The following is a 54,081-nucleotide window of genomic DNA, read 5'->3' as shown; positions in this document are numbered from 1 at the left end:
ACGGTTCGTGGTCGACCACGCGCCCTGCCCGGTGCTGCTGGTGTGGCCGGAGGGGGCGCCGGACCTGACGACGATCCCGCCCCCGCCGCCGCACCCCTGAGCCCGCGCGGGCTCAGTGCCCGTGGCGGCCCCCGCCACCGCCCCCGTAGCCACCGCCGTAACCGCCGCCGCTCCAGCCGCCGCCGTACTGGCCGTTCCCGGAGCCGTAGCAGTAGCCCGGGTACGCGACGCACGGGTCGTAGCCGGCGGTGCTCGACGGCGTCGGTTGCGCGGTCGTCCTGGACGCCGCCGGGGTGGGTGTCGGCGTGGCGGGCTTCGCGGCCCTGGTGGTCGGGGCGGCGGACGCGGTGGCGGCCTGGGGCGGCGTCGGTGTGGTGTCGGCGTCCCAGTTGACGATCTGCATCTGCAGGTCGGGCTGGGAGGTGTCCATCACCCACCGCTGGGCATTGGCGTTCGTCCGGTTCTTGACCACCAGGGCACCACCGCCGTCCGTGGCGGCCGGGGCGAGCGCCAGGTCCTGGTCCCAGCGGGGCACCAGCGCGCCCTGGAGGGTGAAGTCGTAGTGGACGTTCTTCGCCTTGGTCCCGGCCGCCGTGGTGCACGGGGCGAGCTGGACGGAGTAGCCAAGGTGCGAGTCCAGGCACAGCTCGGGGGCGGCCGCGTTGCGCAGCAGTCCGTCGCCGTCGTACGTCCACTGCTGGCTGGCGACCGAGGAGCACTCGGCGAGCTCGGTCTCGGCGCCCTTGACGGCCTTCTTGCCGACCACGCCGATGCACAGGCCGGAGGCGATGTTGTGCAGGCGGCCGCGCAGGGTGTCCTGGGTGGTCCGGCTGGTGCCGATCCAGGACGGGCCGGAGGTGGCGGAGCCGGCCGGCGTGGCGGAGGGCTTGGCGGTGGCCGGGGTGGAGTCGTCTCCGGAGCCGAGCACCGACCACAGCACCAGGGGCAGCACGACCAGACCGCTCACGGTGCCCACGGCCACGGCGAGATTGCGGCGGCGGACCCGGCGGGCGGCCCGCTGCTGGGCGCGGCGGGAGGCGGCCGGGTGCACGACCAGGTCCTTGCCCGGGGCGGCGGGCGGCGCGAAGGCCTCGCCGCCCGCGAACCCGCCCGCGAACCCGGCGGCGGGTGCGGCCGGGGTTTCGGCGGGCTGTTCGGCCGCTCCGGCCCGGGACTCCATGTAGGCGCGGGCGCCCCAGCCGAGCACGGCCTCGGCCAGGGCGATGCCGAGCCCGCCGTTGAACTGGTGGAGCTGGTCGGCGGTGTACCGGCAGTGCTTGCAGCCGTTCAGGTGCTGCTGGAGGTCGCGGTCGACGTCGATCCCGCCGCGCCGGAAGGTCACGTCGATCATCCGGACGTAGCGCTGGCACTCGTCCTCGTGGGCGAGTTCGCGGTGCACCTGGAGGCACTCCTCGCGCATCCGCTCGCGGGCCCGGCCCAGTTCGACGTGCGCGTCCTGCTCGTCCAGGCCCAGCAGTGCGGCCGGAGAAGCCAGGGGCTCCGACTCGACCTCGGTGTGCCACAGCACGGTCCGCGAGGACGGGGTGAGCCGCTGGAAGGCACGGGAGAGCAGCCGCCGGTTCGCGGGCGGGAGCAGCCGGGAGGCGGCCCGTTCGCCCTTGCCGGCGCGCAGCTGGGGGTGGAGCAGTTCGCCGCGGCCGTCGTTGTCCCATTCGGCGGCGATACGCCGTACGGTGACGAGGAGCTGGGGGCGCCAGGCGGCGGTCGGGCCGGCCTGGCGGAGTGATTCACCGAAGAGCCGGGTGAATGCGGCGGTGGTGAGCATTCCCGCGCCGCGCGTCCCGTCGGCGCACAGACGGGCATAGGCGAAGGCCGCTTCCCAGTGCCGGTCGAGCAGTTCACCGACGGGATGCAGGGCGGGTGCCGTGCCCGTCCACTGCTTGAGCTCGGCGCTGAGCTGCTCGTCGGTGACGTCGAACGGCCGGGCGGGGGTAGGGGAATTCCCCAGGCCTGCGTCATTCACGGCTGCATTCCTTCCAGACGCAACGCGGGATCCGGCCCATACCGTCTGGTATGCGACCGGTATGCGGCCCCGCCGACGCCAAGGCCGGATGGGCTTGTTGGGGGGTTCGGCGCGCGGGGAGCGGCCTCGCGCACGCGGCGGTCGAAAAACAATTGTCCGCATGCCGACACGCCACACCTTTGCACAGGCCAGCACGGCAGAACAAGGGATCTCGGGGTTTTGCGCATTACCCCGAGGCTGCGCTAATTTGACCATTCGTCAAGGACAGAGTCCGCGCTTTGTCGCCGTATCGACATCGCAATTGGCGCGGGGATTCAGGGTCGACCGCCCCGGTATCGGCACCAACCATTGAACCACGCCCCGACCTGCACAGGCCGCCGGACGGCCGGCGCCCGGGAACCAATAACCGGGCGCATTACAGACGTTCACCGGAGCGGTAGGCGCCGGGCGGGACACCATATCGTTCTCGGAAAACCCGGTTGAAGTGGAACGGGCTGGGAAATCCGGACGCGGCGGCGACCCGCTCGACGGTCAGGTCGCTGCTCTCCAGCAGCCGGGTGGCGTGTCGCAGGCGCGCCTCGCGCAGTGCGCGCATCGGCGGCACGCCGGTCCGCGCGGTGAAGAGGTGGGCGAACCGGGACGGCGACAGGGCGACACGCGCGGCGAGCGAGCGGACCGTGTGCGGGGCGGCCGGGTCGGCGGCGATCAGTTCCTCGGCACGGCGCACCCGCTCGTCCCCGGCGTCCCCGCCTGGCACCGCCGGCTGCGCGCCGGCGGTCGCGAGCAGCACGGCCTCCTCCAGCGCGCACAGGGCGAGTTCGCGGGCCGCGCTGCCGTGCGCGACGGCCACGGGGTCGTCGCCGGCCGCCGGGGTGGGCGGCGCGCCGGTGCCGGTCCAGCGGGAGTCGGCGAGCACGCGGTGGAAGGCCGCCTCGATCCGGGCGCGGGTGCCGTCCGGGGCGCCGACGGCGTACACGCCGTCGCCGAGGGCGCGGGGGGCCAGCCACGGGAGCCAGTGGGGGCGGACCTGGCAGTGCGTCCACCAGAACCGCCAGCGGTGTGCGCCGGGTCCGACCGCATAGCTGTGCGGCACGCCCGGGGCGAGGACGACGAGGTCGCCGGCGCGGGCGGTGGTCTCCACGGTTCCCTGCCGGAGCAGGCCGCTGCCGTCCGTCGTCCAGGTGAGCAGCCAACTGCTCGCTCCCGCGGGGCGGTTGATCCGGTAGCCGGGCCCTTCGTCGTAGCGGCCGGTGACGACCATCCCCGGGGGCGGGGCCGGGACAGCAGTGCCGGGCAGCTCCGCAGCGCTCATGGGCATCCTCTCCGCGGTGGCGTCGCCCTAGCGTGACAGGTCCAGGGCACCGGACCGAGGAGGGCGGGCATGACAGCCACGGGCATCGACACCACCGTCGCGCGGCAGTTCGAGGAGGACGGGTTCACCGTCGTACGGGGGTTGTTCGGGTACGACGAGATCGACCGGCTGTGCGCGGAGTTCGCGGCGCTGCACGCGGCGGGGCGGGTCGTACCGGGCCACTTCGAGCCGCGGCCGTCGGGGGATCCGCTGCAACGGTTTCCGCGGGTGATGCAGCCGCACGAGATCAGTGCGCTCGCGCGGCGGTTCCTGCTGGACGCGCGGCTGCGGGTGGTCCTCGAGGCGCTGCTCGGGGAGGAGGTGCTGGCCGCGCAGAGCATGTTCTACTTCAAGCCGCCGGGAGCCCGCGGGCAGGCGCTGCATCAGGACAACTTCTATCTGCGGGTGGAGCCGGGGACGTGCGTGGCCGCGTGGGTCGCCTGTGAGGCGATCGACCGGGAGAACGGCGGCCTCGAGGTGGTGCCGGGGACGCACCGGATGGACCTGTTCTGCCCCGAGGAGTCGGACGCGGAACTGTCGTTCGCGCGGGAGTACGTGGCACCGCCGGAGGGGCTCGCGGCGGTGCCGGTCGACATGGGGCCGGGGGACGTGCTGTTCTTCAACGGGAGCCTGGTGCACGGGTCGCAGCCCAATCGCTCCGCCGGGCGGTACCGGCGATCCTTCATCGGCCACTATGTGGGGCGGTCGGCGGAGCGGATCGGGGCGTATTACCGGACGTTGTCCATGGGTGGGGTACCTGTTCCCCTGCTGAAGAGCGAAGGGGGTGGTCCGTGCGGGACCGAGCGGTTGTGATGCGGGTGCGGGTGCTTCCTGGTTGCCCGCGCAGTTCCCCGCGCCCCGAAAAACTTCAGTGACCGGAGATCGGGTGGGGGCCGTAGGGCTGCTGGAGCTCCTCCAACTCCTTGTCGCTGAGCTTCAGTTCGACGGCCGCCACCGCGTCTTCGATGTGGTTCGGCTTCGACGCGCCGATGATCGGGGCCGTCACCGTGTTCTGGTGGAGGAGCCAGGCCAGGGCCACCTGGGCGCGCGGGACGCCCCGGTCGCCGGCGATGCGGGTGACCGCCTCCACGATCGCTCGGTCGCCCTCCTGGTAGAGGCGGCTGCCGAAGGTGTCGTTCGCGCTCCGTTCGGTGACCGTGCCCCAGTCGCGGGTGAGGCGGCCCCGGGCCAGCGGGCTCCACGGCAGTACGCCCACGCCCTGGTCGGCGCAGAGCGGCAGCATCTCGCGTTCCTCCTCGCGGTAGAGGAGGTTGTAGTGGTTCTGCATGGACACGAACTTTGTCCAGCCGTGCCGCTCGGCCGTGTACTGGGCCTTGGAGAACTCCCAGGCGTACATCGAACTGGCCCCGATGTAGCGCGCCTTGCCGGCCTTGACGACGTCGTGCAGCGCCTCCATCGTCTCCTCGATCGGCGTGGCGTGATCGTAGCGGTGGATCTGGTAGAGGTCGACGTAGTCGGTGCCGAGGCGGCCGAGGCTGTGGTCGATCTCGGTGAGGATCGCCTTGCGGGAGAGGCCGCCGCCGTTGGGGCCGGGACGCATCCGGCCGTGCACCTTGGTGGCGAGGACGATCTCGTCGCGCTGGGCGAAGTCGCGCAGCGCCTTGCCGACGATCTCCTCGCTGGTGCCGTCGGAGTAGACGTTGGCGGTGTCGAAGAAGTTGATGCCCGCCTCCAGCGCCTGCCGGATCAGCGGGCGGGCCGCCTCCTCGCCGAGGGTCCACTCGTGGGTGCCGCGGTCGGGCAGGCCGTAGGTCATGCAGCCGAGGCAGATCCGGGACACGTCCATACCGGTGTGGCCGAGCTTCACGTACTCCATCGTTGTCTCCCACCGTCGAGATCACGTCGTACAGAGGCGAGCGTACGTCGGCCGGGCGTCCGGGCTCCTGTCGTGGCGGTGGTTATCGGACGCCGGGCCAGCCGTCAGGGCCGGTCGAGCAGGTCCAGCGCGCGTTCCCAGGCGAACTCGGGGCGGCCGCCGTCGGCGTCGGCCTCGCCGGCGTAGGGGTCGCCGAAGCGGACGCCGAGCGCGCGCAGGCGGGTCAGGCTCTCCTGGTAGGCGGGGTGGGCGGCGAGCGCGCCGGCGACGCAGGGCAGGACCGCGATCGGCACGTCCAGGCCCAGGGCCTCGCACAGGGTTCCCACGGCGAGGGTGTCGGCGAGCCCGGCGGCCCACTTGTTGACGGTGTTGAAGGTGGCGGGCGCGACGACCACGGCGTCCGGCGCGGGGAAGGGGCGCGGATCGGAGGGGCGGCGCCAGGCCGACCGGATCGGGCGGCCGGTGCGCGCCTCCGCCTCCGCGGTGTCGAAGAAGCCGTTCACGGCCACGGGGGTGGCGATGACCCCGACCTCCCAGCCGCGTTCCTGTGCCGCGGTGATGAGCCTGCCGACGCCCGCGGCGATACCGGCGGCACAGACGACCAGGTAGAGGAAGGGCTTGCGGGGCTCGTCGGTCATCCGGGAACCCTATGCGGGGGGCTACCGGAGCGGGAAGGACAGGCCCCGCTCGGACTCCGGGCGCGGACCGTGGATCCGGCGCTCGTGCTCCTCGATCGGCACGTCGTTGATGCTGGCCTCGCGCCGGGTCATGAGCCCGTGCCCGTCGAACTCCCACAGCTCGTTCCCGTACGAGCGCCACCACCGGCCCTCCGCGTCGTGGCACTCGTACTGGAAGCGGACTGCGATGCGGTCGCCGTCGAAGGCCCACAGGTCCTTGCGGAGCGCGTAGTCGAGTTCGCGGGCCCATTTCGCGGTGAGGAACTCGACGATCGCGGCGCGGCCGGTGACGAAGGTGTCGCGGTTGCGCCAGACCGAGTCCTCGGAGTAGGCGAGGGCGACCCGCTCGGGATCGCGGGTGTTCCAGGCGTCCTCGGCGGCCTGGACCTTCTGGAGGGCGGTCTCGCGGGTGAAGGGGGGCAGGGGCGGGCGGTCGGCCATGGTGATCTCCTCGCCGAAGGGAGAACGTGCGTTCTTCGGGTCGCTGCTACCGTAGGAGAACGCACGTTCTCACGTCAAGGAGGAGCCCATGGACAGCGCGGCCGCGCGTGAACAGGCGCTGGACGCCGCCGAGCGGCTGTTCTACGGGCGCGGGGTGCAGTCCGTCGGCATGGACGACATACGCGGCGCCTCCGGCGTCTCCCTCAAACGGCTCTACCAGCTCTTCCCCGCGAAGGAGCAGCTGGTGGAGGCCTATCTGGAGCGGCGCGACGTGCGCTGGCGGCAGCGGCTCGCCGAGCACGTCCGGCGGCACGAGGAGCCCCGGGAGCGGCTGCTCGCGGTCTTCGACTGGCTGGAGGGGTGGTTCGGGGAGGCGGACTTCCGGGGGTGCGCCTGGATCAACGCCTACGGCGAGCTCGGTGCCACCTCCGCGCGCGTGGTGGCCCAGGTGCGCGGTCACAAGCGGGCGTTCCGGGACTACCTGGCTGAGCTGGTGGCCGACGCCGGGCTGGACGCCGCGCTCACCGGGCCGCTGTTCCTGCTCGCCGAGGGGGCGATGGTCACCGCCGGCGTCACCGGGAGCACGGAGCCCGCGGCGGAGGCCCGCGCGGCGGCCCGGGTACTGCTGCGCGCGGGGTGAGGTCGGTCCGCGGCGGCGAGCCGGGAGAGGGCGGGTCACCGTGCAGGGCGACCGGGTGGCGGCGTACGAGGTGGTCGCCGACCCGGTGCGGCCGCGCGGGCTGGAGCCGGCGGTGCTCGACCTGCCGACGGCTGCCTAACCCGTCGGTTCCTTGACGGTGATGGCGCTCACCGGGCAGGCCCGGGCCGCCTCCTTGACGAGCGGGTCGCCGCCCCCGTCCTCCTTGCCGGGGAGCAGGGCACTGAAGCCGTCGTCGTCCTGGGTGAACACGTTCGGGGCGGTCAGGGCGCACTGTCCCGCGCCGATGCAGACGTCCCTGTCGATCTCGATGTGCATGGCAGGAGCCTCTTACCAGGTCACGGGGAGTTCCAGCATCCCCTGGATCGTGTCGCCGGGTTTGAAGGGAATCTCCTCCGGCGGTGCGGCGAGCCGCAGGTCCGGGAGCCGCTCCCACAGGGTGCGCAGGGCGATCTCCAGCTCGGTGCGGGCCAGGTTCTGGCCCAGGCACTGGTGGATGCCGAAGCCGAAGGCCACGTGGTGGCGGGCCGGGCGGTGCCAGTCGAGGGTGTCGGGGTCGTCGTAGACGGCCTCGTCGCGGTTGATGACCGAGGTCGCGAAGAGCACGCCGTCACCCTTGCGGATGGTGGTGCCGTCCATCTGGATGTCCTCAAGGGCGACGCGCAGCAGCCCGTCGGCGATGGACAGCATCCGCATCAGTTCCTCGACGGCGGCGGGCACCAGCGCGGGGTCGGCGCGCAGCTCGGCGAGCCGCTCGGGCTGCTGGAGCAGGGTGAAGGTGCCGAGCGAGATCATGTTGGCGGTGGTCTCGTGCCCGGCGACCAGCAGGATGAGGGCCAGCGCGACGACCTCGGCGCGGTCCAGGGCGCCCTCGCGCAGCCGCTCGTGCACGAGGTCGTCGAGGACGCCGTCGCCGGGTGCCTCGTCCCGGCTCTTGCGGTCGGCCAGATCGCCCAGATAGGCCTCCAGCTGATCGCGCGCGTCCAGCGAGTCCGCGGGCGCCGGACCGCGCAGCAGCCGCCGGGACTGCGCCTCGAAGAACTCGTGGTCGGCGTAGGGCACACCGAGCAGGTCGCAGATGACCATGGACGGCACGGGCAGCGCGAAGGAGCTCACCAGGTCGGCGGGCGGTCCCGCGGCGATCATCCTGTCGAGCAGATCGTCGACGATCCGCTGGATGGCGGGCCGCATCCCGGTCGCGCGTTTGAGGGTGAAGTCCGGGATCAGCATCCGGCGCTGGATCTGGTGCTCGGGGTCGTCGAGGCCGAGCAGTGCGACCTGGCGGCGCTCCCTGGCGGCCGCGAACCGGGCGTTCGGCATCGGGAAGTCCTCCCGCCGGCGGTCGCTGGAGAGCCGGGGGTCGGAGAGCAGCGCCCGGGCCGTGCCGAGGCCGGTGACCGCCCAGACGGTGCGGCCGTCGTAGAGGGTGACGCGGGACAGCGGGGCGCCGTCGCGCAGCGGGTCGTATCCGGTGGGCGGGTGGTAGGGGCACGTGCGGTCCTGGGGCCAGGCCACGGGGTCGGCCCGGCCGGCGGGAGAAGTGGGTTCCGTCAGGTCCGTCAGTTCTTTCATGGAAGACCTCGCAGACGAGTGTCGTACGTCGTGCCGATCTTCATTAGATGCTCGGGGCACCTATGCGGCGACCGGAAGTTCGGCCAGATCGCCGCATCGGATGATCTGGCCGAACCTCGTTCGGTCGGGGGACGATTCCGCGCCGAAATTCGCTTGCCGGTGCGGCGACGCGAGCCCCAGGATCTGCGCATGAACTCTCCTGACGCCATCGTGCCGCTGACCACCGCGACCTTCGGCCGGGTGCGGGTCCAGCAGCAGCCGGGGCGTCCCCGGAGGCCCGGGCCCGCACGAGCGTGACGGCCGCGCTCGTCGCCGGCCTGCTCGCCGGGTACGGGATCGCCGTCCCGGTCGGCGCGGTCGGCACGTATCTAGTGTCCCTCACGGCTCGCACGTCACTGCGGACCGGCGCCTGCGCCGCGCTCGGCGTGGCCAGCGCCGACGGTCTGTACGCCCTGCTGGCGACCGTCGGCGGTGCCGCCCTGGCGGCGGCGCTGGTGCCGGTGCTCGGACCGCTGCGGCTGGTGTCCGCGCTGGTGCTGGTGGGGCTCGCCGTGCGCGGTGCGGCGGTGGCGCTGCGCCAGTACCGGGAGCGGCGGCTCGCCACCCGGGCCGAGCGGCCGGTACCCGGCCCCGGACGGGCGTATCTCGGCCTCCTCGGGATCACGCTGCTCAACCCCACGACGGTGATCTACTTCGCCGCCCTGGTGGTCGGCACGCGTTCCGCCGAGGCGGTACGGCCGCTGGAACAGGGGGGCTTCGTCCTCGCGGCCTTCGCCGCGTCCGCGAGCTGGCAGCTCCTGCTGGCGGGCGGCGGGGCGCTCCTCGGCCGCGGCCTGACCGGCCACCGGGGGCGCCTGGTCACGGCGTTGCTGTCGAGCTGCGTGATGCTGGGGCTGGCGGCCCGGATGGTGCTGTCGCCGGGCTGACGTCCGGCGTACTCGTCGCGTCGGCGGGATCCCGTCACGGGAGCGGTGTCGTACGGATGATCCGGGGCACTTCGCGTGTTGAATCAGCTGTCAGTCTTGGAACCGACGAGGGGACGGACCTCATGCCTCTTGAGGGCGAGTACGAGCCCAGCCCGGCCGCCTGGGTGCGCGAGCAGGTCGAGTTGTACGAGAGCTCGGGCGGGAAGGAGGGCAACACGCTGATGGACACCGGGTTGCCCGTCATCCTGCTCACCACCCTGGGAGCGAAGAGCGGGAAGATCCGCAAGACGCCGCTGATGCGGGTGGAGCACGACGGGAAGTACGCCGTCGTCGCCTCCCAGGGTGGCGCGCCCAAGCACCCGGTCTGGTACTTCAACGTCAAGTCCCACCCGGTCGTCGAACTTCAGGACGGGCCGGTCAAGCAGGACATGACCGCTCGCGAGGTCACCGGCGCGGAGAAGGCCGAGTGGTGGGACCGCGCGGTCGCGGCCTATCCGCCCTACGCCGACTACCAGAAGAAGACCGACCGGGAGATCCCGGTGTTCGTGCTGGAACCGAAGTAGCCGGACCCGAAGTGGCTGGAACCGCAGTAGCCGGACCCGGAGCAGTCGGAACCGGAGCGGCCGGAACCGCGGCACGGGGAATTGGCGGTTCCAGGAATTCAATCCGGCCGGGGACCGACGGAATTTAGAAAAATCTGTTTCCGGGAGGCATGAACCGGCTTCGGGCCGGGCAGCCGAATATCAGGCCCCGCCGCGTTCCCCCGTCGCGGCGGGGCTTTCATGTGCCTCCTGCGCGGAGCGGTCCGTCACGTCCAGGAAGATCTGGTCGGCCTCGGGGAACGTCTCGGCGAGCGCCCCCTTGATGCGCACCAGGACCTCCTCCACCTCCTCGCTGTCGAGGCCGGGCACCAGGTCGACGCGAGCCGCGACCAGGGTCGACTCGAGGCCCATCTGCATCGTGAAGAGCGCCTCCACGCTGTCGATCTCGGGCTCCGCCTCCAACTGCTCCCGGATCCTGTCGCTGAGCTCCGGATCCGCGGCCTCCCCGATCAGCTGGTCGCGGGCGTCGGCGCCCAGCCGGTAGGCGACGAACACCAGCAGGACGCCGATCGCCAGCGAGGCCGACGCCTCCCAGACCACCTGGCCGGTCACCATGTGCAGCACCATGCCGACGATCGCGAGGCAGACGCCGAGCACGGCGGTGCCGTCCTCGGCGATCACCGTGCGCAGCGCCGGATCCCGCAGCCCCCGCGCCTCCCCGCGGGCCTGGTGCACCGCCCGGAACAGGGACGCGCCCTCGGCGAGCAGGGCGACGCCCAGCACGATCAGGCCGGCCACATAGCCGCTGTGCTTTTCGTCCGCGCCGTTGCGCAGTGCCTCGACCCCCTGGAAGAAGGAGAAGCAGCCGCCCATGACGAAGATCCCGACGGCCGCGAGCAGGGCCCAGAAGAAGCGCTCCTTGCCGTAGCCGAACGGGTGCCGGGCGTCGGGCGGGCGGCGGCTGCGGCGCAGTGCGGCCAGCAGGAACACCTCGTTCAGGCTGTCGGCGACGGAGTGCGCGGCCTCGGACAACAGGGCGGGCGAGCCGGCGACGACTCCCCCGACGGCCTTGGCGGCCGCGATGACCAGGTTGGCGGCGAGCGCCACGAACACGGTCACGCGGGTCCGGCGGTCGGCATGCGGCTGTTGCGATGGGTTCTGCGACGGTGTCCTGCTCACGACCGCCGACTGCCCCGACGCGCGCTGATCACTCCGTGCGAGAGGCGGAAATGGGGGAACGCATCCCTCAGGGCCGCCGTTCGACCGTGGGCGGCCCCCCGGGCAAGGAGGACGCATGAGCGGCGGCGACGGCAACAGCGCGCTGGGACACAAGGCATTCAAACGGTCCCCCAGCCACTTCGCGGACCGGATCACCGCGGACGGACGCGACGGCTGGCCGGTGGCGGCCGGACGCTACCGGCTGGTGGTCAGCCGTGCCTGCCCGTGGGCGAGCCGGGCGGTGATCTCCCGGCGGCTGCTCGGCCTGGAGGACGCCCTGTCGCTCGCCGTCACCGACCCGCTCCAGGACGACCGCAGCTGGCGTTTCACCCTCGACCCCGGCGGCCGGGACCCGGTGCTCGGCATCCGGTACCTCAGCGAGGCGTACGACCGCCGGGAGACCGGCTACCCCGGCGGGGTGAGCGTGCCGGCGGTGGTGGACGTGCCGAGCGGGAAGCTGGTCACCAACGACTACCAGCAACTCACCCTCGACCTGGCCACCGAGTGGACGGCACTGCACCGGGACGGGGCACCGGACCTGTACCCGGCACGGCACCGGGACGAGATCGACGCGGTGACGGCGGAGGTGTACGAGGACGTCAACAACGGGGTCTACCGGGCCGGGTTCGCGCACGAGCAGCAGGCGTACGAGGAGGCGTGCGCCGGGGTGTTCCGGCGGCTGGAGCTGCTCGCCGGGCGGCTGGCCGGGCAGCGCTACCTGGTGGGGGACACGATCACGGAGGCCGACATCCGGCTGTTCACCACGCTGGTGCGGTTCGACGCCGTCTACCACGGCCACTTCAAGTGCAACCGCTACAAGCTCGCGGAGAGCCCGGTGCTGTGGGCGTACGCCAGGGACCTCTACCAGACGCCGGGATTCGGTGACACCGTCGACTTCGACCACATCAAACGGCACTACTACCAGGTCCACACCGGAATCAACCCGACCGGTGTCGTGCCCCTCGGTCCGGATCTCGCCGGGTGGCTGACGCCCCATCACCGGGAGGAACTCGGCGGCCGGCCCTTCGGGGACGGGACGCCGCCCGGTCCGGTGCGGGCGGCCGAGGAGGTCGCGGCCGCCGGGCGGCCCTGAGAACGCGGAGGCAGGCATGGCCAAGAACAGGAAGAAGCTGAAGCTCCCCCTCGTGTACGCACCCGTCGGTTTCGTGCTGAGCTGGGCCGGCGGGGCGCTGGGCGCGCTGGCCTTCCGCCGCACCTGGAAGGCGCTGCGCGGCGAGGACGACGCGCCGGACGCCCTGGACCGGGACCGCGGCTGGGGTGAGGTACTGCTGGCCGCGGCGGTCCAGGGCGCGGTCTTCGCGGTGGTGCGCAGCGCCGTGGACCGTACCGGCGCGACGGCCATAGAGCGTTCCACCGGGGTGTGGCCGACGACGGGCCGGGGTGGCCGGGACTGAGCGGTCTCAGCCCTGCTTGGGTGCCGAGGACGGCACCAGACGCAGCGTGAAGGAGTGTCCGGCCGGGTCGGCGTACCCGCGTTCCTCGTACGGACCGGCCGGGTCCTTCGTCTCGATGGGGCGTCCGCCCAGGGCGATCACCCGGCGTTCGGCCGCGTCGAGGTCCTCGACCAGGAAGTCGAGATGGGCCTGGAGCGAGTTCTCGGGCCGCGGCCAGCTGGGCGGGGTCGCGTTGACGTCGCGCCGGAAGGCGATCCGGAAGCCGTCGGCGGTCCGGATCCCGACCAGGTTGGCCGAGGCCTCGCCGTCCTCGCCGTCCAGGAACTCCCGGTAGAACTGGGCGAGTTTCTCGGGTTCTGCGCAGTCGAGCACCACGACGGCCGCGGTCACCAGTGCCATGTTTCCTCCCTCGGCAGGTTCTCCCGGCACACGTCTGTCCCCGATCGGCCGGTTCAGTCGCCCACCGGCCGCGCCCCGGCGCCCTGTTGGGCGAGCCGGGCCTCGGCCGCCGTCAGCAGCAGGTCGAGGGCGGCCGGATAGGAGCTGCCCCGCATCGAGGCGACGAGATGGCGGGCGGTGGCCGCGATGTGCGGGTGGCTGGTGGCGGGCAGCCGGGCGTAGGTCGCCCGCCACACGTCCGCCTCGGCGTCCCGGGCGGCTCTGGGCAGGGCGGTGTTGGCGGAGTCGAGGGCGCCGTACGCGAGGGCCTGGTCGACGAAGGCGTGGTAGACGCGGACCGCCTCGGCGTCCGGGAATCCGGCGCCGCGGAGGATTCCGAGGATGGTCTCGACGGCCTGGATCTCGTACGTCCGTCCGGTCACCCGGTGGGCGCTGAGCACCGCGGCCCGCGGGTGGGCGAGAGCGCCGGCGTGCATCCGCAGGCCGAGGTCGCGCAGGTCGGCGCGCCAGTCCCCGGTGGGCCGCCAGGCGCGCAGGGTACGGCCGATCAGCTCGTCGGCGACGGCGAGCATCAGGTCGTCGGTGTGCCGGAAGTAGCGGTAGAGGGAGCTGGGGTCGGCGCCCAGGGCACGCCCGAGGCGGCGCACCGACAGGGCGTCGGCGCCGTGCTCCTCGATCAGCCGCATCGCGGTCTCGACGATCAGCTCCTCGGAGAGGACCACACCTTGTTTGGTGGGCCGCCGGCGCTGCCGGGCGGCGGCCGGGACGACACGTTCGCTCAACGGACCTCCTCCAACGGACCTCCTCACGACGTGCGGGCACCTTATGACAACACCGTTGACCTGTGAAGGGGGCCGGCAGTTTCATGTCCCGTCACCGGGGCCGACCAGTCCGGCCCCCAGGTGCGAGCGGAGTGTGCCGGCCATGACCGACCAGCCCTACACAGCGGACCCCCCTGAGTTGCGCAGATCCCTCGGCGTCCTGGACGGCGTCGCGGTCGCCGCGTCCAGTACGGCCGCCACCACCAGCATCGGCATCGGGCTGGGGGTCACGGCCGGGGTGGTCGGGCTGCATCTGCCGGCCATCATGCTGCTGGCGTTCGTGCCGGTCCTCGGCATCGCGGGCGCCTACTCCCGGCTGAACCGGGTGGAGCCGAACGCGGGCAACGGCTACGTGTGGGTGGGCCGTTCGCTCAATCCGTGGCTCGGCTTCCTGGTCGGCTGGGTGAACATCGTGGCGACGGTGGCCTTTCTGGCGTACACCACGGCGGTCACCGGATCGGCGCTGCTGCAGCTGGCGGGAGAGGCCGGAGTGCACCGGATCGGCTCGCTGGCCCTCGACCCGGGTTCGACGGCGCAGACCACGGCTCTCGGGATCGTGGTCCTGGCCGCCGTCACCCTCACCGCCGTGACCGGCATCCGCACCGCCGCCCGCCTGCAGACGGGGCTGCTGGTCTTCGAGTACGCGGTCCTGCTCGGGTTCTGCGGCTACGGCATCGTCGAGGGACCGCACCCCTTCAGCCTGAGCTGGTTCGACCCGGTCGCGATCCCGTCGGCGACGGCGCTGGCGCAGGGCCTGCTGCTCTCGGTGTTCTGCTACTGGGGTTTCGAGGCCGCGTTCAGCGTCAACGAGGAGGTCCGCGACCCCCGGGACGCCTCCCGGGCGGGGCTGATCACCCTGGTGACCATGCTGGGCCTGTTCCTGCTCGGCTCGGTGGCCTTCCAGCGGGTGCTGTCCGAGCGGGAGCTGGCCGGTCACGGGGCCGAGGGGCTGGCGTTCTTCGGCGACCGGCTGGCCGCCCAGCCGTGGGCCGCGCTGCCGCTGGTGGCGCTGATGTTCTCGGCGGTGGCCTCGCTGCAGGCCGGGGTGATCCCGACGGCCCGGGGCATGTTCGCGATGAGCCGGGACCGTACCCTCGGGCCGGTGTGGTCCAGGGTCAGCGCCCGGTACGGGACCCCGGCGGCCGGCACGCTGCTGATCGGCGCGCTGGCCACGGCGGTCGCCGGGCTCGCCCTGGTGATCCCGCGGCTCGCCGACATGATCATGGCGACGGTGAACGCGGTCGGCATCGTCGTCGCCCTTTCGTACGCGCTCACCGCGCTCGCCGCCGCCGCGCGCTTCCGCTCCGTGCTGCGTGAGGACTGGCGGCAGGGGGTGCGGGCCGTGGTGCTGCCGGCGCTGAGCGCCCTCGCCCTGCTGGGCCTCGGCGGCTACCTCGGCTGGTCCTTCTACACCTCCGCCGACCACTTCGAGGTCAGCGCGGACAACGGGTGGTTCCTGCTGGCCACCCCGTTGGCGATGATCGGGTCCGGGTTCGTCGCGGCCGGCTGGGCGAAGTACGTGCGCCGGTCGCCGTACTTCCGCACCGGCCGGGGCACCGACGCCGACGCGCCCCAGCTGCTCACGACCCCCAACTGAGGAACGGGAAACATGCACGCAGATCTGCTCTTCACCGGCGGCCGCGTCCTCACCGACGAGGACCCCACGGCCACCGCCGTCGCCGTCACCGGTGAGCGCATCACCGCCGTCGGCTCCGCCGGGGAGCTGCGGGAGCTCGCCGGGCCGCGCACCGAGGTGGTCGACCTCGCCGGGCGGCTACTGCTGCCCGGGTTCCAGGACGCGCACGTCCATCCGGTCCCGGCGGGCCTCGAACTGACCCAGTGCGACCTGTCCGGGCTGCGGACCGCGGCGGAGACCGTGGCCGCCGTACGCGCCTACGCCGACGCACATCCGGAGCGGGCGTGGATCCTGGGCGGCGGCTGGTCCATGGAGGCGTTCGAGGGCGGCACACCGACGAAGGAGCTGCTGGACGCCGTCGTACCGGACCGGCCGGTCTACCTGCCCAACCGGGACCATCACGGGGCGTGGGTCAACAGCCGGGCGCTGGAGCTGGCCGGGATCGGCCGCGACACGCCCGACCCGGCCGACGGGCGGATCGAGCGGGACGCCTCCGGCGCGCCGGGCGGCACGCTCCAGGAGGGTGCGATGCAACTGGTCGGCCGGCTCGCCCCGCCGGCCGGCCCGGCGGACCGGCTGGCCGCGCTGCTGCACGCGCAGCGCCATCTGCACGCGCTGGGCATCACCGCCTGGCAGGACGCCCTGATCGGGGACTTCCTCGGCATGGACGACCCGGCGTCGGCGTATCTGACGGCGGCCCGGGACGGTTCACTGACCGCGCGGGTGGCCGGGGCGCTGTGGTGGGACCGGGAGCGCGGGGCCGAACAGATTCCCGAACTCGTCGAGAGGCGGGCCGCGTTGAGCCATGGCCGGTTCCGCGCGGGCACGGTGAAGCTGATGCTGGACGGGGTCGCCGAGAACGGCACGGCGGCGCTGCTCGACCCCTACCTGGACAAGTGCGGCTGCGCGACGCGCAACCGGGGCAAGAGCTTCATCGACCCGGCGCGACTGCCGCAGTACGTGACCGAGTTGGACGCCCTCGGCTTCCAGTGCCACTTCCACGCGCTCGGCGACCGGGCCGTCCGGGACGCGCTGGACGCGATCGAGGCGGCACGGGCGGCCAACGGGATGAGCGACACGCGGCCCCACCTGGCGCATCTCCAGGTCGTGCACCCCGCCGACGTACCGCGTTTCGCCCGGCTCGGCGCCACCGCCAACATCCAGGCGCTGTGGGCCGCGCACGAGCCGCAGATGGACGAGCTGACGATCCCCTTCCTCGGCCCGGAACGGGCCGGACGCCAGTACCCGTTCGGGTCGCTGCTGCGCTCCGGGGCGCGGCTCGCGGGCGGCAGCGACTGGCCGGTGAGCAGTCCCGACCCGCTCCAGGGCATCCATGTCGCGGTGAACCGGGTCGAACCGGGCGGCGACGCGCCGGTGTTCCTGCCGGCGGAACGGCTGGAACTCGCGGCGGCGATCAGGGCGTACACGGCCGGTTCGGCGTACGTGAACCACCTCGACGACACCGGGCGGGTGGCGGTCGGCTTGCTCGCGGATCTGGTGGTCCTGGACCGCGACCCGTTCGCCGGGCCCCCGGAGCGCGTCGCGGAGACACGCGTCGCGCACACATACGTGGGGGGCGCGCGAGTGTACTCGGCTCAGGAGGCGTGAGCAGTAACACACGTCACGGCCAGGTCACGCGTAGATCATTTACGCTCTGGGCAGCCTCGTAGCGCTTCACGGCTCAACTTTCGAGCCACGAAGGCCAGTTCGAGTGCTCGGGTGGCTGACAGGCCACCTGTTCGCAGGGACGGGGGGACTCTGCGCACTGTCGCCCGAAAGGAAACACATGCCTCAGGACGTCACCTCCGACCTGCCCTTCGAGTCCCCCGCCGGTGAGCATCCGGAGTCCGCGCGCCCGTCATCCGCGCCGGCTCCGGGACACGGACCTGGGGTGCGGCCACAGCAACGCAGCTGAGGCCGCACCCCAGGTCCTCGTCGTGCGGCCACAACGCTCCGAGGGGAGCGGGCCGTTCACGGAAGGCCGACGGCGCCGAGGACGCACCGCCACGCACGAGCGTCCCGCTCCGCCTTCCCGGACCCGAACAGCAGTCGTTCCCCTCACGGTCGTTCGCGGCAGCGGCCGGTGCCGGTCGCGTGCGTCCGGCTGCCCGGCGAGGCCGTCACGGCAGGGGCCGCCGCCCCCCGTCCCGGACCCGACCGCCGACGACCGCCGTCGACCGATTCCGTTGTCATGACCACAACTCGAAGGAGATCGCTGTGAATTCCCGAGGCGCAGGTGCTGTTCCGAACGCGTCCGCCGACAGCCTGCTCCCGGCGCGGTCAAGCGCCCAGTTCCGGCCCACGGAGGCGGGGAACGCCCTGGCCGGCCTGTTCGTGAACCGCGCGAACGGGAGCACGGACCAGTACCGGGACTTCCAGAACGCCGCTCAGCAGCGGCTGGACGCGCTGGGAACCGGCCACCTCGGCACCACGCTGCATCTGGCGGGAGCCCTCCAGCAGGCGCCGCGCGAGTTCCTCCCGCCCGACGAGGAGGGCCGTGCGAGGTTGAGGCACCTCGACACCAGCCTGCGCATGATCGAGGCGGCCTTCCCCGAAGTCGGCACCGACGCCGAGATCTGCCGGCTGACGTGCGCGATGCTGGAAGGCGCCTGGCGGAGCCGGGCACTGGCCCCGCCGCGTGCGGAGGAGCCGGCCACCGCCTGCGCCTGCCCGCTGTGCCGCCGGCTGCCCACGCCCCCCGCGCGCACGCTGGACGACTACCGCTGGCGGCAGAGCGCCGGCCGTCCCCTCGCCGTCAAGACCTGGCCGTACCGCCGGGAGCTCGACAGCGTGCTGACCGGTGGCTGGTCCTGGACCCGCCAGATGAACGACCTGGAGCACGATCTCGGCCACCGCGACCGCTTCGAGGACGACATCCTCGTCTTCCACGAGTACAAGCGCGTGATCGACACCATCGACACATCGCGCCTCACCCAGCACGTCGAAGACCGCCTGGCCGAGAACTTCAGCACCAACAGCGCACGGGCCCTGGTCTCGGGACTCTTCGCGGCCCACAAGCGGTCCGTCGACGAGTACTGGCTCCGGCAGCACGACGCGGGCAGGGTCACGCTCCCCCAGACCAACCCACTGGGCCACGGCTCCTACTCGCTGCTGCAGATGCTGGACTGCCTCTTCTGGCACGTCGCACCCGACACCGAACTGTGGCAGGAGGAGAACCTCGCCTCCCTGCTGCTGTGCCGCGTCATCGACGACATGGCCGACGTCCGGGCCGACGCCCTCACCGGCGAGATCAGCAACTTCTGGCTCGCCGAGATGCCCGCCCACACCAAGGCCTTCTACGCCGCCTGCGCGATAGCCCTCGTCAAGTACGGCTGCACGCCCGAGGCGCATCGCCCGATGTGGAACACCTGGCTGCTGACCACCACCGTCGTCTGGATGGGGCTCACGGGACGGCACGCCCTGTGGTTCGACGGCATCACCGAGGGCCTCCCCCCGAGTGACGGGTGCCCGCTGTGCGACCTGCAGCCCAACCCGTGCACCGGCATCCTCACCCACGGCACGACCCTCACCATCGCCCCGCGGCCCGCCGTACCGGCACTGAGCCCCCGGACCGCCGAGCTGTCCGCTCGCTGCCGGGCCCGGCACCCCGCGGCATGGCCCCTCTTCGACGCCGAGCTCCACGCCTTCGAGGCGGTGCACGGTCCTTGGTACGGCGACGCCGACAACGCCTGGGAGATCCTGCGCCGCACCTACGTCGCCGCCGTGGAGGCATCCGCCGCCGCGCCGTCCCCGGACCGCGCTCGTCAGGTCCAGCAGGACGCCGGTGTGGTGGGTTCCGAAAGGTTTCACGCCCTGCACGACCCGCTGACCGGACGGGAGGACACCGCACTGCTGGCCTACATGTTCGGCTGCGCGCACCCGCACTTCCTCTGGAACGCCACGGGCTACCGCCCCTCGGACGTCGCGGGCGACTGGCTCGACGGCTGACGCCTCAACGCGTGTTGCCCGGTCGGGTGACCCGACCGGGCAACGGTGTGTCCGTACCTACACCGCGAACTCGACCGGCAGGCTGTCCAGCACGGACATCCAGGTGGACGCGGTCGAGGTGAGCTCCTCCGCCGGCACGGCCAGACGCAGGCCCGGCAGCCGGTGCAGCAGGACGTCCACCGCGATCTGGATGATGGACAGCCCGATGCTCTGCCCGGGGCACTCGTGCGGGCCGGCGCTGAAGGCCAGGTGCGACTCGTTGCCCTGCACCGAGACGTCCGGGTCGGGCCGGATCTCGGGGTCGAGGTTGCCCGGTGCGAGACCGAGGACGAGCAGGTCGCCCTCCTCGATGCGGTGCCCGCCCAGTTCGACGTCGCTGACGGCGAAGCGGCCCGGCAGGACGGACAGCGGCGGGGAGTTCCACATCACCTCCTCCACCAGCGCGGTGATGGTCAGCTGACCACTGGTCAGGCCGGAGAGCCGCGAGGCGTCCGTGAGGACGAGCTGCAGCACCCGGGCCAGCAGATTGCTGGTCGTGCTGTGCCCGGCCATCAGCACCAGGCGCAGATGGCTCACGACCTCGTCGTGGTCGAGGGCCGCGTGGTGCTCCAGCAGGCCGGTGGTGAAGTCGGAGCCGGGCTCGGCCCGCTTGCGCTCGGTGAGTTCGCCGAGGATCTCCCGGATGATGCCGTCGTGCCGGATCGCCTCCTCGCCGCCCTGGAACACCATGGCGTTGGACTCGACGAGCCGGCGGCCCTCCGTCTCGCTGAGGCCCAGGACGCGGGCGAGGATCAGCATCGGCAGATAGCCGGCGTAGTCCGCCACCAGGTCGGCGCGGCCCTTGTCGGCGAACGCGTCGATCTGCTTGTTGGCGAAGTACGTGGCATGGCGCCGGATACCGCGGGCCACGGCGGCCTGGAGCCCGTCGTTGACGGCACCGCGCAGCCGGCGGTGCGCCTCGCCGTCCTGGGACACGCAGTCGGGGCGCCAGGCGACCATCGGCACCAGCGGATGGTTCTCCGCGACCCGGCCCTCCCGCCAGTCCCGCCAGATCCGCGCGTCCCGGGCGAACTGGCGCGGATTGTCGAGCACCCGGCGACCGTCCCGGTAGCCCAGCACCAGCCAGGCGTTGACGTCGCCCTCCAGCAGCACGGGCGCGACGGAGCCGTGCTCCTTGCGCAGCCGTTCGTAGATGCCGAACGGGTCGGTCGCCGCCTCGGGCCCGTACAGCCGGGTCAGTTCGGCCGAACCGTGCGCGACCGGGCAGCCGCGCGGGGCGTCGGGGGCGTCGGGGCTGTCGGGGCTCTGGTCGTTCATCGGGGCTCCAGTGCGAGGGCGGAGCGTTCCTTCAAATGACGTATCAGGGCGATCAGTACGTCACGGCTGGAGGCCCGGTCACGGGCGTCACAGGCCACGATCGGAGTGTGCGGGGAGATGTCGAGGGCGTCCCGGATCTCCTCGATGGGGTGTTCCTTGCAGTCCGGGAAGACGTTCAGGGCGATGACGAAGGGCACGTTCTGCCGCTCCATCTCCTCGATCGCCCGGAAACTGGAGGCGAGCCGTCTCGTGTCCACCAGGACGATGGCACCGAGCGCGCCCTTGAACAGGCCGTTCCACAGGAACCAGAACCGTTCCTGTCCGGGGGTGCCGAACAGGTACAGCATCAGGTTCTCGTTGATGCTGATCTTGCCGAAGTCGAGGCTGACCGTGGTCTCGGCCTTGTCCGCGACGCCGATGAGGTTGTCGACGCCGGCGGTCGCCTGGGTGAGGGTCTCCTCGGTGGTGAGCGGCTTGATGTCGCTGACGGAGCGGACCATGGTGGTCTTCCCGGTGCCGAACCCCCCGGCGATCATCACCTTGACCGAGCGGGTCCCCCCGGCACCGGGGTCGCCGGGATGGTCAAAGCCTTTCAAGTCCACTGAGTACCTCCTGGAGGAGCGCGAGGTCAGGCCCGCGTCCGGCGTGGTGCGCCGGAATGGGATCACGGGCTTCAATACGGCCTGCGTCCAGCAGATCCGCCAACAGCACCGCGAGAATGTTGAAGGGCAATCCGAGATGGGCGGTGAGTTCGGCCACCGACAGCGGATCACGGCAGCGCCGGACTATCTCCTCGTACTCGTGCTGCATCCCCGGGACGGGGGCGGTCCGGGAGACGACGAGGGTCGCCACGTCGAGGCTCGACGCCGACCCGCCCGGTCCGCTGCGCCCCCCGGTGAGGACGTAATAGCGTTCGAGACCGGACGGATCCGACGGTCGGCGGGGAGCACTCATCCAGAGTGCTCCTCCAGGCGCGGAGAGGTGCCGAGCAGCTCGCCCATCCGCCGGGACAGATCCCGCATCTGATGGCCGAGCAGCCCCTGGTCGAGTCCCTCGCGGGCGAGGACCCCGAGATACGTCTCCACACCGGCCCGTACGACGAAGAGGTGACCGCCGTCGACCTCGATCATCGCCAGCCGCAGCTGCCCCGCGTACTTGGGGAACTGCTCGGCGACCGGCTGGGCCAGTGCCTGGAGCCCGGCCACCACGGCCGCGAAGCGGTCCACGTCGTCGGGGTCCTCGGCGCCAAAGGAGGTGATGGCCTTGCCGTCGCTGGAGGCCACGAGGGCGAAACGGATCTCCGGGATGCTCTCCACCAGATCACGGAGCGCCCAGCTCACGTCGGTTCCCTGTTGCGTCATGTGGACTAGTCGCTCTCTTCAGTGCGGTGCTCGGCGGACTCGCGTCCGGCGGCGGCGTCATCGGCGCCGGCCGGGGTCGCGGGTGCCGCGTCGTCTACGTCTCCGGTCAACTCGGCCTCGCTGTCCGCTCCTTCGTCTGCGGCGGGCGAGCGGCCCGCGGTGGCGAAGGCGGCCAGACCGGCGAAGGACTCCTCGGGCGGGACCGCGGGGAACGCGGCGCCCTCGGTGCGCGCCGTGCGGGCGGTGCGCTCCTCGGGCTGCTCCTCCTCGCGGCGCCGGCTGCGCCGCCGGGGCAGGCCGCCCGGGGTGGTGTCCAGGGCCTCGCCGGACTCCGGCTGGGTGACGGTTTCGACGGCGACCGGACCGTGCGCCTGCACCGGGGACGCGGCGGCGGGGGCGGCCGTCACGGGGGCCGGAGCGGCGGGGGCCGCGGGCAGCGGGCTGAAGAACTTGTGCGGGACCACGACGACGACCGAGGTGCCGAGCCAGGGCGAGTCCGCGAAGGTGACCCGGATGCCGTAGCGGCGGGCGAGGATGCCGACCACCCGCAGGCCGATGTTGGCGTCCTCGGAGATGCCTCCGATACCGGGTCCGGCCTCGGTGCCGGCCAGGGAGTGCTCGGCCTCGCGCTTCTTCTCCTCGCTCAGGCCCTTGCCGGAGTCCTGGATCTCGATGCCGACGCCGTTGGGCACCTCCTTGCCGGAGACGACGACCGGTTCGGTGGGCGGCGAGTAGCGGGCCGCGTTGTCCAGCAGGTGGGAGAAGATCAGCGTGAGGTGGTCCACCAGACCGCCGTCGACGCCGAGTTCGGGCAGATGCCGGACCTCGACCCGGTGGAAGTCCTTGATCCGGCCGATGCCGCCGCGCACCACGCTGAGCAGGCGCTGGGGCTCCTGCCACTGGCGGCCCGGGCGGTCCGAGCCGCCGAGCACACCGATACTGGCGGCGAGCGAGTCGGCGGGGCCGAGTTCCTGGTCGAGTTCCATCAGACCGCGGGCGACGGCGGGCAGCCGGCCGTGCTCGCCCTGCATCTCGTGCAGCCGGCCGCGCAGCTTGCTGGTCAGGACGTGGATGCGGTTGCCGATGCTGATCACGGCCTGCTCGGCGGAGGTGGAGCGGTTGAACTCCTCCTCCACGCCGATCAGCGAGGTGCGCAGGATGCGCCGCAGGTCGGCCTGGACGTCCTTGTCGACCTTGGCGCACTGCTCGGTGACGGGCAGCAGGTCGTCGATGGCGTCGCCCGCACGCAGCCGGTTCAGCGCGTCCGGCAGCTGCTCGTCGGCGAGCCGGGAGATCGCGGCCCGCTGGTGCGTGAGCTGCTCCTGCCAGACCTCGGCCTGGTCCGCGAGCTGCGCCTCGGAGGACTTCAGCTGGTCGGCGAGCCGCTCCTCGTACGCCCGGGCCTGTTCGGCCAGTTGGGCGTCGTAGTGGGCGGTCCGGTCGGCGAGCCGGGCCTCGAAGGCGGAGTTCTGCTCGGCGAGCTGGGCGTCGAACGCGGCGGACTGCTCGTTGATCCGGCTCTCCAGCGTGGCGCGCTCGGCGGAGAACTTGCGCTCCAGGCCCGAGACGTGCTGCTGCCACTGCTGGGAGTGCTCGGCCTGCGAGCTGCGGAAGGTCCCTTCCGCGCTGCGCAGCTGGCGCTGCGAGCGGATCAGCAGGCGCACGCACACCGAGCTCGCGACGGTGGCCGCGGCGCCGGCGACGGCCGCGGTTATTCGCTCCGAGCTCATGAACGTGGCGGCGACCGTCCCTCCTCCTAAGGCCAGCGGCATCAGCCACCAGCTGTACCAGGCGACAGGGGCCCGCGCCGCCGGCGGCGGAGTGGCGAGTTCCATCTGCATCCCTCGAAGCAACACGATCGAACAACAGCGAACAGGGGCGGTGTGCGAAGGCCGCACTCACGAGTACACACGGCGGGACGGACCCACCCTTGGGTGCGTCAACTCGCTGTGACGGAAGGGAGCTTATCGGGTTTGAACCCGAAAGGATCAACCTGGCGAACAGAGGAAGTGAGGGTTCCGTCACGCTCCGCCAGTTGGCGGCAAATCAACAAATACCCATTACTGACCGCGACTTCCCGACATGCGGCCGACATTCCCCGAGGGGGCGGCACCGACCACTCTTGGACACCTGTCCCGTTATAGTCGACAGGTGTCCATAACATGGGGAGGATCCGCGATCATGGAAATCCTGGCGAACGTGCTGGTCGCGCTGGTGGCCGCGCTGCACGCGTACATCCTGGTGATGGAGATGTTCCTGTGGCAGAAGGGTCCCGGGATGCGTTTCCACGGCTTCGACGCCGAGCTGGCCCGGCGGACCGCGCCGCTCGCCGCCAACCAGGGCCTCTACAACGGATTCCTGGCGGCCGGCCTGGTCTGGGGGCTGGTCGCGGCCGACCCGACCGGCTTCCGGGCCCAGGTGTTCTTCCTGTCGTGCGTGGTGGTGGCGGGGGTGTACGGCGCGGTCACCGCCAACCGGCGGATCCTGTTCGCGCAGGCGCTGCCCGGCGCGCTCTCCCTGGCCGCCGTCCTGGCCGCCCGGTGACCGGCCGCCCGGCCGTGCAGGACCCGCGGGCCGCCCGCACCCGGGCGCGGCTGCGGGCGGCCCTCCTGGCGGAGTGCGCCGAACGGCCTCTGGCCGAGGCCGCCGTGGCCGCGGTGGTGCGCCGGGCCGGCGTGGGCCGGGCCACCTTCTACGTCCACTACGACGGCCTGGAGGCGCTGGCGGTGGACGCCTGCGCGGACGTCGTGCGGGAGGCCGTCGACGCGCTGCACGCCTGGCGCGGCCGGCCGGACCCGGTGCACGCGCCTCCGGCGCTGCGGGAGTTCTTCGCGGGGCTGGTCCCGCACGCGGGGCTGTACCGGGAGCTGCTCGCGCCGGGCGGCGGGGGCCCGCTGGGCCGGGTGCTGCACCGCGACCTGCGGGCGCGCAGCCTGGCCGAGCGGGAGCTGGTGGGCGCGGCCGACGCCCCGCTGGTGGCCTCGGCGGTGGCCGCCACCTTCGCCGGGGTGCTGGCCGACTGGCTGCACGGCCTGCTCGACGCGGGCCCCGACGACGTGGCGGACCAGGTCTGGCAGCTGCTGGTCGCCCTGCACATGAGCCGCTGAGCGGTCGCCGGGAGGGCACGGGCGCTGGCACGATTCCATCGAAGCTTGGCCATCGTGCCGTTTCCCCGTCGGGCGCGTCCCGGCAGGCTGGGTGACCATGAACGATGTGAACACGATGCGCGCGATCAGCCAGGACGTCCTCGGCGGCCCCGAAGTGCTGAAGGTGATCGAGACGGCGCGGCCGAAGCCGCGCCCCAACGAGGTGCTGGTCCGGGTGCGGGCCGCCGGCCTCAACCCGACCGACTGGAAGCACCGGGAGAACGGCGGCTTCCTGGGCAAGCCGCCGTTCGTCCTCGGCTGGGACGTCTCCGGGACCGTCGAGGAGACCGGGATCGGGGTCGCCGCCTTCAAGGCCGGTGACGAGGTCTTCGGGATGGTGCCCTATCCGTTCGGGCACGGCACGCACGCCGAGTACGTGATCGTCCCCGCCCGGGCCCTGGTCCCGAAGCCCGCCGTGATCGACCACGTCCAGGCGGGCGCGCTCCCGCTGGTGTCCCTGACCGCCTGGCAGGCGCTGGTGGAGAACGCCGACGTCCAGCCGGGACAGCGGGTGCTGATCCACGCGGCGGCCGGCGGGGTCGGGCATGTGGCGGTCCAGATCGCCAAGGCGCGTGGCGCGTACGTGATCGGCACGGCCAGCGCCGGCAAGCACGGCTTCCTTCGGGAGATCGGCGTGGACGAGCCGGTGGACTACCGGTCGGTGGACGTCACGGAGGTCGTCCGGGACGTCGACGTGGTCCTCGACACGGTCGGCGGGGACACCTCGACGGCCTCGCTGCGGGTGCTGCGGCCGGGTGGGATCCTGGTGTCGATCCTGCCGGTGGGCTCGCCCGCGCTGTACGAGGAGGCCGAGCGGCTGGGTGTGCGTGCGGTGCGGATGCTGGTGGACGCCGACCGGGCCGGGATGCGGGCGGTCGCGGAGCTGGTGGAGGCGGGCAAGCTGCGGGCGACCGTCGCGGGGACCTTCCCGCTGGCCGATGCCGCCAAGGCCCACGAACTGGGCGGCACCGGCCGGACCACCGGGAAGCTGGTCCTGGTCGTGGACTGACCGGCGCGGTCAGAAGGTGAGCACGGGCTTGATCGCCTTGCCCGTGCTCATGTCCCGCACGGCCCGGTCGATGTCGGCGAACGGGTAGGTGCTGATCAGCCGGTGCAGCGGCAGCCGCCCCTCGCGGACCAGCCGGACCAGGGCCGGGATGAACGCCTGGGTCTCGCTGTCACCGAGGGTGAGGCCGACGATCCGCTTGCCGGACAGCAACCCGTTGACGTCCAGGAGGACCTCGGTACCGAAGGGCGGGGCGCCGACGACGACCAGGGTTCCGCGCGCGGCCAGCGCGTCGACGCCCTGGCGCAGGACGCCGACGTTGCCGGTCGTCTCCACGATGCCGTCGGCCCCCGCGCCGTCCGTGACGCGGCGCAGGGCCTCGGGCACGTCCTCGCGGGACGCGTCGACGGTGTGGGTGGCACCCACCTCCCTTGCCAGGTCCAGGCGTTCGGGCACCCGGTCGACGGCGACGATCGTGGTGGCGGGGGTGAGGGCGGCGGCCATGACGGCCGAGAGGCCGACCGCCCCGGCGCCGAGCACGGCGACCGTGCTGCCGGGGGCCGGGTCCAGGACGTTCCACACGGCGCCGGCCCCGGTCTGCACCCCGCAGCCGAGCGGTGCGATCGACTCCAGCGGTACGTCCGGGTCGACCTTGACCAGGCTGCGCTCGTCCACCAACGCCCGTTCGGCGAAGGAGGACTGGCCGAAGAAGTGGCCGCCGAGCGGCTCGCCGTCCCGGCTGACGGTGGCGGTGCCGTCGGCGCGCCGGCCGCCGATCAGGTTGAGCGGCAGCCAGGTGGTGCAGTAGGCGGGGTGCCCGCCGTGGCAGTTGCGGCAGGTCCCGCAGGAGGTGAAGGACAGCACGACATGGTCGCCGGGGACCACGCCGGTGACGGCGGAGCCGACGGCCTCGACGACTCCGGCGCCCTCGTGGCCCAGGACTCCGGGCAGCGGGAAGGGAAGTCCGCCGCTCGCCACGCTCAGGTCGGTGTGGCACAGGCCGGTGGCGACCATGCGGACGAGCGCCTCGTACGGCCCCGGCGCGTCGAGCTGGACGTCGCGGAGGGTGAAGGGGGCGCCGCCGGACTCGACCACGGCGGCTCGGGTGGTGAGGGACATCGCAGGGACTCCTGGTCTGCGGGGCTCAGTCGAGCGAGACGACGACGGACTTGGCCTTGGTGTAGGCGGCGAGGGACTCGGGACCGTACTCGCGGCCGAAGCCGGAGGCCTTCACGCCGCCGAAGGGGACGGCGGGGTCGAGCAGCGCCCAGTCGTTGACCCAGACGATCCCGGCCTGGAGGCGGGCGGCGACCCGGTGCGCGCGGGCCAGGCTGCCGGTCTGGACGCCCGAGGCGAGGCCGTACGCCGTGGAGTTGGCGAGGGCGACGGCCTCGTCCTCGGAATCGAAGGGCTGCACGGTGAGGACCGGGCCGAAGATCTCGTCCTGGATCACCCGGGAGTCGTTCGGCAGGTCGGCGACGACGGTCGGCCGGTAGTAGAAACCGCCGTTCAGGTCGAGGCGTTCGCCGCCGCAGACGATGCGGCCGCCCTCCTTGCGGGCGAGTTCGACGTACTCCTCGACCTTGCGCAGGTGCTTCTCCCCGGCCATCGGCCCGACCACGGTCGCCGGGTCGCGCGGGTCGCCGACCGGGACGCCGGGGACGGCCTCGGCGAGGATGCCGAGCAGGGTGGCGTAGACCGGACGGGCGACCAGGAGGCGGGGACCGCCCATGCAGAACTGGCCGGTGTTGAAGACGAAGGCCTTGATGACCGCGCCGACGGCTTTCTCCAGGTCGGCGTCCTCGAAGACCAGGTGGGCCGCGTTGCCGCCGAGTTCCACGGTGACCGGCTTGAGCGCCGCCCCCGCCGTGCTCGCGACGTGCCGTCCGACGGCGGTGGAGCCGGTGAAGGCGACCTTGTCGACGCCCGGGTGGCGCAGCAGGGCCTCGCCCGCGACCGGTCCGGCACCGGTGACCACGTTCAGCACCCCGTCGGGCAGGCCCGCCTCCTGGAACAGGCGGGCCATGTACAGGGCACTGAGCGGGGTCTCGTCGGCGGGCTTGTGGACGACCGTGTTGCCGGCGGCGAGGGCCGGGCCGATCTTCGAACCGGCAAGGATGAGCGGGAAGTTGAAGGGGGTGATGGCGGCGGCCACGCCGACCGGCTCCCGCCGGGTGTAGGCCAGGGCGTTCATCGGGACGTCGCGCACGGCACCGTCGAGCGAATGGGCGAGGGCCGCGAAGTGCTCGTAGTCGTTGGCCGCGTTGGTGACGTCGACGGCCCGGGCGAGCGTGATCGGCTTGCCGACGTCGAGGCTCTCCAGGGCGGCCAGCTCCTCGGCGTTCGCCCGGATCAGCTCGGCGACGCGGTGCAGCACACGGCCGCGCTCCCGGCCGCCGAGTCCCGTCCACTCCCCCGCGTCGAAGGTCGCGCGGGCCGCGCGGACAGCGGCGTCGACATCGGCGGCGCCGGCCTCCGCGACGGTGGTGATCACCTGGCCGGTGGCCGGGTCGGTCACCTCCGCCCGGGCCCCGTCGGCGGCCTCCCGCCACCGCCCGCCGATGAACAGCTGCCCCGGTCCGGTCTCGAAGGTGGTCGTCATGGCCCACTCCCAGCGTCGATCGCCAAGCCTTCAACAAACAGGATTCCTGTTGGTTGCGTCCCTGGCCCGCAGTCTGGTTACAGACAGGATTCCTGTCAATGCTCTAGGGTGGACGCATGGTCGGTACAAAGACACGCCCCTCGCTGCTGTACATGGTCAAGCAGGTGGAGCTGGTGGTCCGTTCACACCTCGACGAGCTGGTGAAGCCCGCCGGGATCACCGCGCTGCAGTACACGGCCCTGACCGTCCTGGAGCGCCACGACGGCCTGTCGGCGGCCCAGCTGGCCCGGGACTCGTTCGTCACCGCCCAGTCGATGGCCGACCTGGTGCGATCACTGGAGACGCGCGGGCTGATCCGCCGGGAGCGCAATCCGCGCAACCGGCGCGAGCTGCTGATCCTGCTGACCGACGCCGCGCGCGAGCTGCTCGCCGGGGTCGCGGGCCCGGTGCGGGAGCTGGAGGAGCGGATGGTCCGCGAGCTCACCGCACACCAGGAGGAGCAGTTCCGCCAGGCACTGAGCAAGGCGTGGCACGCGCTGTCCTGACCGGGCACCAGGGCTCTCACGTGCCCGTTCCCCGGCTGTCGCGCACGCCACAGAAAATGGCGAGCCGAAGCAGCAGACATATGTCAATCGAACATGCTCAAATTCCCTCCATCGAGGGTAACTTGCAGGGCGGGGAACGGAATTGAACCGGCAGGGGTGGGAGGGGATGTCGTCGTGCGCCAGGAACCCCGGCAGGATCCCGCGTCACTCTCCCGGCACCTGCGCATCCACCAGGACCGCGGCCACACGGTGCTGGAGCTGCGGGGCGAGATCGACATCGCGGCGGCCACGGAGATCGCGCCCCACCTGGACCGGGTGACCGCCCAGGAGAACGCCCGGGTGGTGATCGACCTGCTGCCCGTCGAGTTCTTCGACTGCTCGGGGCTGCGGCTGCTGTACCGGGCGCGCAGCCGGGTGCTGGAGCGCGGCGGACAGCTCCAGCTGGTCTGCACGCACCCGCTGACCCTGCGGGTGCTGAAGGTGACCGGTCTGTCCCGGCTGCTGCCGCCCAGGCCGACGCTGGACGCGGCCCTGGACCAGCCCGAGGCCACGTCCGGCACCTTATGACACCGTTGCCACTGTGCTCACCCGGGAGCCCGCCGCGCCGGTCACCGTCGTCACTTGAGGATCCCGGTCACCTGAGGATCCTGGTCACTTGAGGATCCTGGTGACCTGACCGGCACCGACGGTCCGCCCGCCCTCGCGGATCGCGAACTTCAGGCCCTCCTCCATCGCGACCGGCTGGATCAGCTGGACGTGCACGGTGGTGTTGTCGCCCGGCATCACCATCTCGGTGCCCGGGGGCAGGGTGACGACGCCGGTCACGTCGGTGGTGCGGAAGTAGAACTGGGGGCGGTAGTTCTCGAAGAACGGGGTGTGCCGGCCGCCCTCGTCCTTGGAGAGGATGTACGCGCGCGCCTCGAACTCCGTGTGCGGGGTGACCGATCCGGGCCTGATGACGACCTGGCCGCGCTCCACGTCGTCCCGCTTGATCCCGCGGAGCAGCAGCCCGACGTTCTCCCCGGCCCGGCCCTCGTCGAGCAGTTTCCTGAACATCTCCACGCCGGTGACCGTGGTCCGCGTCTTCTGCGGGTGGATGCCGATGATCTCGACCTCGCTGTTGACCCGCAGCACACCGCGTTCGATCCGGCCGGTGACGACGGTCCCGCGGCCGGTGATGGTGAAGACGTCCTCGATCGGCATCAGGAACGGCCGGTCCACGTCCCGCACCGGCTCGGGCACGAACTCGTCCACGGCGTCGAGGAGTTCGAGCAGGGCCGCGGTCCACTGCGGGTCGCCCTCCAGGGCCCGGAGCGCGGAGACCCTGACCACCGGGACGTCGTCGCCGGGGAACTCGTACTCGGTGAGCAGCTCGCGCACCTCCAGCTCCACCAGTTCCAGGATCTCCTCGTCGTCGACCATGTCGGTCTTGTTGAGCGCGACGACGATGTACGGCACCCCCACCTGGCGGGCCAGCAGCACGTGTTCCTTGGTCTGCGGCATCGGGCCGTCGGTGGCGGCGACCACCAGGATCGCCCCGTCCATCTGGGCGGCCCCGGTGATCATGTTCTTGATGTAGTCGGCGTGGCCGGGACAGTCCACGTGCGCGTAGTGCCGGCGTTCGGTCTGGTACTCGACGTGCGCGATGGAGATGGTGATGCCGCGCTGCCGTTCCTCGGGCGCCCTGTCGATCTGGTCGAACGGGGTGAACGGGTTGAGCTGGGGGAACTTGTCGTGCAGCACCTTGGTGATGGCCGCGGTGAGGGTCGTCTTGCCGTGGTCGATGTGCCCGATGGTGCCGATGTTCACATGGGGTTTCGTCCGCTCGAACCTGGCCTTCGCCACTGGGGGCCTCCCGTTCGCCTCGGTGCCGCCGAGCGCGGTGCAGCGCTACAACTCCTCCTTCCTGTCTAGAGGTTGCGCGGCTCGTCGAACAGGGCGCTCACGGACTCACCGTTGTGAATACGGCGTACGGCCTCCGCCAGCGCCGGGGCGATGGACAGGATCCGCAGCTTGTCGGTGTGCTCCTCGGCCGGTACCGGCACGGTGTTGGTGCAGACGATCTCCAGCACGTCGGGCTGCTCGCTCAGCCGCTTGAGCGCGCCGGCCGCGAACAGCCCGTGGGTGCAGGCGATCCGGATCGACCGCGGCGGACCCAGCTCCCTGATCTTTTCCAGGAGTTCGATGACCGTGCTGCCCTTGGCGATCTCGTCGTCGAGCACGATGACGTCCCGGCCGGCCACCTCACCGATCACCGAGCTGATGGTGACCCGGTCGTCCGGGTAGCGCTGCTTGGCACCGGCCGCCACCTGGGCACCGATCAGCCGGGCGAAGGCGGCGGCCTCCTTGGCGTTGCCGAGGTCGGGTGAGACGACGGTGGTGCGCGACAGGTCGTACCGCCTGAAGTGCGCCGCCAGTTCGCGCAGCGCGTGCAGGTGGTCGACCGGCACCGAGAAGAAGCCGTGCACCTGCGGGGCGTGCAGGGTCATGGCGAGGACCCGGCTCGCGCCGGCGGCCACCAGGAGGTCGGCGACCAGGCGGCCGCCGAGCGAGATGCGCGGGGCGTCCTTCTTGTCGGAGCGGGCGTAGGAGTAGTGCGGCATGACGACGGTGATCCGGCCCGCGGAGGCACCGCGGGCCGCGTCGCACATCAGCAGCAGCTCCACCAGGTGCTCCTGTACCGGCCGCACCAGCGGCTGGATCAGGAAGACGTCCCGCTCCCGGCAGTTGGCCTGGAGCTGCACCTCAAGGCAGTCGTTGGCGAACCGGCTGACCCGTGTCGGGCTGAGCGGCACCCCGAGGTGCGCGCAGACCTCCTCGGCCAGCTCGGGGTGGGCGCTGCCGCTGAAGACGGCGATGTCTCGCACGATCCGCTCCTCGCATGATCAATACGGGCTACGGGCTCATGCTACGGACTGCCGCTCTCACCACGGCACCGGTGTGCCGTCCCAGGAGAAGAACCCGCCGGTGGGACCGTCGTCGGGCAGCAGTGCCAGCCGCACGGCCCCCCGCGCGCCCTCGGCCGGATCGCCGCCCCCGACGGCCGCACCGGGCACGAGGCCGGTGGCCCGCCGTCCGGGGGCCAGGGCGTTCACCTTGATCCCGGCCTCGGCCAGCTCCTGGGCGTACAGGACGGTCAGCGCGTTCAGCGCGGTCTTGGCGGAGCGGTAGGCGGCGGACCGGGGGCTGCCGTGGGCGAACTGCGGATTGGGCCCGGTACTCCAGGCGAGGGACGCGGTACCGCTGGAGACGTTCACGACGCGCGGGTGGGCGGAGCGGCGCAGGGCGGGCAGGAAGGCGTTGGTGACCGCGACGACGCCGAAGACGTTCGTCTCGTACGTCTGCCGGAAGTCCTCGATGCCGGTCTCCGAGGGGGTGCCCGTCACCGGCTGGATCCCCGCGTTGTTGACCAGGACGTCGAGGCGGCCGACGGAGGCGGCGGCCCGGGCCACGCTGCCGGGGTCCGTGACGTCCAGCACGAGGAGCCGCGCGTTCGCGCCGATCTCTGCCACGGCCCGCTCACCGCGCTCGGCGACCCGGGAACCGACGTGGACCTGGAAGCCCTCCTCGGCCAGCAGTGTGGCGACATGGAACCCGATGCCCGTGTTGGCACCGGTGACGAGTGCTGTGCGATCGTTCATGACAGCCACGGTCCCCCGGCCGCGTCCGCCCTGCCAGGGACCGTCTGTACCAGGCGGACCGAGGAGGCGGTGACGGCATGCCGAGGCAGGAACTGGCCCGTTTCCTGCGCGAGCGCCGGGCGGGGCTGCGCCCGCAGACGGTGGGGCTGCCGCCGGGCACCGACCGTCGCACCCCCGGGCTGCGCCGCGAGGAGGTCGCCGAGCTGGCGCACATGTCGGTCGACTACTACATCCGCCTTGAGCAGGCCCGCGGCCCCCGCCCCTCCCCGCGCGTCCTGGACGCCCTGGCCGGGGCGCTGCGGCTGGCCCCCGCCGAGCGCAGCCACCTCTTCCGGCTGGCCGGCTCCGGCGCACCGCCGCCCGGCAGCGCGGCGGTACGGCGGGTCCGACCGCACGTGGCCCACCTGCTGGAACGGCTTCCGGACACCGCCGCGATCGTCACCGACGCGGCCTACGGCCTGGTGGCCTGGAACCCCCTCGCCCAGCTGCTGTTCGGCGGCGACCTCGGACACGGCACGACCAACCTGGCGCGGCGGCGCTTCCTCGGCGAGGGGCGCATGTACGAGAGCTCCAGTGCCGAGGAGTCCGGGCACGTCGTGGTGGCCCGGCTGCGGCGGGCCGCCGAGCGCTATCCGCACGACGCGCAACTGGCCGCCCTGCTGGACGACCTGCGCGCCGGGAGCGAGGACTTCCGGCGGATCTGGGCGAACCATCCGGTGCACGCCCCCGGCCACCGCACCAAGGTCCTCGACCATCCGGAGCTCGGGCGGCTGCGCCTGAACTGCGACGTCCTGCTGGTGCCGGAGGACGACCAGGAGGTCGTCCTCGTCACCGCGGACCCGGGCTCGCCCACCGCCCGCCGCATCGCGGAGCTGGCCGGGCGCGCCTGACCGGCCTTCGGGACGCGACGGCGGCCGACGGCCGTGGGGCACGTTCCGGCATCGCGTGTATCAGTCCTGACCCAGCTGTCTCAATCAGCCGACAACGCGGTCTGGCAAGGCTGTTGGCGGGCATTCGTCTCGTTGGAAAGGAGGACCGTCACATGGCGAGTTCCACCAAGGAGAGCAAGGCGAGCTCCACTCAGGAGGCTCCCGTCACGGCCCGGCCCCGGCGTATGCCCGGCTGGGCGAAACTGGTCACCGCGCTGGTGCTGGTGCTCGTGGTGCTGTTCGCCGGGATCAAACTGGCGGTGCTGCCCGGGATCAAGGACCTGTTCGGCACGGAGACCCGCGACAACACCGGCCCGGCGCTGCTCAAGTCCATCCAGGACATGAGCCGTTACGACGCGGCCTCCGGCAACTTCCAGGTCGTCGTGGACCTGGAGAAGGACGCCAAGTACCTGCCCAGCGCGATCCGCGGCACCCGCACCCTGTACGTCGGCGCGGGCACCGTCGACTCCTACGTCGACCTCGGCAAGATCGCCCAGAGGGACGTGACGGTCAACGCCGACCGGACCGAGGCCACCATCCGGCTGCCGCACGCGCAGCTGGGCAAGGCCACCCTGGACGCCGACCACTCCTACGCCGTCTCCAAGCAGCGCGGTCTGCTGGACCGGCTCGGCGACCTGTTCTCGGACAACCCGAACAGCGAACAGGCGGTGCAGAAGCTCGCGGTGAAGCACATCTCGGACGCGGCCAAGGACAGCGGGCTGACCACCCGCGCCGAGACCAACACCACCGGCATGCTGGAGGGCCTGCTGCACTCCCTCGGCTTCACGGAGGTGCACGTGTCCTACGGGACGGTCTGACCGGCACCGGGTCACCGGCCGGATCGACGGCGGGTCACCCGGCCGGGTGACCCGCCGGGTGATCAGCCGCCCAGCACCCCCGGCGCCGCCAGCGCACCGAGCGCGGCGGCGCCGACCAGCAGCCAGGCCACGTAGTCCCCGACGTGCCCGGACTGCAGGCGGCGCACCGGCAGCGCCCGGCCCCTCGCCACGAGCAGGCCGGGCCGGGCGACCGCGAGGGCGGCCAGGCCGAGGGCCAGCAGGGTGGAGAGGCAGCCCAGCAGGACCCCGGCCGCCGTCCAGTGCACGGCGGCGGCCGGGGCGCCGCCGGAACCGGCCCGGGCCACGGCACGCGCCACCACCCCGCTGAAGCCCGGGGCGAGGCCGACGGCGAGGGCCCCGGCCAGCAGCACCGCGGGGACGACGGTCATCGTGTCCGGGATCCGGCCGAGCCGGTCCTCGGTCTCCGGCTCCTCCCCGGACCCGGTGGTCTCGTAGGCGTCACCCCGCGGCGGCCTGTCCCCGAGGCCGAGGAAGACCCGGGCCGCGACGCGCAGCACCGCGCCCGCCGTCACCGCCGACACGACGACGTAGAGCACGGTCAGCGGGGCCCCCACCGCCTCCTCGGCGACCGACTTGCCGAGCCCGGTGCCGAACGGCGGCAGCCCCGCGAGCGCCAGCCCGCCGAGCCCGAACAGCACGCCCACCGTGCGCAGTTCCCGGGCCCGCCCGTGCAGCGCGCGTTCGTCGACGTTGCCGTAGCGGTCCAGGAGGACGCCCGCACAGGCGAACAGCGCCGCCTTCACCCCGGCGTGGCCGAGGAGGTACAGGGCGATGCCGGCGTCGCCCTCCGGGGTGAGGACACCCAGGCCGACGAGGAACAGGCCGGTGTGCGCGATCGTGGAGAAGGCGAGCAGCCGCTTGATGTGCCGCTGGTGCCAGCACATGAACGCGCCGAGCGCGGCCGTGCCCACCCCGAGGACGACCAGCGCCCGCTCCAGGTCGGCCGCCGGGATGCCGCCGGGCCCGGCGAAGACCGTGCCGTACACCCGCCAGACGCCGTAGGCGCCGAGTTCGACCATGACCCCGGACAGCAGCATGCACACCGGGGTGGGGGCCACCGCGTGGGCGTCGGGGAGCCAGAAGTGGAAGGGGGCGGCGGCCGCCTTGACCAGCAGCGCGGTGAGCACCAGGACGAAGGCGGCGAGGACCAGGGCGTCCGGGCGGCCGTGCGCGTCCAGGCCGCGGCCGATCTTCGTCATGGACAGTTCGCCGGTGCGGGCGTAGAGCAGGCCGATGCCCGTCAGCATGGCGTACGCGCCCAGGGAGTTGACCACGCCGAAGGTGAGCGCGCCCTGGACGGCCTTCGGCTCGTCGATGCGGTAGCCGGTCAGCGCGTAGGCGACGACGCTCATCAGCTCGAAGAACACGAAGGCGTTGAACAGGTCGCCCGCGATCGCGAACCCGCACATCCCGGCCTGGAAGACCAGCATCAGGGCCGGGTACGAACCCGCGTGCCGGCTCGGCGGCTCCGCGAAGTAGCGCCAGGAGTACGCGAGGGCGGCCAGCGTCAGCAGGGAGACCAGGGCGGCCATGCCGAGGGCAGGTCCGTCGCCGGTCAGGACGATCCCGACGCTCTCGCCGCCGACCGGGCGCCAGCCGCCCACCCACTCGGTCATCGGCGGCTCGGAGTTCAGCAGCAGGACCAGTGCGAGGGCGCAGGTCGCCGCGCAGGCCGCGCAGGCGAAGGCCTCGGCCGCGAGCCGGGGCAGTCGGCGGCCCCCGGCGACCAGCAGGGTGGCGCCGAGCAAGGGGACGGCCACGAGCAGCGGCAGCAGATGGTGCATCAGCCGCGCAGCTCCGTCAGATCGTCGGGATCGACGGTGCCGTGCCGCTTGGCGACCTGCAGGACCAGCGCCAGCAGCAGCGCGGTGACGGTCGCGCCGACCACCACGTCGGTCAGGGCGAGGGCCTGCACGACGGGGTCGACGAGCGGCCGGGTGCCGGGCCTGAGGTCGGAGAAGACGGGTGCGGTGCCGCCGTCGCGGTAGCCGACCGCGAGCAGCAGGACGTACGTCGACGACTGGCAGACGGCGAGGCAGCCGACGGCGTGGATCAGGTTCCGGCTGGTGGCGAGGCCGTAGCAGCCCGTCAGGAAGATCCAGACGGCGACCAGATAGGGGAAGACGTGCATCACGGCGGGGCTCACGTCCCGTTCTCCTCCTCGATCTCGACGGCCTGGTCGAGGAAGCGGGCGAGCAGGACGACGACCGCGCTCGCCACCTCCATGCCGATGGCCGCGTTCAGCAGGGGGACCAGTCCACCGGAGGACAGCGTGTTGAACGTGCCGTACGGCAGCAGGGTGTTGGCGAGGAAGGCGGTGCCGGCCAGCACCCCGGCGAGGCCCAGCACCACGAAGGAGCAGGCGGCGAGGGAGTCGGTGACCTCGAAGACGCCGATCGGGCGGACGCGTTCCAGGGCGCGGTAGTCGGCGCCGAGGTACAGCAGGTGCAGTGCGGTCGCGGCGACGACCCCGCCCTGGAAGCCGCCGCCCGGGCTGAGCTGGCCGTGCGCGATCACGTACAGGCCGGTGACCAGGGCGACGGGCACCACCAGGAAGGCGTACCGGCGTACCGGCCGGGCGACTTCGGCGGGGAGCGGGTCGGCGCGGTGCTCGTCCCGGGCCTGGCGCAGCAGCACCACGCAGCCGAGGACGGCGGCGAACAGGATGCTCATCTCGCCGAGCGTGTCGTAGGCCCGCTGGTCGAAGTTGACGGAGGAGATGACGTTGGCGGTGTGCCGGGCGAGGGAGGCGCGCACCGCCCGTTCGCCGTACGGGTGGCCGCGCCGGCCGAAGGCGGGCAGGTCGAGGCAGGCGGCGACCAGCAGGGTGCCGAGTCCCGCCCCGCCGACGGCCAGGAGCCAGAGCCTCAGCCGCCGGCTCACTTGTCGTCCTGCTTCCCGCCCCGCTTCACCTTGCGGACCGACAGCATGATCAGCAGCGGGGTGAGCGCGGAGCCGACGGCGAGCTGCGACAGGCCGACGTCGGGGGCCTGGAGCACGGTGAACACCACGCCGAGCAGCAGCCCGAGGACGGCGAGGACCAGGGCCTGACGGGCCGGGTCGCGGGTCGCCACGGCCGCGGTCGCCGAGGCCGCGGTCAGCAGCAGCGCGACGACGATCACCGCGTCAGCCACCGCGCACCCCCCGGAAGCCGCCCGACAGCGCGCGGGAGGCGACCACGTTCCCGCCGATCAGCAGGGCCCCGATCACCAGGAGCTTCACCATCGCCCGGCCCGGTCCGGTGACCGCGCACAGCACGAGCACGACGACCGCGCCGACCGCGGCCGCGGTCCAGGTCAGTCCCCAGGCGGCGGGCCGGTCGCCCGCCAGGTCGTCGGCGAGCAGCCGGGCGAAGACCAGGGTGCCGACCGGGCCCAGCAGGGCCAGCAGCAGCGCGAGATCGACGTAGGAGGTGCGGCCGTAGCCCTGGGCGAGGAGCAGCAGGCTGGGGCAGACCGCCGTGGTGGAGAGGTTCTGGGCGATCACGCGGCGGCTCAGCGGGCCGGTGGCCACGCCCCACAGGGCCGCGCCGCCGCCCGCGGCCAGCAGGACGGTCGCCGCGAGGATCCAGCCGTTCACCGCCAGCTCACCGCCCGCCGCCCGGCGCGGGCCAGCAGGGCGCCGACGGCCGCCGCGCTCGCGCCGACGACCCGCTCCAGGGTGTCGACGGTGCTGATGAGAACCAGCCAGAGCAGGGCCAGTACGACCCACCATGCCAGCAGCTCGGCCGCGGCGACGAGCGCCGTACGCATGGTCATACGCCGCCTCCTCGAGCCGTCATGGGGCGAGATGTCCGCTTCGCCGCTTCTGCTATCCAAGCACCGCTCCGGGCGGCCGGAGCGGCGGCACGCGGGAACGCTGCCGGAGTACCCGGGGAGCGTGGACGGAAACGGGCGGTGTGCCCCGGGCGCCGCCGGGAGGCGGGCATCTTGGAGCGCTTCGCGGGTAACAGCGCTACCACGCCGCCAAGTTCACGAGTGGAGGACCGGATGGCCAGCGCCGCCTCGCGCCTGCGTACCGCCAAGGGCGACCCGATCAAGGGGTCGGAAAAGGGCAGCAGCCCCGGCAGGAGCGCCGGGCTGTTCGAAAGGGCCGCGGGCCTGGTGAAGGGCCGTCGCACCGCGGCCGGGTCCACCACGGAGAAGGGCGGCACCGCGAAGCCGGTGGCCACCGGCAAGAGGAGCGGCACGGCGAAGGACAGCGGCACGGCCACGAAGGGCACCACGGGGAGCAGGGGCGCCATCGGCTGGGCCCGCGGCTTCGGCAGGAGGACCGCCCCGGGCAAGGCACCCGGCAAGGCGTCCGGCAAGGCGTCCGCCAAGGCCGGCGCCGACGAGCGCCGTCCGCTCCCCCTCCCCCTGCGCCTGCTGGCCATGATGTGCGCCTTCGTCGTGATGGTGGCGTTCGCGGTCGTCCTCGCCAAGCTGACGCTCGATCCGTCCCCCGCGTCGGTGTCGATCGCGCACACCAATCTGCACCCCGGCGCCACGCTCAGGATCTATCTGGACCAGCCCGCGTTCCGTGACGCGGTGAAGCAGATCGGCGGCAACATCCTGCTCGGCGTCCCGTTCGGGATCCTCGTGCCGGTGCTCGCGCCCGGCGCCCGGGGCGTGTTCCGGGTGCTGCTGCTCACCGCGATCGTGATGCTGCTGGTGGAGATGGCGCAGGGCGCGCTGGTCACCGGCCGGGCCTTCGACGTGGACGACGTCATCCTCAACACCACGGGGGCGCTGGTCGGTTGGGTGCTGCTGGGCCGCCGGCTCGGTCGAGCGGTGCACGCCCGCAAGCGGAAGGCCTGACGGCCGGGCGGGCGTCCGGAACCAGCCATCAGATCGTCCTGTACTGGTCCGTACCAATGTATTGACGCGTCACTTATCTCACTCCTTAAATCAAGAGGCGTCACCCTTACCCCCCACTCCGGCCGAATGCCTCCCCGCAACCGGCCGCCGTACGGAAGGGAGAGCCATGGCCTCCCCACGACTGCTCCGCAGATGCCTCTTCGCCGCTCTGTCCGCCGCCGCCCTGGTCGGGTCCGTCGCGGTCGGTCCCGCGCACCGGGCCGAGGCGGCCGACGCGAGCGCGGCCGCCGTGACCTTCTCCGACAACTTCGACGGGGCCGCCGGTTCGCCGGTCGACTCCTCGAAGTGGACGCTGGAGACCGGCGACAACGTCAACAACCACGAGCGCGAGTACTACACGTCGGGCACCAACAACGCGGCCCTCGACGGCCAGGGTCACCTGGTCATCACGGCCAAGAAGGAGAACCCCGCCAACTACCAGTGCTGGTACGGCACCTGCCAGTACACCTCGGCCCGGATGAACACCTCCGGGAAGTTCAGCGCCCAGTACGGGCACGTCGAGGCGCGGATGAAGATCCCGCGCGGGCAGGGCATGTGGCCGGCCTTCTGGATGCTCGGCACCGACATCGGGTCGGTCGGCTGGCCGAACTCCGGTGAGATCGACGTGATGGAGAACGTCGGTTACGAGCCGTCGACCGTGCACGGCACCATCCACGGCCCCGGCTACTCCGGCTCGAACGGGATAGGTGCCGCCTACTCGCTGCCGAACGGCCAGGCCTTCGCGGACGGCTTCCACACCTTCGCGGTCGACTGGGCGCCCAACTCGATCAAGTGGTCGGTCGACGGCACCGTCTACGAGACCCGGACCCCCGCCGACGTGGGCGGCAACACCTGGGCCTTCAACAAGCCGTTCTTCCTGATCCTGAACCTGGCCGTGGGCGGCTACTGGCCGGGGGACCCGGACAGCTCGACCGCCTTCCCGGCGCAGCTGGTCGTGGACTCGGTGTCGGTGACGACCAGCGACAGCGCGACCGGGGTCGCGATCAAAGGCCTGACCGGCAAGTGCGTGGACGTGGCCGGGGCGAACACCGCCAACGGCACGCCCGTCGACCTCTACGACTGCAACGGCACCGCCGCGCAGCAGTGGACCGTCGGCAGCGACGGCACCATCCGCGCACTCGGCAAGTGCCTGGACGTCACCGGCGGCGGCACGGCGGACGGCACGACCGTCCAGCTCTACGACTGCAACGGCACGGCCGCCCAGAAGTGGGCCGTGTCCTCGGCGCACGACATCGTGAACCCACAGGCGAACAAGTGCCTGGACGTCACCGGCAACAACTCGGCCAACGGCACCCGGCTGCAGATCTGGACCTGCTCGGGCGGCGCCAACCAGAAGTGGACGGTCGGCTGAGCGCAGCGCGCCCTAGCGGCGTGCCGGGCGGGGCGTCCAGGTGAACTTGTCCCCGCCCACCCAGCGGACCACGTCCGGGTCGTCCAGGTCGTGGACGTGGATCCCGAAGGACGCGGCCACCTCCAGCACGTCCGTGACGGTGCGCGCCTGGCAGACCACCTCTCCGTCGATCTCCACGATGCGGAAGGGCGGGGTGCCGGGCTTGCCGGTCATGACCCCGAGCACCAGGATCCGCGGCTGGGAGATGTACGGGCTCGCTATCTCGGTCATGCAATCGAGGGTAGATCTCCTGGGGCGGAAGTGACCGGCCTGAGTCACCCTGGCGGTGGAGGTGGCCATGGATCCCGTCGAGGCGCTGGAACGCATCGCCTTCCTGCTGGAACGGTCGCTGGCGCCCACCTACCGGGTCCGCGCGTTCCGCACCGCCGCACGGGTTCTGGCCGCCCTGCCCGCCGACGAGGTCGCCGCACGGGCGCGGGCCGGGACCCTGGAGTCGCTGCGGGGCGTGGGCCCGAAGACCGCCCAGGTGGCCCAGGAAGCGCTGGCCGGAGATTTGCCCGGATATTTGCGCAGACTTGAGGAAGAAGCGGACAAACCCGCGACCGGTCCCGGGTCCGGGCTGCGGGAGCTGTTGCGCGGGGACTGCCACCTGCACTCGGACTGGTCCGACGGCGGCAGCCCGATCGAGGAGATGGGCCGCACCGCGGCGGCCCTCGGGCACGACTGGGCGGTGCTCACCGACCACTCCCCCAGGCTCACCGTGGCACGCGGGCTGTCCCCGGAGCGGCTGCGCGAGCAGCTGGCCGTGGTGGCGGAGCTCAACGCCTCCTGGGCGCCGTTCCGGCTCCTCACCGGCATCGAGTGCGACATCCTGGAGGACGGCTCGCTGGACCAGGAGCCGGAGCTGCTGGAGCGGCTCGACGTGGTGGTCGTCTCGGTCCACTCCAAGCTGCGGATGGACGCCCGCTCGATGACCCGGCGCATGGTGGCCGCCGTCCGCAACCCGCACGCCGACGTCCTCGGCCACTGCACGGGCCGCCTGGTCACCGGGCGGGGGCGGCCGGAGTCCGAGTTCGACGCGGACGAGGTGTTCGCCGCCTGCGCCGAGTCCGGTACGGCCGTGGAGATCAACAGCCGCCCCGAGCGGCTCGACCCGCCCCGCCGGCTGCTGCGCCGGGCCGTCGGCGCCGGGGTGCTGTTCGCGATCGACACCGACGCCCACGCCCCCGGCCAGCTGGACTGGCAGATCCTCGGCTGCGCCCGGGCGGAGGAGTGCGCGGTGCCCGCCGACCGGGTGGTGACCACCTGGTCCGCGGAGGAGCTGCTGGACTGGACCCGCGAGGGAAGGCTGCCGGCACGCGTGACCGGCGCCTGACGCGGTACCCGGTGCTCCGGGGCCGTACCACAGGAAGGGGCACCGAGCGATGGACCGGGCTGCCGTGTTCGACGTCGACGGGACCCTCGTCGACACCAACCACCTGCACGTCACGACCTGGTGGGAGGCCTTCAGACAGGCCGGCCACGAGGTCACCATGAACGCCGTGCACCACTCCGTCGGGCTCGGCTCGGGGGACCTGATCGCCCATCTCCTGGGCGAGGACCGCGACAAGAGCCAGGACGACGTTCTCAACGCCGCGCACACCGCGCTGTACGGGCAGTTCTTCGACCGGCTCGCACCGCTGCCGGGCGCCGGCGAGCTGCTGCGGCGCCTGCACCGGGACGGCTGGCGGGTGGTGCTGGCCACCTCGGCGAGCGGCCGCGAGCTGGCCGCGCTGCGCCGCGCGATCGACGCCGACGACGCGATCGACGCCACCGCGAGCGCCGACGACGTGGCCCGCGGCAAACCGGCGCCGGAGCCGGTGGAGCACGCCCTGGAGCTGGCCGGAGTGCCGGCGGACCGGGCGGTGTTCATCGGGGACACGGTCTGGGACATGCGGGCGGGCACCAAGGCCGGGGTGCGCTGTGTGGGGGTGCTGTGCGGCGGGATCCCCCGCTCGGACCTGGTGGCCGCCGGGGCGGAGGAGATCTATGCCGACCCCGCCGACCTGCTCGGTTCGCTGGCGGACAGCCCGCTGGCCATGGAGTGACACGCGTCACGTGTGGCTCCGGAACAGCCAGGAGTGGTTGTCCGTTGAACCAGCCGTGGGTGCGGATGGGACAGTGTCCCCGGGCCTCACCTCCAGCCCACAGGGACGATCGTTCGGCTGAAGCCCTGTGGAGCCCTTCGCCGAGAGGCGACCGCCATCCGTGCCCACCACCTGACCGCCCCGGCCGCGAATCCCCCGTCGCGACCGGGGCTTTCCCCTGTTCGGGGCTGCGCCCGACGTCACGGAAGCGCACGCTTGACTTCGAGCGCACTCCAATTCGTAGCGTTCGGGTCATGAGCGCTACGACACCTCAGCACAAGATCGGTTCCGGCTTCGGCGCGGACAGCACGGCCGACGAGGTCCTGGCCGGGCTCGACCTCGGCGGCCGGCTCGCGATCGTCACCGGCGGCTACTCCGGGATCGGGCTCGAGACCACCCGGGCCCTCACGAGGGCCGGCGCCCACGTCGTCGTCCCCGCACGGCGCGCCGAGACCGCACGGGAGGCGCTGACCGGGCTCGAGGGGGTCGAGGTGGGCGAACTCGACCTCGGTGACCTGGAGAGCGTGCGTGGCTTCGCGGAGCGGTTCCTGGCCTCCGGGCGGACCGTCGACTTCATGATCGACAGCGCCGGGATCATGGCCTGCCCCGAGACCCGGGTCGGGCCCGGCTGGGAGGCCCAGTTCGCCACCAACCACCTCGGGCACTTCGCCCTCGTCAACCGGCTCTGGCCGGCCCTCGCGCCCGGCGGCGCCCGGGTCGTGTCGGTCTCCTCGCGCGCCCACCACTTCTCCGGGATGCGCTGGGACGACGTCCAGTGGCGCCGCGGCTACGACAAGTGGCAGGCGTACGGCCAGGCCAAGACCGCCAACGTGCTGTTCGCCGTGCACCTCGACCGCCTGGGCCGGGACGCGGGCGTACGCGCCTTCGCCCTGCACCCCGGCGGCATCATGACCCCTCTCCAGCGGCACATCCCCCTCGCGGAGAAGATCGAGCGCGGCTGGGTGGACGAGCAGGGCAACCTGCTGGAGGTCGCGGGCCTGAAGACGCCCGAGCAGGGCGCGGCCACCCAGACCTGGGCGGCCACCTCCCCCCAGCTGGCGGACCTGGGCGGGGTGTACCTGGAGGACTGCGACGTCGCCGAGCCCGCCGTGGAGGGCGAGCCGACCGGCGTGAAGGCCTGGGCCGTGGACCCGGAACAGGCCGCCCGGCTCTGGGACCTGTCGGCGGAGCTGACGGGCGTGAACGCGTTCGCCTGAGGGCCCGGCGGGTCAGGCGGCTTCGGCGCGCTCCCGCTGCGGGACCACGGTGTACTTCGGGTCCTCCGCAGACGCCACGCCCGCCGCGAACACGCCGAACCGCGTGCAGGCCGAACCGGCCAGCAGCGCGAGCCCGGAGGCGGCCGCGGGCACCCGCCGGCCGCCGAGCAGGGCGGCTCCGAGCGCACCGCCCGCGGTGAGGAACCGCGCGGCCCGCAGCAGCATCCCGGCGCGCCCGTCCTTCCAGGTCTCGGCGACCAGGCCCAGCCGCCGCTCGGCGGCCCGCTCCGCCGCCGCGTCGGCCAGCGCCGCCAGCCCGGCCGCACAGCGCGCGGGCGTGTTCTCCAGGGTCGGCCCGGTCACCAGGGCCATGCCGGCCGCCGCGGCCGTGGCCGACGCGGCGAACAGGTACGGCAGCTCCCGGTGGGCGCCGTGCCAGGCCGGTACGGCGGTGTCGGCGGCCAGCACCGCGGTGTACGTGGCGAGCGCCGGTCCCAGCAGCCCCGCCGCGCCGGTCGCCGCGCCCCCGAGCCGCGGCAGCCGGCCGCTGACGGCGCTGGCGGCGGCCGCCCCCGCCGCGGGCCCGTAGGCCCCGAGCAGCCAGGAACCCATGCTCATCGGCGAGGTGGGCTTGAACACCCGCAGCATGTTCGCGAACCGGCCCGGCCTGCCCAGGTCGTGGATGAGCGCGGCGGCCGAGAGGGAGACGGCGGTCAGCGACGACACCTTGAGCGCCGTGGCGGTCGTCGTACGTCCCGTCAGGTGCGCGCCGGCCGCCAGGACCGACCCCGCGCCCGCCAGCCCGCCGAGGAAGAAGTACCCGGCGATGTCGGGGGCGGCCCAGGACGGCGGCTTGATGACCGGACGGCCGTAGTAGGACTCGAACTCGGCCCGGGGAACGACCGGTTGCTCACCCCGGCCGCCCCGGCCGCGCCGCCTGCGCCCGCCGCGCTCCGGCTCGCTCATCGCCGGCCCCTTCCTGTCGTCGTTCCTGCCGCGGCCGCGGCCGCGAAGCAGGCGGCCGCACCGCCCAGCAGGGAGAGGGCGGCGACGCCCGCGTGCTTCCACATGGCGGGCAGGTCGCGGGTGGTGACCACGGGGGCCGGTGGCAGCCCGTACACCTCGGGTTCGTCCAGCAGCAGGAAGAACGCGCCGTCGCCGCCGACACCGTCGTCCGGGTCGTGGCCGTACAGCCGGGCGTCGGCGACGCCCTGTTCGTGCAGCTGGTCGACGCGCAGGGCGGCCCGCTCGCGGAGTTCGTCGAGGGGACCGAACTGGATGGACTCGGTCGGGCAGGCCTTGGCACAGGCCGGCTCCTGTCCCGCGCCGAGCCGGTCGTAGCACAGCGTGCACTTGAACACCCGCCCGTCGGCAGGGCGTTGCTCGATGACGCCGTAGGGGCAGGCGGGCACGCAGTAGCCGCAGCCGTTGCAGATGTCCTCCTGGACGACGACCGTGCCGAACTCGGTGCGGAACAGCGCCCCGGTGGGGCAGACGTCGAGGCAGGCGGCGTGGGTGCAGTGCTTGCACACGTCGGAGGACATCAGCCAGCGCATGTCCCCGGGGCCGTCGCCGTGGCCCGGCCCGCCGTCCACCGGCGCCGGCCCGCCGTCCACCAGGGGGAGCTCGGTACGGCCGTCCGGGCGGGGCTGTTCGACGAAGGCCACGTGCCGCCAGGTGGAGGCGCCGAGCGCCCCGGTGTTGTCGTAGGACATGCCGGTCAGGGAGAGGCCGTCCTCGGGGATGGCGTTCCACTCCTTGCAGGCGACCTCGCAGGCCTTGCAGCCGATGCAGACGGAGGTGTCGGTGAAGAATCCGACGCGTTCCTGGGTCACTTGCGTACCTCCGTTCCGGTGGCCGCGGTGATGCCGGCCCGCCTGCGGTACTCGGCGACCAGCTTCGGCAGGTCGGGGCCGCGGGGGCGGCGGCCGGGGAGGATGTCGGCGGAGAGTGCCTTGTCCTCCTGGATGTGGGCGTTGGGGTCGAGGGCGATGGCCACCAGCTCGTTGGCCGCGTCTCCGGTCGACACGCCGTTGGGGCCCCAGTGGAAGGGCAGGCCGATCTGGTGGACGGTGCGGCCCTGGACCCGCAGGGGGCGGATGCGGTCCGTGACCAGCACCCGCGCCTCGACCGCGTTGCGGGCGGTGACCACGGTGGCCCAGCCGCCGTTCTCCAGGCCGCGTTCTCGGGCCAGGGCGGGCGAGACCTCGCAGAAGAACTCCGGCTGCAGTTCGGAGAGATACTCCGACCAACGGCTCATGCCCCCCGCGGTGAAGTGCTCGGTGAGGCGGTGTGTGGTGACCACGTACGGGTACACCTCGGCGCCCTTCTCGTCGCCGCTCGGGTGGTAGCGGTTGCCCTCCCGGGGCAGCAGCTGGCGCACCGGGTTGCGCGGGACGGACGGGTACAGGGCGTTGGGGAACGGGGAGTCCTGGGGTTCGTAGTGGGTGGGCAGCGGACCGTCCTCCAGGCCGGCCGGGGTGTACAGCCAGCCCTTGCCGTCGGCCTGCATGATGAACGGGTCGTCGCCACGCAGCGCGGCCACGCCCTCGGCGTCGTCGTCGGGTTCGTAGCCGGGTGGGCGGTCGGGCACGAAGTCCGGGACGTCCCGGCCGGTCCACTTCCCCTCCTCCGCATCCCACCAGAGGTACTTCTTGCGCTCGCTCCACGGGGTGCCGTCGGGGGCGGCGGAGGCGCGGTTGTAGAGGATGCGGCGGTTGGCGGGCCAGGCCCAGGCCCACTCGGCGGCCACCCAGTCCTGCTCCCACCCGGGCTTCTTGCGGGCGGCCTGGTTGACGCCGTCCGCGTAGACACCGCAGTAGATCCAGCAGCCGCAGCGGGTGGAGCCGTCCTCCTTGAGCTCGGTGTAGGCGCTCAGCGGGCCGCCCTCGGGGCCGTGGCCGCTGATCTCGGCGAGCACGGCGTCGGCGACCGGCTCCTCGAGTTCGCCGCTGACCGGATAGTCCCAGGCCAGGTCCAGGATCGGCCGGTCCATGGGGTCTGTGGAGCCGGCCAGCTTCTCACGGATGCGGCGGCCCAGGTGGTACATGAACCACAGGTCGCTGCGGGCGTCGCCCTCCGGCTCGACGGCCGCGTGGTGCCACTGCACCCAGCGGTTGGTGTTGGTGAAGGAGCCGGACTTCTCGGTGTGGGCGGCGGCCGGGAAGAAGAACACCTCGGTGCCGATGTCCTCGGTGCGCAGTTCGCCGGTCTCGATCTCGGGGCCGTCCTTCCACCAGGTCGCCGACTCGATCAGGGAGAAGTCCCGGACCACCAGCCACTCCAGGTTGGCCATGCCGAGGCGCTGGAGACGGGTGTTGGCGGAGCCGACGGCCGGGTTCTCGCCGAGCAGGAAGTAGCCCTTGCAGTCGCCGTCGAGCTGGGCCATGACCGTGTCGTAGGTGGAGTGCGAGCCGGTCAGCCGCGGCAGGTGGTCGAAGCAGAAGTCGTTGTCGGCGGTGGCCGCGTCACCGTAGTACGCCTTGAGGAGGCTGACGGTGTAGGACCGCATGTTCGACCAGAAGCCCTTCACCGTACGGCTCGCCTCGATGAAGTTGTCCAGGTTCATGTCGGCGTGGGCGTGCGGCATCGGGATGTAGCCGGGCAGCAGGTTGAACAGGGTCGGGATGTCGCTGGAGCCCTGGATGGAGGCATGACCGCGCAGGGCCTGGATGCCGCCGCCGGGGCGGCCGATGTTGCCGAGCAGCAGCTGGAGGACGCTCGCGGCGCGGATGAACTGGCTGCCGGTGGAGTGCTGGGTCCAGCCCACCGCGTAGACGAAGGCACTGGTGCGGTCGGGCCCGGAGTTGGCGGTCAGGGCGTCGCAGACCTTCCGGAAGGACTCACGCGGGATGCCGCAGATGTTCTCGACCATCTCGGGGGTGTAGCGGGCGTAGTGGCGCTTGAGGATCTGGTACACGCAGCGCGGGTGCCGCAGCGTCTCGTCGGTGGGGGCGCGGTGCCCGGTGCGGGCGCCGCCGGAGCCGTGGGCCTCGGCGCCCGCCGCCTTCCGGGTGCGTTCGTCGTACTGTTCGTCGGCCTCGCCGGTGGGCTGCTGGACTTCCACGCCCTCGTACTGCCAGCTGCTGGGATCGTAGTGGGCCTTCTCCTCGTCGAGGCCGGAGAAGACGCCGTCGAGGTCCTCGGTGTCCTGGAAGTCCTCGCTGACCAGGGTGGCCGCGTTGGTGTACTTCAGGACGTACTCGCGGAAGTCCTTCTCCTCGGACAGGACGTGGTTGATGATCCCGCCGAGGAAGGCGATGTCGGTGCCCGCGCGGATCGGTACGTACAGGTCCGAGACGGCGCTGGTGCGGTTGAAGCGCGGGTCTACGTCGATGATCGTGGCGCCGCGCAGCTTGGCCTCCATCACCCACTGGAAGCCGACCGGGTGGCACTCGGCGAAGTTGGAGCCCTCGATGACGATGCAGTCCGAGTGCTGGAGGTCCTGCATGAAGGTGGTGGCGCCGCCGCGGCCGAAGGAGGTGCCGAGCCCGGCGACGGTGGAGCTGTGGCAGACCCGGGCCTGGTTCTCCACCTGGACCACGCCGAGGCCGGTCAGCAGCTTCTTGATGAGGTAGTTCTCCTCGTTGTCGAGAGTCGCGCCGCCGAGGCTTGCGATGCCCATGGTGCGGGCGGTGCGCATGCCCTCGTACTCCCACTCCCAGGTCTCGCGCCGGGTGCGGATCACCCGTTCGGCGACCATGTCCATCGCCGTGTCCAGGTCGAGGGGCTCCCAGTCGGTGCCGCCCGGCCGCCGGTAGAGGACCTGGTGCTCCCGCGCGGGCCCGGTGGTGAGCTGGAGGGTGGCCGAGCCCTTGGGACAGAGCCGGCCGCGGCTGACCGGGGAGGCGGGGTCGCCCTCGATCTGGACGACCTTCTCGTCCCGGACGTAGACCTGCTGGCCGCAGCCGACCGCGCAGTACGGGCACACCGACTGCACGACACGCTCGGCGGCCTCGGTGCGGGGGCGCAGGTTTTCGGTGTGCGAGGACTTCGCGGCCGCGCCCCGGCCGGTGCGGTCGGGGCCGGTGAGCTGGCGGTAGACGGGCCAGGAGCGGAGCCGGTCGGCGAGGGTCATGTGCGTTCCTCCCAGGTCCTTCGGTGCTCAGGCCGACGGCTCGTCGGGCACCGGTTCCTCCGGGTGCACCGACCCCGAGCGCGGTGTGCCGTCGGGGCCCGCGCCGGCCTCGTCGGGGTCGGGGAGGCCGCCGTCGCCGCGGTCCTCGGGCCGTCCGCTCTCCGCCGCCTCCCACGGATCCTGACCGGACCCGGCCTGCTGGTCCGGCAGGTCCCGGGGCACCGGCTTGCCGTCCTGCTTCTCACCCACGGCGTACTCCCCTCGCGTCGTTCCGGGACTCGTTCCGAGAGCTCGTCGCGAGCGCTCGTTCCGGGTGCGGGGCCGAGTACCTCGGCGGAGCCGGGCGAAACCCGGGACCGGCGGGGCGCGTGAGGTCAGCGGGGGGTGCGTTCCTCCAGGGCCGCGCGCCAGGCGGGGAGGCGGTCCTCGGTCGCCGGTTCCGCGCGGCGGCCGCCGCGGCTGAAGAAGTCGGCGAGGGGGAGGATCGCGGCGCCGACGGTGACCGCGTCCGGGCCCAGCCGGCCGAGGTCGATGGTGACCTGCTCGGCGGGGTGGCGCAGCGCGTACGTGGTCGCGTACCGGCGTACGGCGGGCAGGAAGCGGGCGCCGAGCTGGAGGCCGGCCCAGCCGCCGATCAGGATGCGCTCGGGCTGGAAGAGGTTGATCAGGTCGGAGAGGCCGGCACCCAGGTACTCGGCGGTCTCCTCGAGGACGGCGAGCGCGACCGGATCGGCCTCGGTGCCCTCGGAGGGGTAGGCCGCGGCGAGCATCGCGGTGAGCGCGCTCTCCTCGTCGATGCCCTCGTCGGGCCGGCCGCCCTCCTCGCGCCAGCGGGCGAGCAACGACTCGGCGCCGGCGTACGCCTCCAGGCAGCCGAGCGCGCCGCAGCGGCAGCGGCGGCCCCGCACCCGTACGGTCAGGTGTCCCCATTCGACCGCCCGGCCGTTCTCCACGTCGGCGGTGACCAGGCAGGCGCCGACACCGGAGCCGAAGAGCACCACGACCGCGTTGTCCGCGCCGCGCCCGGCGCCGAACCACATCTCGGCCTGGCCCAGGGTCTTCGCGCCGTTGTCGATGAAGTACCGCACGGAGTCCGGGAGCCGGCAGCCGGAGCGGAGCAGTTCCTCCAGCGGGACGGCGTCCCAGCCGATGGTCTGGCCGTGCACGAGGGCGCCCCGGTCCTCGGTGTGCTCGATGATGCCGGGGACGCCGACGCCGACGCCGAGGAGCAGTTCGGGCGAGGCACCCTTGGTGGCGAGAACCTCGTCGATGCCGTCCCGGATGTGGCCGACGATCACCTCGACGTCGTAGCCCTGTTGCTCCAGCGGGCGCTCGACGCGGGCCAGTTCGGTGAGGTTGAGGTCGAACAGCTCGACGCGGACCCGGGTCTCGCCGACGTCCACGCCGATCATGTGACCGCTGTGCGGGGCGACCCGCAGCAGGGTGCGGGGGCGGCCGCCGTCGGAGTCGACGCTGCCGGCCTCCTCGACCAGGCCGTCGGCGACCAGGTCGGCGACCACGTTGCTCACCGAGCCGGAGCTCAGGCCCGTGGCCGGGCCCAGCTCGAAGCGGCTGAGGGGGCCGTCGAAGTAGAGCCGCTGCAGTACGGCCGTGCGGTTGGCCCTTCTGAGGTCGCGTACCGTGCGCCCGTTCCGCCCCGCCATGTGGCTCCGCTCCCTTCACGAACCCTGCCCGACCTGCAACATACTCCTTCGGGGGGCCGGAAGCGATATTTTCCCAACCCTTAGTTCACGCTGTGAGCTAAGGAGGGGTTGATGCCGGGTCGCACCGTGCTGGGGGAGATCGTACGCGGGCGGAGGGTTCGTCGTGGTTGCTCGCGCAGTTCCCCGCACCCCTCACGGGGCGCTGCGGGCGGCGGCGCCGATCAGCTCGACGCGTATACATCCTCCACAAAACGGCCTTCCGCCACCAGGGAGTTGAGCCATTCGTCGGGATTTTCCCCGGGGACCGGGCGCAGGTCCAGGAGGGCGGCCCGCTGGGACGCGGCCAACCGCACCGAACTGGTCGCCCGCGCCTACGCCTTGGGCGTGCTCAGGCCGGGTGTCCGGCCGCCCGCCCCGGCCGCACAGGCCGTACCCGCGCCCGGCGGGGCACCGAAGCGGGCCAGCGTGTGCCAGACCATCTTCAGGTCCTGGACGGCGTACCGGCCGGTGCGGGCCGCGGTACCGATGATCCGGGGGTCGACCACGCCCTTCTCGGCGATCGCGGCGCCGAGTTCGGCGTATTCGGGGCCCCGGTAGTCGGCGTGCCGGCGCAGTTCGGGCACGGTGAGCCGGTAGCCGGGGTGCCATTCGACCGGGAAGGGCAGCCGGCGGGCGGCGTCCGCCACGGGCGTGTCTCGGTAGCAGGCGTCCAGGACCAGGGCCTCGACGTCCCGGTCGAGCCGTACCCCGCCGTGCACCTGGGCCTCGATGTAGTCGTTGAGGGGGTCCCGCCGGTCGGCCTCGGCCAGGGCGAGCAGGTGGGTGCCGGCGGCCACGCCGAAGTCCGTGGGCTCGGCCGCGCTGTCGGGGTAGCAGAAGGTGGCTCGCTGGAGTGCGCGGCCGGTCAGGCGGAGATGCGAGGAACCGAACCGGGGGGCCGCGCCGACCGCCTGGCGGCGGAAGTCCAGCGCGCCGTACACCGGCCGCTCGGCCGGGTGGGCGTCGTCGTAGGTCCCGCCGAAGATCCGGCTCTCCCAGCGCCAGCGGTCGCCGCCGGGGTGCGCGGTGAGCCCGCCGTTGCTGGTACCGGTGACGAACTGGGAGTGGTAGGCGCCGTCCCGGGCGAGCGCCTCCAGGACCGGCAGGCCGGAGGAGAGCCGGTCGGGGTGGAAGTTCAGGGTGATGCGCAGGCCGGGGCCGAGGGGCGGCCCCGAGGACAGCGCGGCCACATGGCGCAGCGCCGCCGCGCCCCGCGCCGTGGCGGGGTCCGTGAGTTCCATCCCCCCTGTGACCGGTCCGATGCCGGCCGACCCTAGCCGATCGCGCTCGGCCCGGTCGCGGCGTTTTCGCCCGGTCTCGGCCCGTCACGGCGATGAGCACGTCTCAGCCCGTCACCGCGATGAGCACCCCGAACCCCAGGAAGACCAGCGCGCCGAACGTCAGGAACACCACCGGCCCCACGACGTGCCGCCACCTGCGCACCCGGGCGATCTGGGGGTTCTGCGCGAGGTAGACGACCTCCACCTGCCGTCCCGTGGCCAGCCCCAGGCCGGCGCCCTGGATCCTCGGCGAGAACTCCACCCGGTAACCCAGGCGGTCCGTGAAGGCGACGACCGGGACCCACTTCGGACCGTTCCGGTCGGTGGTGCGCACGTTGTCCACGACGAGTCCCCAGGTGCGCACCCCGTGCCGCCGCAGCCGGTGCACCACCGAGCCCTCGCGCACCGCGGCCACGAGCAGCCCCAGGCCGGCCACCGTGCACAGCACCGCGCCGAAGTTCATCGCCCCCAACCCTTCCGCCCCATCAGACCGTTCAGCACCTCGGGTACCGAAGACGCGTCGGTCTGGCGTTCGGTTGCCGAGGGGCGGTCGGCGCACCGGGGACCCTCCGTAATCGACTCAGGTCAACCGGCCACCAGCACGTGAGTGATCTGTGGAAAACACGTTCGCCGTGACACCCGAGTGGGAACAGGCCAAGGGATGCAAAACGTACGGAAGTGGACCGAGGGGCTGTCGCGACTCCTACGGCGGCACCGGGACCCGGTGGTCGTGCAGACGCTGCGGTCGGCCACCGCGGCCACGATCGCCTACGTCGTCGCCCTCCACCTGAGCCCGGAGCCGGCTCCGCTCACCGCTCCGCTGACCGCGCTGCTGGTCGTCCAGGTGACCCTGTACGCCACCCTGACCAACGGCTTCCGCCGGGTCAACGCGGTGGTGGCCGGGGTGCTGGTCGCCATCGCCTTCAGCCAGCTGGTGGGGCTGACCTGGTGGAGCCTGGCGCTGCTGATCGTGGCCTCGCTCGGGGTGGGGCACCTGGTGCGCGTCGACGAGTACATCCCGGAGGTGGCGATCAGCGCCATGCTGGTGCTGGGGGTCACCACCATCAGCAGTACCGCGTGGGCGCGGATCGTGGAGACCCTGATCGGCGCGGTCGTCGGCATGGGCTGCAACCTGCTGCTCCCGCCGCCGGTATGGGTGGACGAGGCCGGGGAGTCGATCGAGGGCCTGGCGCGCCGGCTGCGGCAGCTGATGCTGCGGATGGGCGAGGAGGCGGCGGAGATCATGCCCTGGCAGCAGGCCGCCGCCCGGCTGCACGAGGCCCGCCGGCTGGACCACGCCATCGTCGAGGTGGACGCGGCGCTGCGGCAGGCGGAGGACAGCCTGCGGCTCAACCCGCGGGTCCGGGAGGGCCTGCTGCACCGGGTGGTGCTGCGCACCGGCCTGGACACGCTGGAGATCTGCACGGTCGTGCTGCGTGTGCTGGCCCGCACCTTCACCGACCTGGCGAAGGCCCGCGAGCCCGAACCGCTGTTCGCGTCGGACGCGGGTACGGCCGTGGAACAGCTGCTGTCCCAGATCGCCGACGCCGTGGTCAGCTTCGCGGTGCTGGTGACCACCAGCATCAGCGAGAACGCCGAGTCGGCCGAGGCCCGGCTCGCCGCCGAACTGCACGCC

At 72.5% G+C, this 54,081-nt stretch carries 57 protein-coding genes and 1 pseudogene (2 of these 58 only partly in view); 24 read left to right on the top strand and 34 right to left on the bottom strand.

What is annotated here, in order from left to right; translation table 11 throughout:
• Positions 1-100 carry the 3' portion of a universal stress protein gene (locus ACZ63F_RS03515; protein WP_469708273.1) on the top strand. 389 nt of this gene lie to the left of the window's left edge, so only the last 100 of its 489 coding nucleotides appear in the window; its start codon lies off the left edge, out of view; the stop codon is at positions 98-100.
• Positions 101-112: 12 nt separating this feature from the next.
• Here the strand turns inward: ACZ63F_RS03515 and ACZ63F_RS03510 are convergent, their stop codons facing one another.
• Both ACZ63F_RS03510 and ACZ63F_RS03505 read right to left on the bottom strand, forming a co-directional pair.
• Entirely contained in the window at positions 113-1,984 is a 1,872-nt protein-coding gene (locus ACZ63F_RS03510) for a ricin-type beta-trefoil lectin domain protein (RefSeq protein WP_469708271.1), read from the bottom strand.
• A 415-nt stretch (positions 1,985-2,399) separates the two neighbouring features.
• Positions 2,400-3,296 carry a helix-turn-helix domain-containing protein gene (locus ACZ63F_RS03505; protein WP_469708269.1) on the bottom strand — a complete coding sequence of 299 codons (897 nt, stop codon included), beginning with the start codon at positions 3,294-3,296 and terminating at the stop codon, positions 2,400-2,402.
• A 69-nt stretch (positions 3,297-3,365) separates the two neighbouring features.
• Between ACZ63F_RS03505 and ACZ63F_RS03500 the strand changes: the two genes are divergently transcribed.
• Complete coding sequence (locus ACZ63F_RS03500) at positions 3,366-4,148, top strand: phytanoyl-CoA dioxygenase family protein (RefSeq protein ID WP_469708267.1); 783 nt, start codon at positions 3,366-3,368, stop codon at positions 4,146-4,148.
• A gap of 55 nt (positions 4,149-4,203) precedes the next feature.
• On the opposite strand, the gene ACZ63F_RS03495 is transcribed toward ACZ63F_RS03500, so the two are convergent.
• From ACZ63F_RS03495 to ACZ63F_RS03485, 3 genes are all read right to left on the bottom strand, one after another.
• The gene (locus tag ACZ63F_RS03495) at positions 4,204-5,172 is read right to left on the bottom strand and encodes an aldo/keto reductase (protein ID WP_469708265.1); all 969 of its coding nucleotides are present in this window, start codon (positions 5,170-5,172) and stop codon (positions 4,204-4,206) included.
• Positions 5,173-5,276: 104 nt separating this feature from the next.
• Entirely contained in the window at positions 5,277-5,810 is a 534-nt protein-coding gene (locus tag ACZ63F_RS03490; RefSeq protein ID WP_469708264.1) for a flavoprotein, read from the bottom strand.
• Between the two features lie 21 nt (positions 5,811-5,831).
• A complete protein-coding gene (locus tag ACZ63F_RS03485; protein ID WP_469708262.1) occupies positions 5,832-6,290 on the bottom strand; it encodes a nuclear transport factor 2 family protein in 459 nt (152 codons plus the stop codon).
• A gap of 88 nt (positions 6,291-6,378) precedes the next feature.
• On the opposite strand from ACZ63F_RS03485, the gene ACZ63F_RS03480 reads away from it, so the two are divergent.
• The gene (locus tag ACZ63F_RS03480; RefSeq protein WP_469708260.1) at positions 6,379-6,930 is read left to right on the top strand and encodes a TetR/AcrR family transcriptional regulator; all 552 of its coding nucleotides are present in this window, start codon (positions 6,379-6,381) and stop codon (positions 6,928-6,930) included.
• Between the two features lie 135 nt (positions 6,931-7,065).
• Here the strand turns inward: ACZ63F_RS03480 and ACZ63F_RS03475 are convergent, their stop codons facing one another.
• A complete protein-coding gene (locus ACZ63F_RS03475; RefSeq protein WP_351955168.1) occupies positions 7,066-7,266 on the bottom strand; it encodes a ferredoxin in 201 nt (66 codons plus the stop codon).
• Between the two features lie 12 nt (positions 7,267-7,278).
• Entirely contained in the window at positions 7,279-8,520 is a 1,242-nt protein-coding gene (locus ACZ63F_RS03470) for a cytochrome P450 (RefSeq protein ID WP_469708257.1), read from the bottom strand.
• A gap of 293 nt (positions 8,521-8,813) precedes the next feature.
• Here ACZ63F_RS03470 and ACZ63F_RS03465 point away from each other — a divergent pair, with 293 nt between their 5' ends.
• A complete protein-coding gene (locus ACZ63F_RS03465) occupies positions 8,814-9,446 on the top strand; it encodes a LysE family transporter (protein ID WP_352362918.1) in 633 nt (210 codons plus the stop codon).
• Between the two features lie 122 nt (positions 9,447-9,568).
• Positions 9,569-10,009: a nitroreductase family deazaflavin-dependent oxidoreductase gene (locus ACZ63F_RS03460; RefSeq protein ID WP_469708254.1), complete on the top strand. Its 441-nt coding sequence runs from the start codon at positions 9,569-9,571 to the stop codon at positions 10,007-10,009.
• 180 nt (positions 10,010-10,189) lie between these two features.
• On the opposite strand, the gene ACZ63F_RS03455 is transcribed toward ACZ63F_RS03460, so the two are convergent.
• Positions 10,190-11,284, bottom strand: coding sequence for a cation diffusion facilitator family transporter (locus tag ACZ63F_RS03455; RefSeq protein WP_469708252.1), 1,095 nt, complete (start codon positions 11,282-11,284; stop codon positions 10,190-10,192).
• On the opposite strand from ACZ63F_RS03455, the gene ACZ63F_RS03450 reads away from it, so the two are divergent.
• Both ACZ63F_RS03450 and ACZ63F_RS03445 read left to right on the top strand, forming a co-directional pair.
• Complete coding sequence (locus ACZ63F_RS03450) at positions 11,283-12,299, top strand: glutathione S-transferase family protein (protein WP_469708250.1); 1,017 nt, start codon at positions 11,283-11,285, stop codon at positions 12,297-12,299. The genes ACZ63F_RS03455 and ACZ63F_RS03450 overlap by 2 nt on opposite strands.
• 16 nt (positions 12,300-12,315) lie before the next feature.
• A complete protein-coding gene (locus ACZ63F_RS03445) occupies positions 12,316-12,621 on the top strand; it encodes a DUF4235 domain-containing protein (RefSeq protein ID WP_469708248.1) in 306 nt (101 codons plus the stop codon).
• 6 nt (positions 12,622-12,627) lie between these two features.
• On the opposite strand, the gene ACZ63F_RS03440 is transcribed toward ACZ63F_RS03445, so the two are convergent.
• Both ACZ63F_RS03440 and ACZ63F_RS03435 read right to left on the bottom strand, forming a co-directional pair.
• Positions 12,628-13,020, bottom strand: coding sequence for a VOC family protein (locus ACZ63F_RS03440; protein WP_352362927.1), 393 nt, complete (start codon positions 13,018-13,020; stop codon positions 12,628-12,630).
• Between the two features lie 53 nt (positions 13,021-13,073).
• Positions 13,074-13,802, bottom strand: coding sequence for a TetR/AcrR family transcriptional regulator (locus ACZ63F_RS03435; protein WP_469708245.1), 729 nt, complete (start codon positions 13,800-13,802; stop codon positions 13,074-13,076).
• Between the two features lie 142 nt (positions 13,803-13,944).
• Between ACZ63F_RS03435 and ACZ63F_RS03430 the strand changes: the two genes are divergently transcribed.
• From ACZ63F_RS03430 to ACZ63F_RS03420, 3 genes are all read left to right on the top strand, one after another.
• Positions 13,945-15,438 carry an APC family permease gene (locus tag ACZ63F_RS03430; protein WP_469708243.1) on the top strand — a complete coding sequence of 498 codons (1,494 nt, stop codon included), beginning with the start codon at positions 13,945-13,947 and terminating at the stop codon, positions 15,436-15,438.
• 12 nt (positions 15,439-15,450) lie between these two features.
• Positions 15,451-17,085 (top strand): amidohydrolase, encoded by a 1,635-nt coding sequence (locus ACZ63F_RS03425; protein ID WP_469708242.1) that lies wholly within the window; start codon positions 15,451-15,453, stop codon positions 17,083-17,085.
• A gap of 609 nt (positions 17,086-17,694) precedes the next feature.
• Positions 17,695-19,425 carry a hypothetical protein gene (locus ACZ63F_RS03420; RefSeq protein WP_469708240.1) on the top strand — a complete coding sequence of 577 codons (1,731 nt, stop codon included), beginning with the start codon at positions 17,695-17,697 and terminating at the stop codon, positions 19,423-19,425.
• A 57-nt stretch (positions 19,426-19,482) separates the two neighbouring features.
• Here ACZ63F_RS03420 and ACZ63F_RS03415 read toward each other — a convergent pair whose 3' ends face one another.
• From ACZ63F_RS03415 to ACZ63F_RS03395, 5 genes are read right to left on the bottom strand one after another with little or no spacing between them, the layout of a single operon-like run.
• Entirely contained in the window at positions 19,483-20,742 is a 1,260-nt protein-coding gene (locus ACZ63F_RS03415) for a cytochrome P450 (protein WP_469708238.1), read from the bottom strand.
• The gene (locus ACZ63F_RS03410; protein ID WP_469708236.1) at positions 20,739-21,344 is read right to left on the bottom strand and encodes a GTP-binding protein; all 606 of its coding nucleotides are present in this window, start codon (positions 21,342-21,344) and stop codon (positions 20,739-20,741) included. Before ACZ63F_RS03410 ends, ACZ63F_RS03415 begins: the two co-directional genes overlap by 4 nt.
• Positions 21,325-21,696: a DUF742 domain-containing protein gene (locus tag ACZ63F_RS03405; RefSeq protein WP_089103419.1), complete on the bottom strand. Its 372-nt coding sequence runs from the start codon at positions 21,694-21,696 to the stop codon at positions 21,325-21,327. Before ACZ63F_RS03405 ends, ACZ63F_RS03410 begins: the two co-directional genes overlap by 20 nt.
• Complete coding sequence (locus tag ACZ63F_RS03400) at positions 21,693-22,103, bottom strand: roadblock/LC7 domain-containing protein (protein ID WP_046733906.1); 411 nt, start codon at positions 22,101-22,103, stop codon at positions 21,693-21,695. The genes ACZ63F_RS03405 and ACZ63F_RS03400 overlap by 4 nt, the downstream gene beginning before the upstream one ends.
• A 5-nt stretch (positions 22,104-22,108) precedes the next feature.
• Complete coding sequence (locus tag ACZ63F_RS03395; protein WP_469709313.1) at positions 22,109-23,938, bottom strand: sensor histidine kinase; 1,830 nt, start codon at positions 23,936-23,938, stop codon at positions 22,109-22,111.
• A 346-nt stretch (positions 23,939-24,284) separates the two neighbouring features.
• Between ACZ63F_RS03395 and ACZ63F_RS03390 the strand changes: the two genes are divergently transcribed.
• The 3 genes from ACZ63F_RS03390 (at position 24,285) to ACZ63F_RS03380 (ending at position 26,258) form a co-directional block, all read left to right on the top strand.
• A complete protein-coding gene (locus ACZ63F_RS03390; protein ID WP_469708232.1) occupies positions 24,285-24,647 on the top strand; it encodes a DUF1304 domain-containing protein in 363 nt (120 codons plus the stop codon).
• Positions 24,644-25,210: a TetR/AcrR family transcriptional regulator gene (locus ACZ63F_RS03385; RefSeq protein WP_457691569.1), complete on the top strand. Its 567-nt coding sequence runs from the start codon at positions 24,644-24,646 to the stop codon at positions 25,208-25,210. The genes ACZ63F_RS03390 and ACZ63F_RS03385 overlap by 4 nt, the downstream gene beginning before the upstream one ends.
• Before the next feature lie 97 nt (positions 25,211-25,307).
• Entirely contained in the window at positions 25,308-26,258 is a 951-nt protein-coding gene (locus tag ACZ63F_RS03380) for an NADP-dependent oxidoreductase (protein WP_469708230.1), read from the top strand.
• Between the two features lie 9 nt (positions 26,259-26,267).
• Here the strand turns inward: ACZ63F_RS03380 and ACZ63F_RS03375 are convergent, their stop codons facing one another.
• Complete coding sequence (locus ACZ63F_RS03375) at positions 26,268-27,374, bottom strand: NAD(P)-dependent alcohol dehydrogenase (RefSeq protein WP_469708228.1); 1,107 nt, start codon at positions 27,372-27,374, stop codon at positions 26,268-26,270.
• Positions 27,375-27,399: 25 nt separating this feature from the next.
• Complete coding sequence (locus ACZ63F_RS03370; RefSeq protein ID WP_469708226.1) at positions 27,400-28,857, bottom strand: aldehyde dehydrogenase family protein; 1,458 nt, start codon at positions 28,855-28,857, stop codon at positions 27,400-27,402.
• 116 nt (positions 28,858-28,973) lie between these two features.
• Here ACZ63F_RS03370 and ACZ63F_RS03365 point away from each other — a divergent pair, with 116 nt between their 5' ends.
• Positions 28,974-29,402 carry a MarR family winged helix-turn-helix transcriptional regulator gene (locus ACZ63F_RS03365; RefSeq protein WP_391370033.1) on the top strand — a complete coding sequence of 143 codons (429 nt, stop codon included), beginning with the start codon at positions 28,974-28,976 and terminating at the stop codon, positions 29,400-29,402.
• 174 nt (positions 29,403-29,576) lie between these two features.
• Positions 29,577-29,969: an anti-sigma factor antagonist gene (locus tag ACZ63F_RS03360; RefSeq protein WP_469708224.1), complete on the top strand. Its 393-nt coding sequence runs from the start codon at positions 29,577-29,579 to the stop codon at positions 29,967-29,969.
• An 84-nt stretch (positions 29,970-30,053) separates the two neighbouring features.
• Here ACZ63F_RS03360 and tuf read toward each other — a convergent pair whose 3' ends face one another.
• The 3 genes from tuf to ACZ63F_RS03345 all read right to left on the bottom strand — a co-directional run bounded on the left by tuf (position 30,054) and on the right by ACZ63F_RS03345 (position 33,043).
• Positions 30,054-31,247 (bottom strand): elongation factor Tu, encoded by a 1,194-nt coding sequence (tuf, locus tag ACZ63F_RS03355; RefSeq protein WP_469708222.1) that lies wholly within the window; start codon positions 31,245-31,247, stop codon positions 30,054-30,056.
• Between the two features lie 65 nt (positions 31,248-31,312).
• Positions 31,313-32,269 (bottom strand): ribose-phosphate diphosphokinase, encoded by a 957-nt coding sequence (locus ACZ63F_RS03350; RefSeq protein ID WP_469708220.1) that lies wholly within the window; start codon positions 32,267-32,269, stop codon positions 31,313-31,315.
• A gap of 57 nt (positions 32,270-32,326) precedes the next feature.
• Positions 32,327-33,043: an SDR family oxidoreductase gene (locus tag ACZ63F_RS03345; RefSeq protein WP_469708218.1), complete on the bottom strand. Its 717-nt coding sequence runs from the start codon at positions 33,041-33,043 to the stop codon at positions 32,327-32,329.
• 77 nt (positions 33,044-33,120) lie between these two features.
• On the opposite strand from ACZ63F_RS03345, the gene ACZ63F_RS03340 reads away from it, so the two are divergent.
• The gene (locus ACZ63F_RS03340; protein ID WP_469708216.1) at positions 33,121-33,933 is read left to right on the top strand and encodes a helix-turn-helix transcriptional regulator; all 813 of its coding nucleotides are present in this window, start codon (positions 33,121-33,123) and stop codon (positions 33,931-33,933) included.
• A 224-nt stretch (positions 33,934-34,157) separates the two neighbouring features.
• Entirely contained in the window at positions 34,158-34,790 is a 633-nt protein-coding gene (locus ACZ63F_RS03335) for a DUF4230 domain-containing protein (RefSeq protein WP_352366637.1), read from the top strand.
• A gap of 62 nt (positions 34,791-34,852) precedes the next feature.
• Here the strand turns inward: ACZ63F_RS03335 and ACZ63F_RS03330 are convergent, their stop codons facing one another.
• The 6 genes from ACZ63F_RS03330 to ACZ63F_RS03305 are packed head-to-tail and all read right to left on the bottom strand — an operon-like array spanning position 34,853 to position 38,590.
• Complete coding sequence (locus ACZ63F_RS03330) at positions 34,853-36,616, bottom strand: complex I subunit 5 family protein (RefSeq protein WP_469708214.1); 1,764 nt, start codon at positions 36,614-36,616, stop codon at positions 34,853-34,855.
• Positions 36,616-36,963 (bottom strand): NADH-quinone oxidoreductase subunit K, encoded by a 348-nt coding sequence (locus tag ACZ63F_RS03325; protein WP_469709312.1) that lies wholly within the window; start codon positions 36,961-36,963, stop codon positions 36,616-36,618. The genes ACZ63F_RS03330 and ACZ63F_RS03325 overlap by 1 nt, the downstream gene beginning before the upstream one ends.
• Before the next feature lie 11 nt (positions 36,964-36,974).
• Positions 36,975-37,715, bottom strand: a complete 741-nt coding sequence (locus tag ACZ63F_RS03320; protein WP_469708212.1) for an MnhB domain-containing protein — start codon at positions 37,713-37,715, stop codon at positions 36,975-36,977.
• On the bottom strand, positions 37,712-37,966 hold the full coding sequence (locus ACZ63F_RS03315) for a Na(+)/H(+) antiporter subunit B (protein WP_352366605.1): 255 nt from the start codon (positions 37,964-37,966) through the stop codon (positions 37,712-37,714). The genes ACZ63F_RS03320 and ACZ63F_RS03315 overlap by 4 nt, the downstream gene beginning before the upstream one ends.
• Positions 37,959-38,411 carry an MrpF/PhaF family protein gene (locus ACZ63F_RS03310; protein WP_469708209.1) on the bottom strand — a complete coding sequence of 151 codons (453 nt, stop codon included), beginning with the start codon at positions 38,409-38,411 and terminating at the stop codon, positions 37,959-37,961. The genes ACZ63F_RS03315 and ACZ63F_RS03310 overlap by 8 nt, the downstream gene beginning before the upstream one ends.
• Positions 38,408-38,590 carry a hypothetical protein gene (locus tag ACZ63F_RS03305; protein ID WP_469708207.1) on the bottom strand — a complete coding sequence of 61 codons (183 nt, stop codon included), beginning with the start codon at positions 38,588-38,590 and terminating at the stop codon, positions 38,408-38,410. The genes ACZ63F_RS03310 and ACZ63F_RS03305 overlap by 4 nt, the downstream gene beginning before the upstream one ends.
• Before the next feature lie 483 nt (positions 38,591-39,073).
• Between ACZ63F_RS03305 and ACZ63F_RS03300 the strand changes: the two genes are divergently transcribed.
• Both ACZ63F_RS03300 and ACZ63F_RS03295 read left to right on the top strand, forming a co-directional pair.
• Complete coding sequence (locus ACZ63F_RS03300) at positions 39,074-39,631, top strand: VanZ family protein (RefSeq protein ID WP_469709309.1); 558 nt, start codon at positions 39,074-39,076, stop codon at positions 39,629-39,631.
• A 166-nt stretch (positions 39,632-39,797) separates the two neighbouring features.
• Entirely contained in the window at positions 39,798-41,042 is a 1,245-nt protein-coding gene (locus ACZ63F_RS03295) for a ricin-type beta-trefoil lectin domain protein (RefSeq protein WP_469708205.1), read from the top strand.
• Between the two features lie 12 nt (positions 41,043-41,054).
• On the opposite strand, the gene ACZ63F_RS03290 is transcribed toward ACZ63F_RS03295, so the two are convergent.
• Entirely contained in the window at positions 41,055-41,312 is a 258-nt protein-coding gene (locus tag ACZ63F_RS03290) for a hypothetical protein (RefSeq protein ID WP_469708203.1), read from the bottom strand.
• A gap of 67 nt (positions 41,313-41,379) precedes the next feature.
• Here ACZ63F_RS03290 and ACZ63F_RS03285 point away from each other — a divergent pair, with 67 nt between their 5' ends.
• The 3 genes from ACZ63F_RS03285 (at position 41,380) to ACZ63F_RS03275 (ending at position 44,385) form a co-directional block, all read left to right on the top strand.
• Positions 41,380-42,417 (top strand): PHP domain-containing protein, encoded by a 1,038-nt coding sequence (locus ACZ63F_RS03285; RefSeq protein WP_469708201.1) that lies wholly within the window; start codon positions 41,380-41,382, stop codon positions 42,415-42,417.
• A gap of 49 nt (positions 42,418-42,466) precedes the next feature.
• Positions 42,467-43,129, top strand: coding sequence for an HAD family hydrolase (locus tag ACZ63F_RS03280; protein WP_469708199.1), 663 nt, complete (start codon positions 42,467-42,469; stop codon positions 43,127-43,129).
• Between the two features lie 293 nt (positions 43,130-43,422).
• Positions 43,423-44,385, top strand: a complete 963-nt coding sequence (locus ACZ63F_RS03275; RefSeq protein ID WP_469708197.1) for an SDR family NAD(P)-dependent oxidoreductase — start codon at positions 43,423-43,425, stop codon at positions 44,383-44,385.
• Positions 44,386-44,397: 12 nt separating this feature from the next.
• Here ACZ63F_RS03275 and nrfD read toward each other — a convergent pair whose 3' ends face one another.
• From nrfD to ACZ63F_RS03250, 5 genes are all read right to left on the bottom strand, one after another.
• Entirely contained in the window at positions 44,398-45,351 is a 954-nt protein-coding gene (gene nrfD / locus ACZ63F_RS03270; protein WP_469708196.1) for an NrfD/PsrC family molybdoenzyme membrane anchor subunit, read from the bottom strand.
• The gene (locus tag ACZ63F_RS03265; RefSeq protein ID WP_469708195.1) at positions 45,348-46,220 is read right to left on the bottom strand and encodes a 4Fe-4S dicluster domain-containing protein; all 873 of its coding nucleotides are present in this window, start codon (positions 46,218-46,220) and stop codon (positions 45,348-45,350) included. The genes nrfD and ACZ63F_RS03265 overlap by 4 nt, the downstream gene beginning before the upstream one ends.
• Complete coding sequence (gene fdh / locus ACZ63F_RS03260; protein WP_469708193.1) at positions 46,217-49,462, bottom strand: formate dehydrogenase; 3,246 nt, start codon at positions 49,460-49,462, stop codon at positions 46,217-46,219. The genes ACZ63F_RS03265 and fdh overlap by 4 nt, the downstream gene beginning before the upstream one ends.
• A gap of 27 nt (positions 49,463-49,489) precedes the next feature.
• A complete protein-coding gene (locus ACZ63F_RS03255) occupies positions 49,490-49,711 on the bottom strand; it encodes a hypothetical protein (RefSeq protein ID WP_469708191.1) in 222 nt (73 codons plus the stop codon).
• Between the two features lie 125 nt (positions 49,712-49,836).
• Positions 49,837-51,126, bottom strand: a complete 1,290-nt coding sequence (locus tag ACZ63F_RS03250) for an ROK family protein (RefSeq protein WP_469708189.1) — start codon at positions 51,124-51,126, stop codon at positions 49,837-49,839.
• 318 nt (positions 51,127-51,444) lie between these two features.
• Between ACZ63F_RS03250 and ACZ63F_RS03245 the strand changes: the two are divergent.
• Positions 51,445-51,540: pseudogene (locus ACZ63F_RS03245) on the top strand (diguanylate cyclase); the annotation flags it as partial.
• On the opposite strand, the gene ACZ63F_RS03240 reads toward ACZ63F_RS03245, so the two are convergent.
• Positions 51,498-52,406 (bottom strand): DUF3626 domain-containing protein, encoded by a 909-nt coding sequence (locus tag ACZ63F_RS03240; RefSeq protein WP_469708187.1) that lies wholly within the window; start codon positions 52,404-52,406, stop codon positions 51,498-51,500. The pseudogene ACZ63F_RS03245 and the gene ACZ63F_RS03240 overlap by 43 nt on opposite strands.
• 103 nt (positions 52,407-52,509) lie before the next feature.
• Positions 52,510-52,908 (bottom strand): DUF3592 domain-containing protein, encoded by a 399-nt coding sequence (locus tag ACZ63F_RS03235; RefSeq protein ID WP_469708185.1) that lies wholly within the window; start codon positions 52,906-52,908, stop codon positions 52,510-52,512.
• A 198-nt stretch (positions 52,909-53,106) separates the two neighbouring features.
• Here ACZ63F_RS03235 and ACZ63F_RS03230 point away from each other — a divergent pair, with 198 nt between their 5' ends.
• On the top strand, positions 53,107-54,081 hold the 5' portion of the coding sequence (locus tag ACZ63F_RS03230) for an FUSC family protein (RefSeq protein WP_469708184.1). Its footprint extends 306 nt past the window's final position; the window shows 975 of its 1,281 coding nt (coding positions 1-975); the start codon lies at positions 53,107-53,109; the stop codon falls past the right edge of the window.

It is taken from the genome of Streptomyces sp. NPDC104761, from assembly GCF_055583445.1.
Note: the sequence above shows the minus strand (reverse complement) of the source record. Positions and strands in the feature narration are given on the sequence as shown.

What these genes read in the sequence shown, in the direction of transcription:
- ACZ63F_RS03505 (WP_469708269.1), bottom strand. Translation starts at nt 3,296, where the DNA reads ATGAGCGCTGCGGAGCTGCCCGGCACTGCTGTCCCGGCCCCGCCCCCG.
- ACZ63F_RS03500 (WP_469708267.1), top strand. Translation starts at nt 3,366, where the DNA reads ATGACAGCCACGGGCATCGACACCACCGTCGCGCGGCAGTTCGAGGAG.
- ACZ63F_RS03495 (WP_469708265.1), bottom strand. Translation starts at nt 5,172, where the DNA reads ATGGAGTACGTGAAGCTCGGCCACACCGGTATGGACGTGTCCCGGATC.
- ACZ63F_RS03490 (WP_469708264.1), bottom strand. Translation starts at nt 5,810, where the DNA reads ATGACCGACGAGCCCCGCAAGCCCTTCCTCTACCTGGTCGTCTGTGCC.
- ACZ63F_RS03485 (WP_469708262.1), bottom strand. Translation starts at nt 6,290, where the DNA reads ATGGCCGACCGCCCGCCCCTGCCCCCCTTCACCCGCGAGACCGCCCTC.
- ACZ63F_RS03480 (WP_469708260.1), top strand. Translation starts at nt 6,379, where the DNA reads ATGGACAGCGCGGCCGCGCGTGAACAGGCGCTGGACGCCGCCGAGCGG.
- ACZ63F_RS03475 (WP_351955168.1), bottom strand. Translation starts at nt 7,266, where the DNA reads ATGCACATCGAGATCGACAGGGACGTCTGCATCGGCGCGGGACAGTGC.
- ACZ63F_RS03470 (WP_469708257.1), bottom strand. Translation starts at nt 8,520, where the DNA reads ATGAAAGAACTGACGGACCTGACGGAACCCACTTCTCCCGCCGGCCGG.
- ACZ63F_RS03460 (WP_469708254.1), top strand. Translation starts at nt 9,569, where the DNA reads ATGCCTCTTGAGGGCGAGTACGAGCCCAGCCCGGCCGCCTGGGTGCGC.
- ACZ63F_RS03450 (WP_469708250.1), top strand. Translation starts at nt 11,283, where the DNA reads ATGAGCGGCGGCGACGGCAACAGCGCGCTGGGACACAAGGCATTCAAA.
- ACZ63F_RS03455 (WP_469708252.1), bottom strand. Translation starts at nt 11,284, where the DNA reads ATGCGTCCTCCTTGCCCGGGGGGCCGCCCACGGTCGAACGGCGGCCCT.
- ACZ63F_RS03445 (WP_469708248.1), top strand. Translation starts at nt 12,316, where the DNA reads ATGGCCAAGAACAGGAAGAAGCTGAAGCTCCCCCTCGTGTACGCACCC.
- ACZ63F_RS03440 (WP_352362927.1), bottom strand. Translation starts at nt 13,020, where the DNA reads ATGGCACTGGTGACCGCGGCCGTCGTGGTGCTCGACTGCGCAGAACCC.
- ACZ63F_RS03430 (WP_469708243.1), top strand. Translation starts at nt 13,945, where the DNA reads ATGACCGACCAGCCCTACACAGCGGACCCCCCTGAGTTGCGCAGATCC.
- ACZ63F_RS03425 (WP_469708242.1), top strand. Translation starts at nt 15,451, where the DNA reads ATGCACGCAGATCTGCTCTTCACCGGCGGCCGCGTCCTCACCGACGAG.
- ACZ63F_RS03415 (WP_469708238.1), bottom strand. Translation starts at nt 20,742, where the DNA reads ATGAACGACCAGAGCCCCGACAGCCCCGACGCCCCCGACGCCCCGCGC.
- ACZ63F_RS03405 (WP_089103419.1), bottom strand. Translation starts at nt 21,696, where the DNA reads ATGAGTGCTCCCCGCCGACCGTCGGATCCGTCCGGTCTCGAACGCTAT.
- ACZ63F_RS03400 (WP_046733906.1), bottom strand. Translation starts at nt 22,103, where the DNA reads ATGACGCAACAGGGAACCGACGTGAGCTGGGCGCTCCGTGATCTGGTG.
- ACZ63F_RS03395 (WP_469709313.1), bottom strand. Translation starts at nt 23,938, where the DNA reads ATGGAACTCGCCACTCCGCCGCCGGCGGCGCGGGCCCCTGTCGCCTGG.
- ACZ63F_RS03390 (WP_469708232.1), top strand. Translation starts at nt 24,285, where the DNA reads ATGGAAATCCTGGCGAACGTGCTGGTCGCGCTGGTGGCCGCGCTGCAC.
- ACZ63F_RS03380 (WP_469708230.1), top strand. Translation starts at nt 25,308, where the DNA reads ATGAACGATGTGAACACGATGCGCGCGATCAGCCAGGACGTCCTCGGC.
- ACZ63F_RS03375 (WP_469708228.1), bottom strand. Translation starts at nt 27,374, where the DNA reads ATGTCCCTCACCACCCGAGCCGCCGTGGTCGAGTCCGGCGGCGCCCCC.
- ACZ63F_RS03370 (WP_469708226.1), bottom strand. Translation starts at nt 28,857, where the DNA reads ATGACGACCACCTTCGAGACCGGACCGGGGCAGCTGTTCATCGGCGGG.
- ACZ63F_RS03365 (WP_391370033.1), top strand. Translation starts at nt 28,974, where the DNA reads ATGGTCGGTACAAAGACACGCCCCTCGCTGCTGTACATGGTCAAGCAG.
- ACZ63F_RS03345 (WP_469708218.1), bottom strand. Translation starts at nt 33,043, where the DNA reads ATGAACGATCGCACAGCACTCGTCACCGGTGCCAACACGGGCATCGGG.
- ACZ63F_RS03340 (WP_469708216.1), top strand. Translation starts at nt 33,121, where the DNA reads ATGCCGAGGCAGGAACTGGCCCGTTTCCTGCGCGAGCGCCGGGCGGGG.
- ACZ63F_RS03335 (WP_352366637.1), top strand. Translation starts at nt 34,158, where the DNA reads ATGCCCGGCTGGGCGAAACTGGTCACCGCGCTGGTGCTGGTGCTCGTG.
- ACZ63F_RS03330 (WP_469708214.1), bottom strand. Translation starts at nt 36,616, where the DNA reads ATGCACCATCTGCTGCCGCTGCTCGTGGCCGTCCCCTTGCTCGGCGCC.
- ACZ63F_RS03325 (WP_469709312.1), bottom strand. Translation starts at nt 36,963, where the DNA reads ATGCACGTCTTCCCCTATCTGGTCGCCGTCTGGATCTTCCTGACGGGC.
- ACZ63F_RS03305 (WP_469708207.1), bottom strand. Translation starts at nt 38,590, where the DNA reads ATGACCATGCGTACGGCGCTCGTCGCCGCGGCCGAGCTGCTGGCATGG.
- ACZ63F_RS03295 (WP_469708205.1), top strand. Translation starts at nt 39,798, where the DNA reads ATGGCCTCCCCACGACTGCTCCGCAGATGCCTCTTCGCCGCTCTGTCC.
- ACZ63F_RS03290 (WP_469708203.1), bottom strand. Translation starts at nt 41,312, where the DNA reads ATGACCGAGATAGCGAGCCCGTACATCTCCCAGCCGCGGATCCTGGTG.
- ACZ63F_RS03285 (WP_469708201.1), top strand. Translation starts at nt 41,380, where the DNA reads ATGGATCCCGTCGAGGCGCTGGAACGCATCGCCTTCCTGCTGGAACGG.
- ACZ63F_RS03280 (WP_469708199.1), top strand. Translation starts at nt 42,467, where the DNA reads ATGGACCGGGCTGCCGTGTTCGACGTCGACGGGACCCTCGTCGACACC.
- ACZ63F_RS03275 (WP_469708197.1), top strand. Translation starts at nt 43,423, where the DNA reads ATGAGCGCTACGACACCTCAGCACAAGATCGGTTCCGGCTTCGGCGCG.
- nrfD (WP_469708196.1), bottom strand. Translation starts at nt 45,351, where the DNA reads ATGAGCGAGCCGGAGCGCGGCGGGCGCAGGCGGCGCGGCCGGGGCGGC.
- fdh (WP_469708193.1), bottom strand. Translation starts at nt 49,462, where the DNA reads ATGACCCTCGCCGACCGGCTCCGCTCCTGGCCCGTCTACCGCCAGCTC.
- ACZ63F_RS03250 (WP_469708189.1), bottom strand. Translation starts at nt 51,126, where the DNA reads ATGGCGGGGCGGAACGGGCGCACGGTACGCGACCTCAGAAGGGCCAAC.
- ACZ63F_RS03240 (WP_469708187.1), bottom strand. Translation starts at nt 52,406, where the DNA reads ATGGAACTCACGGACCCCGCCACGGCGCGGGGCGCGGCGGCGCTGCGC.
- ACZ63F_RS03235 (WP_469708185.1), bottom strand. Translation starts at nt 52,908, where the DNA reads ATGAACTTCGGCGCGGTGCTGTGCACGGTGGCCGGCCTGGGGCTGCTC.